This window comes from Oceanobacillus timonensis (genome assembly GCF_900166635.1).
Taxonomy (GTDB): domain Bacteria; phylum Bacillota; class Bacilli; order Bacillales; family Amphibacillaceae; genus Oceanobacillus; species Oceanobacillus timonensis.
This window is the reverse complement of the sequence record NZ_LT800497.1, coordinates 1106687-1164357: the sequence shown is the minus strand read 5'-3', so window position 1 is coordinate 1164357 and position 57671 is coordinate 1106687. Positions and strand designations below refer to the sequence as shown.

Below are 57671 nucleotides of genomic sequence, written 5' to 3'. Positions count from 1 at the left end.
CCTCTAGTCAGCATCTGCTGCTCCCATAATTTCAATTTCATCTTGAATCATTTCTTTTGTCTCTGTTAATACTTCTTGGACATCCTCTCCGTTTGAAATAAATATCATAGCATCTCTCATTGGATCCCAGACAGCTGAAGCAGCTGGAATATTGGGCATAAACTCAGATTGTTCCAATTGAACCATGAACGCCTCATATAAGTCACTATCCATCTCTATATCTTCCCGAGCGGGGATTTCTTGCGTATGCTCAAAATAAATTTCTGAACTCTCTTCGCTAGTCATAAACAGAGCCAATTCCTTCGCCCAGTCTATATTTTCACTATATTGATTGACCATCCATCCTTTTACACTGGAAAAAGAGGTTAACGGTTCTCCATCTAAATCTGGAAGTGGAGCTGTTGCTAAACTATCTCCTAATGCGCTTTCATATTCCTCGATATTCCATGGACCTGAGAAAACAGCTCCTACTTTACCATCAACAAAAAGACCATTTAGAATGTCGGCATTAAGATTGCGTGGAAGATAGCCATTTTCGTACCAACTTTGTAATAATTCTCCTGCTTGAACAGACCCAGCATTATCAATTCCAATATCTTCTACATCATAACTAGTTTCATTTTCTTGCTCAAAAATATACCCACCATAAGCTTCAAAAAAAGGATATGAAAAATACATCTCAGGTGCTTCCATTAAAAAACCATATTCATCATTTTCAGGTACGGTAAGATGTTCTCCCAAAGCTTCTAATTCTTCAATTGTTTCAGGCACTTCAGGTACAAGATCGGTATTATACATGAGAGTGTAAGTTTCAACGGAAGATGGAATGCCAATTTGCGCATCTTCGTAATTAAGAGCTTCCATAGAACCTTCCAAATACCCCTTTTTCTCTTCTTCCGTTAAATCCAATTCAGCAGCAAGCCCTTGAAGGTAGACATTTCCTGTCTCATCATGTGGTTGAAAGAATAAATCAGGTCCTCCGCCTGACGGTCCATCCAATGACATGGCTTCTAATTGATCGAACATCCCAAAGGGGGTTATGACTACATCAATTCCAGTTTCTTCAGTAAAGTTCTGAGTAATCTCTTCATATGCGGCTAGATTATGTTCATTATCTTCAACCCAAACATGTAGTGAATCTGGCTTGTTTTCTTCTGTTGCTTCCTCTACCACTGTTTCAGTTACTTCATCCCTATTCGGACCACAAGAAACCAGTATAGCTAAAATCACTATCAAAGAAATACCCATAAATAACTTTTTCTTCATCATCAACCTCCTAAACTATTTAAGGCAATCGTTTGCATTAATTGTTCTCTCTATCACTATTTACATCGCTAATGAACAAACATATTAAGTTTAGCAAATAAAATCATTTGTTAAACTATTAAATTGGTTCCCTACTTCCTTGCTTTATATATTTTATTTACCTTCAGCTACACAACATACGCAAACGTTTGCACAAAACTTTAAAATTTATTTTAATCTATTCACATTATTTTTGCAAGGGCTTTCATTGTTCACTTTTATATTTTTTTATGATAAAAGCTGGAATATCAACAATTTTTGTTAAAATTAAAAATTATTTTTTTCTCTTGACTTATTAATATTATTTTGCAAATAATAGATTAAGTAATTTTGTTTAATCTAAATTCGAGGGCAATGCTTTGTCATAACAACAACCCCTGTTTTCTATTCGAGAAAACAGGGGTTGTTTATTTTTAAGGAGGATTTCGATGTTAAAAGAAGCCATATACCACAGACCTAAAGGAAATTTTGCTTACGCTTACAAAGAGGAAACACTTCATATTCGTTTGAAAACCAAGAAAAAAGATGCCCAAAAAGTTAGCTTGATTTACGGTGACCCTTATGATTGGAAAAGGAAACAATGGGCTTATAGGAAAAAGCCAATGTCTATTACTGCTTCAGATGACTTATTTGATTATTGGTTTATTGAACTCGACGTACCTACAAGACGCTTGAGATATGGTTTTGAAATAAGTGATGTGAAAGAAACACTTATTTATACAGAAAAAGGATTTTCTTCAAATATTGTAACAGATGATATATCCTATTATTTCTGCTTTCCATTTATTAATCCGATTGATATTTTTGAAACACCTGATTGGGTGAAAGACACCGTATGGTATCAAATCTTCCCTGATCGATTTGCAAATGGAAACAAGAAAAACGACCCAGAAGATGTTTTGCCTTGGGCTAGTGAAGCACCTGCTTTAGATAATTTTTTTGGAGGTGATTTTGAAGGCATTCTAAAAAACTTAGATTATTTAACAGATTTAGGAATCAATGGTATTTATCTGACTCCTATCTTTAAAGCATATTCTAATCATAAATACGATACTATCGATTATATGGAGATTGATCCTCAATTTGGAGATAAAGAGACGTTTAAAAAACTTGTCGATGCCTGTCACCAAAGAGGAATCCGAGTAATGCTGGATGCTGTATTTAATCATAGTGGTTTATATTTCAAACCTTTTCAAGATGTTTTGGAAAACCAGGAAAGTTCCAAATATAAAGATTGGTTTCATCTGCATGAATTTCCGGTAAAGGATATCTATCCACCTAATTATGATACGTTCGGGTATGTTGAATCCATGCCAAAACTAAACACAGAGAACCCGGAAGTCCGTTCTTATTTCTTAGACGTTGCCACTTATTGGATTGAAAAATTTGATATTGATGGCTGGCGTTTGGATGTGGCAAATGAGGTAGACCATTCATTCTGGAGAGCGTTTCGTAAGAGAGTTAAATCGATTAAACCCGATTTATATATTCTCGGAGAAATATGGCATGATGCGCTCCCATGGCTGGAAGGTGACCAGTTTGATGCAGTCATGAACTACCCATTTACTTTGGCTGGACTGGACTATATTGCAAAAGAGAAGATAGATACTACCCAATTCGCCAATCGATTATCTACATCCTACTCATCTTATACGGAAAATAGCAATGAAGTAGCTTTTAATTTGCTCGATAGTCATGATACACCAAGAGTGCTTACAGAGTGTGATGGCAACATAGAAAAAGTTCGTCTATTATACGTACTATTATTTTCTTTCCCTGGTACACCTTGTGTGTACTATGGTGACGAAATTGGGATGACAGGAGGAGAAGACCCTGAGTGCAGAAAATGTATGGTTTGGGATGAGAAAGATCAAAATACGTCGCTGAAAAAATTTATAAAACAATTTATTCAGCTGCGGCTTTCTGAAGAAGCATTTACACACGGAAAGCTGTTCATTATCCAACCAGATAGAGCAGATAATTATTTTCATTTTGTGAGAAGTACCAAAGATTCTTCTATTCATTTTTTTATTAACCCAACAAATCAACCAGTTAACATATCATTGGATACCACTTCTTCTAATGATGTGTTGGATTTATGGAATCAAAAAAAGCTACAAACGAAAGAAAACAGTCTGCATACTGAATTGCCAGCTAATGATTTTCTTATTTTGAAGCAATAAAAGTAATCTTTATCCAGTGAAGAAATATAACTATTTTTTCACTGGATTTCATTTAGACCAATCAACGAAGTACGGCAAAGCAAACTATATTCCATTCACTAGCGTTGTATAAATAAATATAAAATCATGCAATACGATTGATTTAGAATTAATAGAATTTATTACTTAACCCAGTCAAGATTAAAAAAGGAACTTTCTCTATTTAAATAAACGAGGAAATTCCTTTTTTAATCCTGCTATTCTTATACCTTATCTCGGTCTTCTTTCCTTTGTTCCTGGCAATTTTGGAAATGGCTGATGCGGCATTGTTTGATACCAATATGCAACCGATGAAATATCATCTGCGCGCTCAAATAGTTTGATATCGTCATTACCTATTTGCTGAAGGGTCACTGTCAGCTTTTCATCAAATCGAATCGGATCCGGCAAATGCCAACGATATAGTCCATGCATTGGTAACGCATCTTTTCCGAATCCATGCGTCGGAATACTATCCTTTTTTGGGAAGTTATCTCTCGTATGATCCTCTGTAGATTGAAAAGCATAACCTAAAAAAGGTGTATTGTAGGTAGATGAACGAATTATCCCGTCTTCATGTTTTTTATGAAAAGCCCACGCTCCACCAAAATAATCTTCTGTACCTGTACCGCAGATGGTCGGGTATTGTTCATCGTCATCGATATAAAATTTAAATTCTCCTTCTCCCCACCAATAGCGTTCCAGCGCAGTTAATGCAAGGTAGGTTCCAACATAATGCCCTTTTCCTCTAATGTCACTGACTACCGTGTAGTCTTTCGCTTCCTGCGTATATTTTTCTCTACGCCATTGGGCATGAAAATATGCTGTATCATCGTCTATGTCATCTTCCACGGTATAGTTAATCGTGTAGAAGAAAGCATCAATATCTCCTTCATGTTCATTTGTTACTACAATACGTGCCTTTTTCCGAAACGGCATTGGGAAATAACAATTCATCGCTCCAGATGGATTAACTACAATAGGCATGGAATTAACATCACAGCGTGTTCCAAAACCATTACAGAAGAAATCTCCCAATGGAGCTTCAACAGAAGGCGTCTCTTCATCATCCCAGTACATCCGCAATACAATATCCCTTAGTACAAAACTGCCATGTACGGTGGCATCTGTTACTGTCATCCAAATATGACGAATGGTTCCCGGCCCATCTATTTCTGCCAATGTTACCGTTTCTCCACGCTTCAAATGGATCATCGGTCTCCCTTTTCTGCTTGGCCCTAAATCACTTCCTTCTTTTCCGCCTGCTCCAGTTGCTCCAGTAGGATTTTCTGGGTTAATAGATCTGCTTTTATTATTCTTTAACTTTTCAATTCCTTCTAATGTTAACATCTTAAAACTCCCTTTCTATTATTTATCCTTTTATTGCTCCTCCGGTTAAGCCGGAAATAATTCCTTTTCTAAATATAATTGTTAATATAACAATTGGAAGCATAGCAATGATTGAGCCAGCAAATATAGTACCGTATGGAATGGAATATGGCCCGCTAAACAATGCAATACCAACCGAAACCGTCCGCATCGACGGATCGGAATTTATAATTAATGCCAGGAAAAATTCAATCCATGTTGCAATATAAGTGAAAATGGCTGCTGTAAATAATCCTGGCTTAATTAAAGGTAAATATATTTTATAAAAAATGGTGAATACGTTAGCCCCATCGACTCTCGCACTTTCCAGTAACGAAGTCGGTATCTGCACAAAGTAATTTCGTAACAACCAAACAGCAAATGGCAAATTAAAAGCGATATATGGAATAACCAGTCCCGTATATGTGTTCAACAAACCAAGATTATTCAACATAATATAAACAGCTGGTGCTACAGTAACAGGAGGGAACATAGATAAAATCAATAACCCTACCATCATTGGATATTTATTCGGTAATGGCAATTTTGCTATAGCAAAGGCCGCCATGCTGGAAAATATTAATACAACAATTGTTGCAGATACAGATACAATCATACTGTTGAATAAGTTGTCTAAAAATCCAAAGTCAACTAATGCTTCCCGATAATGGTCCAATGTCCAAGTTTCCGGAAGAAGGCTGGGAGGATAATTTCCCAGTTCAGATGCCGGTTTAAAAGACGTAATAACAATCCAATAAAAAGGGGCAATAATAATGGCCAAAAAACTGATTAAAACAATATAACGGCCAGCAGTAGATAATCGTCGCATAAGTTAGGACTCTCCTTTCACAACAGAGCGAATCAGCGGATAAAATGTAATCGACAACATAATAATGAAAAATACGACACTTACAGCAATGGCTGATCCTAAACCGAAATTCAGATTCTGGAACAGTGATTTTTGTGCCAGCATTGCAACAGGCTGCGTAGCATTTCCCGGTCCGCCGCCAGTTAATACAAACGGTAAATCGAATACCCCGAAGGCCTGTAATAAACGAAAAATAATCGAAACGGCAATGCTCCCTTTGATAGCTGGCAGCGTAATCTTCCAAAATTGATGCCAAACGTTTGCTCCATCAATGGAAGCTGCTTCATATTGATCCTTAGGAACCATCTGTAATCCAGCCAGTAATATAATAACTACAAATGGTGTCGTCTTCCATATTTCTGCAATCATCATGCTGATAACAGCCGTATCCGGAGTCGCCAGCCAGGCAAACGGTCCATCAATCAAGTGAAGCGTTTCCAAAATATAGTTTGATACGCCATAAACAGCATTATAGATGTATGACCACATCTGCCCGGACACAACGGTGATTAACGCCCATGGAATTAACATCACAACCAAAGATACATTTAATAAACGCTTCACTTTGTTAATCGCCAGTGCAATTAACAGCCCGAGCACAATCTCAACTGCAACCGTTACAAAAGCGAAATAGAATGTAAACCAAATACTATCCCAGTAAATAGAATTGGTAAAAATATCAACGTAATGCTGTAACCCTATAAAATCAAATACATAACCGCTACTTGAGATATCTACATTGCTTAGACTCATGCGAATCGTATAGAAAATAGGATAGAACATAATCACTGCAAGTACCAGAAATGCTGGAAGCACCATTAAATATCCTGGCAGATTCTTTTTCCATGATCCATGCAAAGAATGTTGGTTTGCATTTTTATTTCTATTTGACATACCTAAACCTCTTTTCTTTTGTTATAAGCCAGATTCATTTGCTGATTTTATTTGTTCTTCCATCGCTTCTAATATTTCTGTAATACTCCGTTCTCTGACAAACATATCATTCACATTCATATATATACCTTCAGAAATAGCATTATAGTTTGGTGATTTCGGTCTTGGTGTCGGAACTGCTTCTTGATAAATTTCCAATATTGGATATTCCTGAATCATTTCAGGGTCTTCCGTAATATTTGTATTGGTTGGAATCATGTCATGTTCTTCCAGCATTAATCTTTGCGCTTCTTCTCCCGTTAAATAATCCATAAAAGCTAAAGATGCTTCCAGATTCTCTGTATTGGGATTGATAAACATATTCCACCCGGATTGCGTTGTATTACTTTCTCCGCCTTCAAAAGCTGGAAGTGGGACAATTCCAACATTTTCACTGATTGCGGAAGTATCCGGATCCTGTAATTGACCATAATAACTCATCCAATTACGTAAAAAAGCTGCTGATCCAGAACTGAACGTATTCGTTGCTTCATCCTCATGGAAAGTAGCTACTGCATTTGGCGTTGCACCGCTCGTAAATAATTCTTTCATAAAGGATAATGCTTTTTCTGTTTCCGGTGAGTTAATCACGACATTCTCATCTTCATCCAAGACATCTCCGCCTGCTGCCCGCAAATATTCTAAGAAATTTGTCGTCAGCCCTTCATAAGATGCTCCCTGCCAAACAAATCCGTAGTCCACGTATCCTTCTTCCTGTAATTGTATCGATATGTCTTGCAATTCTTCCCAAGTACTTGGGACAGGTAATCCTGCTTCTTTTAAAATATCTTCTCGATAATAAAGAACACCGATATTATCGTAGAATGGAGCGCCATAGACTCCTCCTTCATAAGTAACAGAATCAATCAATGTTTCTGGAAAGCGGTCCCAAAATTCATCTGGCATTACATTAGACAAATCCATCGCTATGTTAGCGTTACCAAATTGCGCCGGCCAGTTTGAATCTCCACTATAAATATCTGGTGTTTCGTTTTGTCCTCCAATCGTTGTCGTATAATACGTTTGTGATTGATTGGTGGTAGACGGGGCTTCTTCCAATTCGACATGAACATTCGGATATTTTTCTTCAAATCCTTCTATTAATTCTTGCCGTAACCCTAAGCCAGAGAGACCTCCACTTGACCATACAATTGTCCCTTCCGGATCAGAATAGTCAACAGGCTCCTGAACATCCTCGCTTTGGGAAGTGTCCTCATTATTGCTGCAGCCTACTATTAATAAAAGTAGAAAAAAACTAGAAAACCAAAAGATTTTTTTCATTCTCTTCATCCTCCAAACAAAGTTAAACGTTTAACTTTTTATTTAAAATAACTCAATCGATTATAAGTATTTTTTAAATTTTACTTTTGGTACACCCGCATGTTTCTCCGATAATTAACTTATTTTTCAATTCTTCTGTTCTTTTCTTGTCTCCATTTTTTATATCTAATAATTTTTGTATAGCCAGCTCCCCTATTCTTTGAACAGGCTGTTCTACAACTGTGATTTGTGGATATAAAAATTCCATCCAAGGTTCCACGTCAAAACCTATAATAGCTATGTCCTCGGGAATTTTTTTATTTCTACGTTTTAGTTCTCTATATGCCCCAAGGAGTAAACGATTATTCGTAATGTAGACTGCTTCGATATCAGGGTTCAAATCCAATAACTGTTTCATTGCTCTCTGCCCCGTTTCAGTACTGCCATCACCAAAAGCTATGAAAGAGTCTTTCAATGGTAAACTGGCACGCTGCATCGCTTCCATATATCCTTGCTTCCGTTCTTCCATCGAAGAAACCTCCGAATTTGCATAAATCATACCTATTTCTTTATAGAAATGTCGGTTGATTAGATGATTGACTGCATCCATTGAAACTTGTTTATTATTTGTAGTTAATGTATATTCCTCCAAACCAGGTACTTTACGATCCAAAAATATCATGGAAGTGTTATTTATATAGCGTTTTAGTTTTTCCTTTGTCCACCCTTTTGTCGGTGCCATAATAATGCCTTCTACTCTTTTTTGCATCAGAGAATCTAGAAATGATTGTTGTGCTTTTATATCTTCCCCTGTACTTCCTACAATAAATTTCCATCCTAAAGCTTCTGCCTGACATTGTATTCCATTAAGTATATCTGTAAAAAACTGATTATAACCTATGGTTAAAACACCAATTAGCTTGCTGGACCCGGATTTAAGCTGACGGGCAGATGCATGTGGTATATAGCCTAAGGCTTCAACAGATCGTAATACCTTCTCTTTCGTTTCTTTCTTAACAGATTTTGTTCCATGCAATACATGCGATACGGTAGCTGTTGATAAGCCACAATGCTTGCTTACATCTCTTAAAGTGACGTTCAATAGACATCCTCTCCATACATAAAAGTTAAACGTTTAATGTTTAACTACATATTAAAGATAACGCTTTCAATTGTCAATAAAAATCAAAAATTTTTATTTCACCTTATAAAAATGGCCATCCTTCTAATGTACATGACGTGCACATTTACTAGATTGATTCACTTATTTTACGTTATAATCAAAATAGCATTTCTCATATGATACATACTTTAGGTATTATTTTAATACTACTTTATGTAAAGGAGCATCCCCATGAAAGTAAAAATGAACGTACAAACCGCCTACCACGGTGATTTACTACGTGCAGGCAAAGAATATGAAATCGACGAAGAAACAGCAAAACGCTGGGTTGCCAGTAAGCTGGCTGAGGAAGTACAAGAAGAATCAAAAGATAACTAGACAATCGAATGATCGATATTGGATACATTTATTTTCATCCTAAAAAACAGCCCGTCTGCATCAAAAACAGACGGGCTTATCTATGACAGATACCAATCAGAAGTATCTACTTATTCGCAAAAAATTCTTCTGCTTCTTCTAAATACTTCTCTTGATCCGGAGTCAAATCATACTCCTCTTCAATTGCAGATACCGGGCAAACTGCTTTGCACGCGCCGCAATCGATACAAATATCAGGATCAATATAAAATTGCTTGATACCTTCTTCTATACAATCAACAGGACAAACACTGACGCATTCTCCTGATTTCTCACCTTGGCACGGGTCAAGAATAACAAAAGCCATGAAATGAAAACCCCCCTTACATAATTAACATGGTTCACCTTAAATGATAAGTCTTTTCAAGCATGAAGTAAACCGTTTCATCTTTATTTCTTGTGTATATTTTGTGATTTTTTCCGCTTATCAACAGCCTATCCAGATGAAAAGTCCCTGTTTGTTCGCAGGGACTTCTCAGATAAGCCATCTTTGCTTTTATTTATCTTTCAATTTTGCAAGTTGATCGGCAAGTGCATTATTTTTAAAATCATCCTGGTTCTTCATATACTTATTCACATCTTTTTTAGATACCTTTTGTTTCTTTTCTTTGTCTTTTCTTGCCTGGAAGGTAGAAAGTTTTTCCCGATGCCCGCAGGAACACGTAAACATTTGTCCTTCTCCCTCGCCACGGAGCTCCATACGCTTGTGACAGTTAGGGCAGCGTGCATTGGTATATTTTGCAATGTTCTTTTTCCCACCGCAGCTGCGGTCTTGACAGACCAGTTTTCTGCCATGTTTATTTTTTACTTCCAACATCAGCTTGCCGCATTTCGGACATTTCGTTCCAGTCATATTGTCATGTTTGAATTTTTCTTCACTAGCTTTAATTTCTTGTACAGCTTGTTTGGTATAGGTCTTGATTTCCTTTAAAAAGACATCCTTTTTCAGCTTACCTTCTGCAATTTGCGCCAGTTTTTGTTCCCATTCTGCCGTTAATATCGGCGAGCGCAACTTTTCTGGCGCTAATTCCAACAGCTGTCTGCCTGTGGAGGTCAGGTAAATATATTTTCCTTTCAGCTCCATATATTGATTATTGAACAGTTTCTCAATAATATCGGCACGCGTAGCAACAGTTCCAATCCCGCCTGATTGCTTCATTGTTTTCACAAGCTCTTGTTTATTTGTTTCCATATATTTCGTTGGATTTTCCATCGCCTGCAGAAGCGTTCCCTCTGTAAAACGTTCCGGCGGGGTGGTTTTTCCTTCTTTGATAGTAAAATGAAGCGCTAATTCCTCTCCTTTTGTTACTTGAGGAACATTGGAGCGTATTTCTTCCTCGTCGTCTGTCTGATGCTGGTAAATTTCTTTCCAGCCTAAAACAACCACTCTGTTTCCTTTTGCTTCAAAAGTCTCTCCGCCTGCTTCTACCGTAATGTTTGTCTGCTCATATTCATACGGCTTGGACAGCGCACCTAAGAAACGTTGTACAATCAACTGATAGATTTTCCGCTCCTGGTTGGACAACGCGCTATAATCAACAGATTCTTCTGTTGGGATAATGGCATGGTGATCAGAGACTTTACTATTATCCACAATCGCTTTGCTAACCCGTAAATCTTCTTTCAAAATTTTATTGGCTGCTTTGGCATACTCATCCACACCACAAGCTTTTACACGTTCTTTCAAGGTAGATACCATATCTGTTGATAAATGCCTGGAATCCGTTCTCGGATACGTGACAAGCTTGTGCTGTTCATATAATTTCTGCAAGACAGATAACGTCTGCTTTCCGGAAAATTGAAATATCCGGTTAGCGTCGCGCTGTAAATCAGTTAAATCATACAATGTCGGAGCGTGTTTTTTCTTGTGTTTTTTATCCACATGCTGAACAACTGCTTTATCCTTGGAAACTTTGGCTTTTAACTTATCCACTGCTTCTTTGGAAAAGATACGGGATTGGTTATTTTTATCCTTCCAAGTAACAACAAATCCACCTTTTGTTTTTCCTTGCAGCTGATAGTAGCTTTTTGGCTTGAATTGGTTGATTTCCTGTTCCCGCATTGCAATCATTTCCAGTGTCGGGGTTTGTACACGCCCGCTCGATAAAGATGCGTTATGCTTCGTTGTCAGCGCTCTGGTTGCGTTTAACCCGACATACCAGTCTGCTTCTGATCGGGCTACGGCAGATTGATACAGATTCCAATACTTATTTCCCGGCTTCAGGTTTCGGAAGCCGTCTTTAATCGCTTTATCCGTAACAGAGCTGATCCATAGACGCTTAATCGGCTTCTTGACATGCGCTTTGTCAATAATCCATCTGGCAACGAGTTCTCCTTCTCGTCCGGCATCGGTTGCAATCACAATGTCTCCCACATCTTGACGGGTCATTTGCTGCTTCACTGTTTGAAATTGCTTGCCCGTCTTCTTCATGACAACCAATTTCAAATGGTCGGGAAGCATTGGCAAATCTTCCATATTCCAGGTTTTATATTTCGCGTCATACGTTTCTGGGTCTGCCAGGGTAACTAAATGTCCCAACGCCCAGGTCACAATATATTGTTTCCCTTCTTGGAAGCCATTCCCTTTTTTATGACATCCGAGAACTCTTGCTATATCTCTGCCTACAGATGGCTTTTCTGCTAATACCACTGTCTTACTCATATCTATCCCTCATTTGATTCATTTCTATTTTTCGTCTGTTACTACTTTAACATATTTTCTCCCAACACGTTCAGCCAAGGCACACATTACGCCTGAAAACATAGAATATCGTACATAAAAACATGGCATCGATTGAAAATGTTATTTGGACTGATTAGAAAGAGGATGTTACGTATGATATATACAGGGATGCTTTTACTCGTTATTGCAGTAAGTCTGGATGGTTTTAGTGTTGGTATCACCTATGGTATGCGGCAAATCAGAGTACCTTTACTTTCTTTATTTATTATTATGTTTTGTTCTGGGCTGATTGTCTTTCTGTCAATGGAGGTCGGTGATTTCTTGCGCTCATTCATCTCTCCACAGGGCGCCAGTATGCTCGGCGGGGGTATTCTTATCTTTTTAGGCTTCTTCTCCCTGATTTCTATGTTTCGGTCAAGAGAAACAGAGTCAGCAGCAAACGGGGAGCAACCTTCTTCAAACGTTAAATTGAAACATGTAAAAACGGTGCTCAGCCGTCCGAAAGAAGCTGACTTAGATAAATCCGGAATCATTTCCATTAATGAATCGATTCTGCTGGGATTTGCTTTGGCTCTCGATGCATTTGGTGCAGGAATTGGTGCTGCGATGCTTGGATATTCTCCATTAATTACCGCATTATTAACAGCTGGTATGAGTGGATTATTTTTATATAGCGGTATCATGTTCGGGAGTTATTTGTGGAAAATACCTGCTTTACAGCGTTTATCCTTTTTACCATCCGTTTTCCTGATTACACTGGGGTGTTGGAATATATTTAGCGGCTAATTAAACAGTAAATGTTGCACAAAGGCAAATAAATTCACCGTATAATATAGCTGTTTATACGGTGAATTTATTTAATACATGATTTATGAAAAATTTTTAATGCAATTAATCTATGACTTCCTTCAAAAAAAAACTCGTCCTTAATTATATTTTTATACACTAATTCTCAATTGAAAAAATTTACTACTGATTGAATGAATTTCATAATTGCTCTTTTTAAAAATACAAAGACGAACCGAATTTTCGAAAGTGTATTTTTAAAAACAAAATTATGCAGTTTGTTGTTGTTGAATAAGCTCAGCTTGGATGCGATCCGCAGCTAATTTGGAAGCATTATAAATCAAAGCGACCATATCAAAATGGACTTTCGCACGCTTTCCAGTACGATAACGAACATTGTTTAGCTGATAGAACTCTTTCAGATAAGCATTGACACGTTCTACTGCTGTCCGTTGTTTAAAAATCTTTTTCCAAGCTCTTGATCCGCGTGCAGGCGCAGTATAACGTCTTAAATCCGTAGTTATCTTGACTTTATACACTTTTTGACAGATACCTTCGTTCGCAAGTGGGCAGTCGCTGCATTCCTTTGGTCTGGTATATTTCAATGTTTCGTATTTTGGATCAAAGCTATCATATTTATAGGAATGTTCTCGAAAACAGGTTGGGGCAAAATTCTTATCAAACCCAATCATTTCGCCTTCATTGCGCTTATTATAGGCAATGACAGACTGTTGTCCCATGCGATGAATCTGTTCATAAATCGGCTCGAAATCGTAACCAGCATCTAGCGTATTATAATGAACAGTGGTAAGAGGAAGGCGCTGGTCCGTTCCCTTTAATAAGGCGATAGCGGCTTTTCCATCATTTAAGCTGCCAGATGAAAACAAGGATTGTAGAATATACTGGCTTGATGTACCAACTGCGAGATGTCCTTTGTAGCCAAACCAGTATTCATTTTTACCGTCTGCATTCTTTTTCACACCCCATTTGGGGGCTAGTGGTACTTCTGCACGCAAGATGTCTAACGGAACGTCTAACTGTGCTTCGATTTTCTTTTCATACAATGGCAGGTTTGCTTCCTTTTCTGCTTGTTCTTGAAGGTACTGTTCGCGTTCTTCTTTGGATTTACGCCCACGCTTTTTGGGCGCAGCTTCCGGTTTTTCTTCTTTTTGAACGGGTGCCTTATCTCGTGCTTCAAAATGGGTGGCATCAATGGCAATGACTTCATCGGCAATAAACCCTTCTGTGACAGCTGCCAGCGTTACGCTTTCGAAGGATTTTTCTAAAATATCTGATTCACTCAGTTTCGTTACGAGACGAGAATACGCAGCTTCTGATGGAATAGCGTCGGAAACCAGAAATCCGCAGTTCATTTTAAAGATAAAGTCATCATTGAGACGCTTGATTAAGTCTTTGATCGTTGGGATGCGTTCGATGTAGCGAATAAAAAAGGAAATAATCATCCCTGCATAATTTAGCTCAACAGGCGCTCCCAGCCGGGATTTCTTATTAATCGCATGATAAATAAGATCCAGATCAATCGCTGAAATAATCGCTTCATATTTTTGGGTAGGTTCCATGTCATATAATTCTTGGATGCCAAATAGGCTCGGTTGTCGTATAATGGTCATAAGAAGTACTCCTCCAGTCTTTTTATGGTTTTCTTGTCAACTACCATTATACAAGATTTGGGGAGGTACTTCTTTTTTCATGTCCTGAACTCATTGGGGCACAAGGGATAAGAATTATGAAATTCATTCGATTAAATAATACCACTGACTAGAAGAACTTTTGCAATATAGATTGAACTCAAATTTTCTTTTGATTACTTCTATCCTTACACAATTTGGCTACTTTTCAATGCCCATTCCATTCTACTTAATAACATATTTCGAGTTAATTCTCCTGTCATATTAAATACTTGCAGATTAAATCGTGGTTCTTTCTGATCAGAAAAATTCTTCCATTCTTCTGCTACATATGCTAAATCAGCTGCCTTTATCAAAGCCACATCTGTATCCTGTTCTGAAAACGCCTTCAATTTTTGAGCTTGTGCAACAGCGCTCTTTGTATAGTCATGTACTACAATTAAAAAAAGTGTTACTCTCATTTTATCTGAACGAATATATCTTAAAAACTGTTTAAAGTCTTTTTCCGGAAAAGTATAGGGTTCTTCTGTACTCTTATTATCCCATAACATGACTTCTGTTGGATTAAATTGAACTTTTCCGTCAGCATGCCTTGTTCCTTCCATTTCCAATAAATCAAGACCCAATTTTAAATCAAATAAATATCGAGTTGCTTCTTCAAAATAATTATCAACTTGCACATCTTTTTCAATAATTTTATTAATACGAAGTGTTTTATAATCTCTTGCAGATAGCGACTCATAAAAATCATATAATCTTGCCCTTTCATCAGTTGGGTCAGAGGACGTAGGTGTTGAGAGCGTTTCATAATAATCAATGATGTTTTGGATTTTTTCTTTTTTAGTACCACTAATTTTTGTACCTTCCAAATTTCTTAAAATATCTGATAATTCTTTCGAACCAAATCCCTTTAGTGCTGTTGAAGGTAAAATATTATATTCTATAATGCGATTAACCAAAACTTCTTTTACACCACTAACGTTAAATTCCAAATCATTTAAGATCTTTCTTAACTGCGTAACATTAAGGTCTGTTAGTAGAGTTGCATAAACTTCATTTCTAAGTTCCGCACCCATTTCGTAGCGTAAAATTCGAGCTATATCTTTCGGTATAATATAATATGATGTATCTTCTTTAAAACGAAGAATAAGTCCTCTTGTTTGCAAATTTATCAACGAACGACCTATCTGTTGGTGGCTATGTAGGTCGTTACCTTTTCTAGGAAACCTGCCTATACGGCTTTCCAGTAAATAATGTTCTCTTTTAGAAAGATCTAATTCATTTCTTAATACGTTTAAAATATTTATTTCATGGGCATTCAGGGATTCATCTTTTTTCCAAGCTTCTTCCAATACTGAACTGTAAATCCTCTTTGCATCCTTCTGAATGAACCTATTAATATAATTATCATCCGACCCTTGTCTGAGTATCTCTTTTTCCATATCTTCCACTTCTTTATAAAGTTCGGATTCGCTTAAAAGATATCCTTCCTTCTCCATCAATGCCATTAAAATCATTTCGTTTAGTAAGGCCACATCCCGAGATTCATTATTAAAATCTAAATAACGCTTTACACGTTCTTTGTTTTGAAATTCATCAATGTTTTTTAATATAACGTCTCTCATTTCTTCTTCTGTATCCATGTGAACATCCTTAAGAAAACTATCAACTATTCTACCCAAGTAAAGTTTAGACATTTTTGGCAAAATATCTTGTAAATACATTGATCTTTCAACCCCCTCATTTTTATTATTTATAACTACATCCAAAATCTCCCTTATATTATATCAAATTTTCATTCAAATCTCCTTCCATTATACATAATTTTATAAAATTTTAGAACATTTTACAGGAAAATTTACTTAAAGTTAAATTTAAATAAAATAATACCATCCATTTAATAAACCCCAAAGCAGATTTACTTTGGGGTTTACCTCAGAAACATATACAACAGGCTTAAAATGTATAAATATTATAGAGTAAGCTTTCAACCATTTTCACGTAACAATATTCAATAAAACAGTAACTGTAACAATACTAACAACAGTTGAAATAAACGTAATCGTCGATACAAGCACCGGTTCTGTATCAAATTCAATCGCATACATCGTTGTTGTTGCAGCTGTCGGCATCGCAGAGATAATAATCAATACCATTCCAATCAATGGGTCCATCGGAACGAGCCAGACAAAGATAGCTGCCAGGATTGGCGCAGCGACCATTTTTAAGGTAACAGAAGAAAGCACAACCTGCCAATCGATCTTCAATGCTGTTAACGAGCCTAACTGCATACCGAGCATAATCATCATCACTGGAATAGCAGCATCTCCTACCATTTCAACAGTAGAATGGATATAGTCTGGTATCGTAATAGACTGCAGCGAAAAGAAAAAGGCCAATATCGCTGCATAAGTTGTCGGCATTTTTAATATGTTCACAAACGCTCTCCGCATTCCACTAGTGCTTCGTGATGCATAGTAAATACCGAAGAAATTATTCTGCAATGACTGAACCACCATAATAAAAATCGCATAAGGCACAGCAGCACTGCCGATACTGTACAAAACCACCGGCAGGCCATAATTTCCCGAATTCATAAACCCTGTGGAAAGAATCGCGGCACTTTCTTTATTTCCATCCCAGTGAAAGATTTTTGCCAGCATCTTGTTAATAAATACCATCACGTAGAATAAGGAAAACATATAAATGAGAATAACTAAAAATCCGGAATCAAATTCTGCATCATACAACGTCACAAAGACAAGCGCCGGTGAAAGGATATAAAGACTGACTGCAGACACCGACCGAACATCTAATACACGTATACGCTGTAGAATAAATCCTGCTGCAAACACAGCCATAATTGGTAAAATAACTTCAATAAATAATGACATATGTACATCTCCATGCTTTTTTTCAATAAATTCAAGTAATTCAAGTGTACCATATCAGGTCAACCATGCTTTACCAATGAATGGAAAGAATAATTTCAGAATAATAATTTGACAAACCAAAAGAAACCATGCATACTAATAAGGTTAATAAGTAACAGCTGTGATTTGGCATTCTGTGAAGCTTTTTGAAAATGCTTATTCACACTGGCGCGGCTAAGGGGCCGCAAGGATGCAGCAGAAGGTTTGGGGCTGCATTGCTTAAGTTAGAAAAGATTGTTTTAGAATATTTACCGCGGACATATTCGTATGCGTTATACGAATAGATGGCTCAGCATATCTAACTGAGTCAATGAAAATAAACGAATCATTTAAAAGAGAAAAAAGTCATATTTCTCGTTCCATACGATGTTTAAAAAGGACTTTATCCGAAACTTTTTGAACTTCTATGGTATTTCATTTTGAATATCACGTGTTACTTTAATCATAAAGGGGTACTCTCTTAATAGAGTATCCCTTTTCCAAATTTCACATATTTTGAAAGGAGCATCTATATGCCGACAGACTTACCCATTGGATCCATTATTGCAATGACCGTTTTACGGAAAATAGATACTGGATATGTTTTATCTGCTTACGGAGAAGAAGTTTTACTGCATCATAACGAAACAGAATCACCTTTAGAAGCCGAACAATCTGTAGATGTTTTTCTCTATTTAAATAAAAAAGGACAAGTAAACGCTACTACATATTTACCTTCTGTCACGCTTGGGCTATATGATTGGGCAGACGTTGTAGGTGTTGTGCCCCGCCTGGGGGTTTTTGTAAACATCGGCACCTCGAAGGATATTCTTGTCTCTAAAGATTCCCTGCCTTTATTCCAGGAAAGCTGGCCACGTTCCGGAGATCGTTTATATATCACATTGCAACTGGATAAAAAAGGACGTCTATTAGGCGTTCCTGCTTCTGAAAATATTATTGCAAGTAATGTTTTTGCAGCACCGAATGATTTAAACCAGCAAACTGTGATTGGTACGGTTTATTATACCAATAAAGAGGGTGCAGCTATTATTACGAGCGATGGGTATCGCGGATTTATCCACCGTACAGAAAGAAAAGAAGAACCGCGCGTCGGACAAGTGATTGAAGGTAGAGTCATTGCTGTCAAAGAAGACGGATCCATTAATGTGTCCCTGCGGCCATTAAAGCAAGACAGTTTATCAGCTGATGCAGATGCCATTTTAAAGCACCTGGAAGCAAATAACGGTAGCATTCCTTTTCACGATAAAAGCGATCCTGAAGAAATCCGGGCAACATTTCAAATCAGTAAAGCTGCCTTCAAACGTGCTGTAGGTACTTTATTAAAGCAAGGACAAATCAAACAGGAAAATGAACAAATTATTAAAATAGATTAAGAAATGAATGATAAATAAAAGCAATGTCTGGTCAGACATTGCTTTTATTTATGCTGCTACGTTTTTGTAAGAATCCAATACTGCTGAAATTATGAATCCGATTGCACCTGCAAACATACAAGCGATTCCAATTCCTCCGAATCCAGCGCCTGCAATATCAACTTTTGGTGCGATGGATGCTACAAGAATCAATAGAATCCCCACAAGCGCCAAGAATACATTGGGATAATAACCAGCATGGGACTCTTTGGAAGTCATTTTAACAAGAAAAATACTGATAAGTGCTGTAATCGCTGTTAAAATAGCTGCAAATGTAATGACTGTTTCTACCATTTCTTCACCCCACCATGATTTAATTACACTACTTTTAGTCTACATTTGAAAAATCAGAAAGTCAATATACAGGCGCCATTTGTTTAGGAACGGGAAACTTTATTTTTCTTTCTGGAAAACAGCTCCATTTTTTATTAAAATCGGCATACAATCTTAAGAAAGAAAGGTATAATATAATGTAAATTTATTTTCATTCTTTATTTTGAGACAGCAGTTTTACAGACGCTTCTCCGTGAAAAATGATTAGATTGCATATCTTTACTTTTAAAAAAACAAGGAGGAAAATCAATGCAAACGTTCGCAGATTATACATATGAACGACCAGATATTCCGAAAGTAAAAGAGGACTTTTATCAAAAGCTGGAGCAATTTCAACATGCTTCTTCTATTGAACAAGCCATTACCGCGATGGACGCTATTAACAAAATTAGAAACCATCTTTCAACGATGGAGAACCTTGTATTTATTCGTGCTTCCATTGATACACATGATGCTTTTTATCACAATGAAAGAGATTTTTTTGATGAGCACTTGCCGGAAATTCAAGAACTAACTGCTACTTTCTATAAAGAGCTCCTGAAATCTCCTTTTAAAGCACAGCTCCAAAAGAAGTACGGTTCTCAATTGTTCGATTTAGCAGCATGCGAAATAAAGGCTTTTTCTAAAGAAATTATTCCATTGCTGCAGAAAGAAAATAAACGGACATCTGCTTACTCTAAATTAATTGCATCTGCAGATATTGCATTTCGAGGGAACACGTATACATTGGCACAGCTCGGACCTTTTGCAGAAGATCCGGACCGGCAAACGCGAAAAGAAGCACTGGAAGCACGTCAAAGCTTTTTTGCTGAGAATAAAGAAACCTTGGATCGTATCTACGATGATTTAGTAAAAACACGGCAGCAAATAGCGGAGAAACTCGGGTTTAACAATTTTGTGGAAGTTGGTTATTTACGGATGCAGCGCGTGGATTATCATGCCGAAATGGTTCAGCGTTTCCGCAAACAGGTAGAAGAAGTAATTGTACCTATAGCAACCAAGCTTTATGAAAAGCAGGCAAAACGAATCGGTGTAGACACCTTAAAATTTTACGATGAATCCTTTGTTTTTGCTTCCGGGAATGCCACGCCAAAAGGGACACCAGATTGGATTATTGAAAATGGGAAGAAAATGTATAATGAACTATCTACAGAAACCAGCGCGTTCTTCCAGTTTATGCTGGATCATGAGCTCCTTGATTTAGAAGCAAAGAAAGGAAAAGAAAGTGGCGGATATTGCACCTATATCGAGGATTACCAATCCCCATTTATTTTCTCTAATTTCAACGGAACCTCTGGAGATATTGATGTATTAACACACGAAGCAGGGCATGCTTTTCAGTCTTATTCCAGCCGTCATTTTTCGGTGCCGGAGTATTATTTCCCAACAAGTGAATCGGCTGAAATTCACTCCATGAGTATGGAATTCTTTACCTACCCATGGATGGAAAATTTCTTTAAAGAGGATGTTGAAAAATATAAGTATGCGCATCTATCGGATGCGATTCAATTTCTGCCATATGGTGTTGCAGTAGACGAATTCCAGCATCTCGTTTATGAAAATCCGAATTGGACACCGGAAGAGCGCAATCAGGCTTGGCGCAGCTTAGAAAAGAAATACTTGCCGCATCGTGATTATGATGGAATAGAGCACTTAGAATCAGGCGCTTTTTGGCAGAAGCAAGGGCATATCTATGAAGATCCCTTTTATTATATTGATTATACGCTCGCACAAATTTGCGCCTTCCAATTTTTAAAGAAATCCCAGGAAAACCGGGAAAAAGCATGGCAAGACTATATAGATCTATGTAAGCTAGGGGGTTCCAAACCATTTTTAGAGCTTGTGCAATCAGCCGGTTTAGCATCTCCTTTTGAAGAAGGAACGGTGGAAGCAGCTGTTTCCTTTATTGAGGACTGGCTTTATAAAGTTGATGATCAGGCTCTTTAGAAACAGATAAATAGGGAGGAGAAGCTGGCAGGTAACGCTTCTCCTTATCTATACTTGCTTCCTGTCTGCTGGGTTTTAACCGGATTTTATGGTAAAATATATAGTAGTTTTAAAAGAGAAAAGGAGACTATAATGACTTATCGCGCACTATTTTTAGATATTGACGGAACGATCTTGCAGCCTGACCATACCTACACCCCTTCCACGCAGGAAGCGATTCGACAAGCAAAAGAAGCAGGCTTGGAAGTTTTTTTATGTACAGGCAGACCATTTGTGGACATTCAAAAGTTAACCACTGATTTTGAAATCACATCTTCTATCACTTATAACGGTGCCTACGCGCTTTATCAGGATGATGTTATTTTTAACGCGCCAATGAAGAAAGAAGATGTGGAGAAGATGGTAGCTATTGCCGGACAAAGTGAAAGTGAACTTGTTCTCTACACAACAGAAAATAATTACTTCACTTCATTATCCAATCCACATGTGGAAGATTTTAATGAAGTATTTCAGCTGTATCAAAATAAATTATTCACAACCGACGTAGCTGATAAAATTGTTTCTGCTTCTGCTATTAATGTTGCAAAAGATCAGGTGAAAGACTTTGAAATCACAGATGATTATCATCTGACAAAAGTAAATGTTCCACATGCCAGCGAATCCTACGATGTGCTTCGGGCTTCTGTCAATAAAGGGGTTGCTATTAAGCAAATGCTGCAGCACTTGAACATCTCCCCTTCAGAAATCATTGCTTTTGGAGACGGGATGAATGATAAAGAAATGCTCCAATTTGCCGGTACTGGTATTGCCATGGGCAATGCGGATGCAAGATTAATGGAATATGCTGATTTTCAAACAACGTCTGTAACGGATTCAGGGATTTTTAACGGATTGAAAAAATTAGGCTTGGTGAATTAATATTTGTCATTAAAAATGGGAAAGCCGCTTGGCTCTCCCATTTTTTGTACACAAGTAACTTACCGCTCAGCACATCTGTTTATATTCCGTAAGTACTGCTTTCGTAATCGGATGATCTTGCTCTAATCTGCTAATCTCGGCAAATGTTGCTGCTACGCCTTTTTCCTTAATCATCGTTTGCAGCTGTGCAGCCTCTTCATCTTCCTTACTATCAAATAATAATGCTGCTGCCATGGCCTTGGATAAATATTTCGGCGCAACAGAGGCGCATTCCAAATACATGCTAGCCGGACGTATAAAGCGGTCTTCCGGTCCAAGTTTACGAAGCGGTCCTCTGGCAACACGTTTTACTTCATCCGTAATATACGGATTTTGGAAGCGGCCAATGATTGTTTGAATATAGGCATGATGAGCTTTTGGGTCAAATCCATAAGCTTCGATTAAAGCCTGCCCTGACTCCTTTAATGCGCCGCTTAGCATATGAAGAATCGACTTGTCTTGTAAAGCTTGATCAATCGTTTCATAGTTATAATAATTTCCTAAATATGCTGTTGCTGCATGCCCTGTATTGACGGTGAACAGCTTTCTTTCAATATATGGACCAAGGTCATCAACATAGGTGATTCCCTGGATATCAGGCAATGCATCTTGAATAAATGCTTTTTCCACAACCCATTCATAATATGGCTCCACTCGAACGTCCAAGATGTTTTTATTCATTTGATTAGGAACAATCCGGTCTACCGCGGCATCTGGAAAACGAAAGAACGCATCAAAATCTTCCAGCTCTATCCCGTCCATTTCCTGATAGACATGCTTTTTTAATAATGTACTCCCGCCAATCATATTTTCACAGGCAATCACTGGCAGTATCTTCCGGTTTCTATCCACCCTTTCGGCGAGTCCTTTCGCAATAGCTTTCGCGACCACAGGCAAGATGTTCGGACCAACTGCGGTCGTAATAATATCTGCTGTTGTTATCGCATTTGTCACAGCATCCGGATTTTTTATACTATTTATCCCTGTAATATGTTGCACCGTGACAGAATCGCTGTTATCATCTGCAAAATGAACTTGATAAGCCTCATCTTGATTCATTGCATCAGTAATTTCCGCATTAACATCAACAAAGCTGACTTCATATCCAGACTGGTCCAGTAAAAGTCCAATAAAGCCTCTGCCGATATTTCCTGCACCAAAATGAACAGCTTTCATTACGCATTCACCTCATGAAGCAATGACACTATTTCCTCCTTCGTTGATGCTTGCGTCAATTTCTCCACATTCTCTTCTTCCGAGCAAATAATGGCAATTTGCGAAAGGATTTCTAAGTGTTCATCTCCTTTTCCCGCAATGCCAATCAAGAGCTTCACGGTATTTCCATCACCAAAATCAACGCCGTCTGGAACAGTGACAACAGATAGCCCTGTCTCCAAAACATCTTTTTTCGCATCTTCCGTCCCATGGGGAATAGCTAAAGCATTTCCCATAAATGTCGTAGCAACCTCCTCGCGTTCTAGCATTTTATCAATATAGTCTGCTTTGATGTAGCCATTATTTAATAGAATACCTCCGACATATCGAACAGCTTCTTCTTTGGATGCGAATTGCGCCCCCAATTCAATATTGTCTGTACTTAAAATTTCTTTTGTCATTGCGATGCACTCCTTTGTCACTTAAATGTCTTATGAATGTTTTTCTTCTCGATAGAACTTTTCTTGAATAAATACATGAAACTGCTTAGTCAAAAACTGTTTGATTTCCTTTTCATCTGCTTCCTGAAGCAATTGCAGACAGTGATCATCTTGAACAATTAAACCGCTGAGATAACTTAAAATGTCCAGCGCTTCTTCATTTATGGTTTCTGGAGCAAGCATGATTAAAATGCGTGAAACTTCCATCTCCGTTGCATCCATTGCTTGTAATTTCACCTTGTTTGGCAGTTGGAAAATATAGAAGCCGGGGCCACTGACTATGTCAGATCTGGTATGAAATAGCGCTAGCTTGGTTCCTGGAATTCCCAAACCTCCCTGTGTTTCTCTTCTCTTCAATTTTTCAAACAATATATTTGCATTCTCTATGACACCATTGCGCTGTAATTGATGACAAATGGATTCTAAAAAAGTTGCATTATTTTCTTGCAGACAAAATAAGTTAAAACGATTTAAAACCTGCAAGATGACATCGGAATAGCGATACATTTCCTGAAGATTCGTCAGAAAATCGCCTTCCATCATCTTATTTGCTCTCACCGATGATGTTGATCGTGTTAGGGCAGCTTTTCTTATGGCTGTTTTTACTTTTGCTGCTTCATCTTCCGTCAGCATCGGCGAAATATGCACATAACGCTGATTTAAATTATCTAAAAGAACAGTAGAAACAATCACATCGTATTTGGAGAATGCTTCTTCATTTAAATCAAAAATAGATTGATGTTTTACCAGCTCGATTTCCGGAAATTTACGTTCCAATTTGCTGGCCAGCATTTTCGATGTTCCAATACCAGTTGAACAGATAACAAGAACTCGAATATCTTTATGCACCTCTGTCTGCAGAAGTACAGCAGCAAAATGCAGTACAATATACGCAATTTCTTCCTCTGGAATCTCCAAGTCTGGAAAAACAGTTGTGATGCTTTCCTTCACGATCTCAAATAATTCCGAGTAATCCCGTTTAATTTCAGAAAGCATCGGATTATGGATATTCATCTGCTGTTTGATACGGTAAATCGCTGGTTTCAAATGTGTTGTTAAATCATTCAAAAACTGGTTATTGGCTGATAAATCCATGTTCAGCTGTTCTCCAGCTTGACGAATCAGCTCTTTTGCCCGTTGTGCCAAATCTATACTTGTTTCTTCCAATAAATAGGATTGATTTTCTCGAAGCTTTGCGCCCATTAAATGCATCGTAATGTAGCCGACCTCATCCTCTGGGATATGCATCGAAAAGGCCGTTTCCAACTTTTTAATTAATGCAGCTGCAATCTGATACTCCGGTTCCGCTTGAATTTCCTGTTTATAAACTTCATGGAAATGAATGGTATCTCCTTTTTGCAACCTTTCAATGGCAAGCGATAAATGCACAACTAGACCGATATAAGCACTGTCCGCTAAATGATAAGGAAGTTCCTTTCCGATCTCCTGGACCTGTTCCTCTATTTTTTCTAATTTTTGTGGATCAACCAGTCCCAATAACCGATCGGAAATGGTTTCTCCTTTTTCTTTTTCTTCTTTATTTTTCGTTTTTATTTTTTCTACAAATTCAAATAAATCAATATGACGGGAAATTAAATTGCTTAATACAGCCCGCTTCTTTACTTCCTCCCCGTTAATTTCTACGCCATATCCTTTTTTACGGATAAGTTCCAAATCAAATGATTTTATCCACTTCTCGATATCATCTAAATCTTGGGAAATAGCTGCAATGGTTATATTCAATTCACTGGCAAGCGTAAATAATTTAATTGGTTCGCGTACCTGTATTAACGTATTTAATAAAATAGATTGCCTTTCTTCTTTTGCTAATTCCACGCCATCTAATTGCGCGACTTTATTTTTTAACTGGCGTTTTTGCTCAGAGTCACCTTGAATGATTACACCAGAGCCGGACTTTTTATGAAGTATCAGTTGATAACCTGCTAATACATCTTCTAATTTCTTTAATTCCCGGTGAATTGTTCTTGTACTGACGTTCAGTTTATCTGCTACTTGTTTTACTGTTTTCTCTTCCGCTGCAGGCAGTAAAAAAGCTAAAATTTTTCGTTCACGGCTGGTAAGATACATTCCCATCCACCTCCCTTCCGCAAGCAGCCCTCCTTAAAAAGAAGACTGCTATCTTCTTGTATTCAGTCCTTTAACCGTTCAACCAGTTCATCATAGCGCGGACTGTTTAAGAAATTGTCCACCGAAATATGCTCTGCATCTGGACGTTTGGCTTTCGCCCGGTCTGTCAGTGTTTTTTGCGTAATAATAATATCCGCGTCATCCGGAATTTCATTAATGGCTTTGTTCGTAACATCAATATCAATATCGCTCTTCTTGAATTTATTTTTCAATAAGGATGCTCCCATGGCACTGGATCCCATTCCGGCATCACATGCAAATATAATTTGATGGACTTCATCTGCATCTTTAACAGGTGTTTCAATAGCTGCATCTTCCTCTTCTCCTGTAAGCGAACTGCTGACATTGCTTTTTTTCCCTTTCATCTCTTCCATTTTTTTAGTAGAGGCTGACAGGTCTTCTTCGTTACTTTTTGATGTTTTCAGGATAAATGAACCAATTCCAAAGGATACAGCCGTTGCTATAATGACACTTAAGATAACCCCCACATAACTATTTCCTGGTGTCATCGCTATGATTGGTATAATACTTCCCGGTGATGCCGCTGCCCGAAGTCCCGCATCAAATAATTGAAGCATAAAGATACCGGACATTCCCCCAAAAATGGCTGCAATAATCATAGTAGGCTTCATAAGAATATATGGGAAATAAATTTCGTGAATACCGCCAAAAAATTGAATGATTATCGCTCCTGGCGCGGATGCTTTTGATACTCCTTTTCCAAATATTGAAAAAGCAAGTAAAATGTCAAGACCGGGTCCAGGGTTCGCTTCTACAAGGAATAGAATCGATTTACCTGTTTCTAATGCCTGTTCCGATCCAAGAGGTGTCAAAATACCATGGTTAATCGCGTTATTTAAAAAGAGTGCTTTAGCAGGTTCAAGAATAATACTGGCTAATGGCAATAATCCTGCACCAATAATCGCCTCTACGCCACTTGCTAAAATATTTGAAAATCCGGATACTAACGGTCCAATTCCTACAACAGCAATCATCGCAAGGATAGCTGCCAGGATTCCGGCTGAGAAGTTATTGTACAGCATCTCAAACCCCTGGCGGATTTTTGCTTGAAATAACTCATCTATTTTCTTCATCAGATAGCCCGCTAATGGCCCCATAATCATTGCTCCAAGGAACATCGGCTGTTCTGCTCCAACAATAACACCCATTGTTGCTGTGGCACCGACAACGCCTCCACGGATATCATAGACCATACGTCCGCCAGTAAAACCAATCAATAATGGCAGCAGGTAGTTAATCATTGGATCTACAAGTGTAGCCATTGTTTCATTTGGCGTCCATCCGTCCGGAATAAAGAAAGCTGTAATCAGCCCCCAAGCAATAAAAGCGCCGATGTTCGGCATAATCATACCGCTGAGGTTACTGCCAAACTTTTGAACCTTTGCACGGAAACCGCTATTTTGTGCTGACATATTATTAAACCCCTTTCATTTTTTGTTGTTTTCTAATTTTATTTTATGCCGTGCCATGTAGGGAAAACAACCTCATCAAAACGCGACTTTGTCAAAGAGATGTTGCCAAAATATAATTAGCCTGGCAACATCTCTTTGCAGGCCCAAGTAAAAAAGACATCCGTCAGGTAAAGAATCTTCTTCTGACAGCATGTCTTTTTCGATGCATCTATTTTATTTGAATGTTTCGGTTCCAAACTAAAATCTGCAGTTGCTATTATCAAAATATAATCATTTGATATCCATAGATTTTAATGCAAAGCCAATTATTTAAAGGAAAAATCCGCCGTATAGCATGGCCCCGGCAATAATAAAGGCCGGATGCACCTGCTTGATTTCAATCAGGTAAAAACTGATCACGACAATGATTGCTGTTTGTAACAGACCGATACTGACATATGCTTCAGTCCAGAAATTCCAGGCAATGACGCCCAGTAATACGGCGATAACAGGCTGGACAAATACAGTTAATCGATGAACACGTTCTGATTTTTTGTATTTTAATAAAATACTGCCCAGTAAAATCATCAAAATTAAAGAAGGGGCCACAGTAGCAAAAATCCCGACAAAAGAACCTGCGATACCGCCTAATTCATAGCCAATATAGCCTGCCATTTTCGTTGCAATAGGTCCAGGCAAAGAATTGGCAAATGCCAGCACTTCTCCAAATTCCTGGACCGACATCCATCCATAATTACCAACTACCTCATTTTCTACTAAAGTAATGGAAGCAGGGCCACCGCCATAGCCGATAATTCCTGGAATAAAGAAAGCTACAAAAATATCCCATAAGATCATGTGTTATCCCTCTCTTTCTCCTTCTTCTTCACCGGAAGAGCGAGGGCAACAACGAGGAGAATACCAATGACGATACCTGGATGAATATGCAAATAATTTAAAACAATATAAATAGCAACGAGCATAGCAATAGCAAGTCCCCAGCCAAGTCCTTTCCCCGCTTTATATAAAAATTGCCAGGTAAGAACCGCCATCATCATTCCGACAACTGCCAGAACCGCTGCTGTCATCCCTTTCACCCAATCAAACTCACGAACCTCCGATAAGGTTCTTAGTAACACAATAACCAATATAGCCGTCGGAACAACAGAAGCAATCAATGCATTCAGCATACCAACCCAGCCAGATACACGATAACCGATATAACCGGCAAGCTTTGTAGCTATCGGTCCAGGTAATGTATTACTGATGGACAGCATATCCGTAAATTCATCCTCATCCATCCATTTGTATTTCTCAACCGCTTCCTTCCGCATCAAAGGAATAGAGGCTGGTCCACCGCCAAACCCCAGCATCCCCACCCGGAAGAAAGCAATAAAAATATTCCATTGCTTTTTCATGACAATAACAATCCTTCTCTATATCATTTTCAATTTTATTTGACCATACAACTGTATGGTCACTTCTGTTAAGTAAGTTCTGCAACAATGACATTTCCCGCTTTTTTATGAAATTCAGATCTGCCTTTGTTGCTAAAGACTATGTAGCGGCATTCCTACCGTTTTACCTACCGTATACAGATTCTCTTGCCTCTGCATACAAGTTCCATTCATGATGTATATAATCCATTAACCCAACCTTCCAGAAGTATTGATGTTACTTATAGTCTACCATATTATTTACCGAATGTAAGCGTAACAGTTAGACAGATAGGTTAACAAGCAGCAAATTTTCTGTGGCATATAAAAGTATGAAGTCCGGTGATTACCAGACTTCATACTTTGCTGTTGTTTATTCACTCACTTCGATATCATACTTTCTCAACCAATAATCAATCTGACAAAGATGGGCAATTAATTGTGGCCCCCGCATCAGCTGACCATACCAAGGATCTTTGAACTCTTTACCACCGCTCTTTACAATTTGTTCCACTTTGTCTTTCTTCAAAAATTCAAAGATTCTCGCATCTGAATCAGTTAAAATTTTCCGCATCCACTGGGACACTTGCTCTGTATATTCAGGCTGAAACGTTCTTGGGTAAGGACTCTTCTTCCGGTACAGCACTTCTTGCGGTAAAATGCCTTCCATCGCTTTTCGTAAAATGCCTTTTTCCTTGCCATTTGCCATTTTCATTTCCCAGGGAATATTCCAGACATACTCGACAAGATGATGATCGGCATATGGCACACGCACTTCCAGCCCTGCTCCCATACTCATTCGATCTTTTCTGTCTAACAGCTGGGACATAAACCATTGCATATTTAAATAAAACAATTCCCTGCGTCTTGCATCCACCTTATTTTCCCCATCTAACCGCGGCGTCTCCGCTATTGTTTCTTGATATCTGTTTTGCACATAATCTGTAATTTGCAGTTTCTGCTGCCAATCATCATGCAGCAAACTCGTTCTGCCATCTAATGAGCGTATCCATGGAAAATTATCTCCTACCGCTGTCGGGTCATGGAACCAAGGATAACCGCCAAATATTTCATCAGCGCATTCTCCTGACAATGCCACAGTTGTATGCTGCTTCATTTGCCGGCAGCACCATAATAAGGAAGAATCAATATCCGCCTGCCCGGGCTGATCTCTGACTTCTACAGCTTCTTTCAGCAAGGAAGCAAGCTCTACCCCAGTAATAACTTCTTCATGATGATCAGTCGAAAAAGCATCTACCATCTTTTCAATCCATTCCTGATCACTGGAAGGTTGAAACTTACTGGCCTGAAAGTGTTGCTTATTTCCTTGGTAATCCAACGAAAAAGTAGATAAAGCACCTAACCCGTTTTCTTTATAGTGATTTGCTGCTATCGCTGTAATCGCACTCGAATCTAAACCACCAGATAGAAAAGTAGCTACCGGAACGTCCGCCACAAGCTGTCTCTCGACGGAATCAGTGAATAGCTCCCGTACTTTTTCAGCTGTCTCCTCTAACGAATCCTGATGTTCTTTACTTTCTAAATTCCAGTAACGCCAAACCTTTAGCCCCATTCTTGATACGGTCATCGCATGCCCGGCTCTTAATTCGTTTACGTCTTTAAACAGTCCATGCCCTGGTGTTCTGGACGGTCCTAAACCGAAAAGCTCCGAAAGTCCTGTTCGATCAACTTTTGTTGTTACTTGCGTGTGAGCAAGGAGCGCTTTGATTTCTGAGCCAAACACGAATGTTTTTCCTTTTTCACTATAAAAAAGCGGCTTTACCCCTAAGCGATCCCGTGCAATAAACAGTTTTTCTGATGCGTCATCCCAAATAGCGAACGCAAAAATGCCATTCAAATGATCCACACAGTCTTCTTTCCACTCCATATAACTCGTTAGCAGTACCTCTGTATCAGAAGAGGTGGTAAACGTATATCCCCGCTGCATTAAACTTTTTCGCAGTTCTTCTGTATTATAAAGTTCTCCATTATAACAAATCACGTATTTCTTATGTTCTGCTTCTTTTAGCATTGGCTGTTTACCGCCTTCTAAATCAATTACAGAAAGCCGTTTATGCCCAAATCCTACATGACCTTCTAGCCAATAACCGGTTGCATCCGGGCCGCGTAAAGATAATGTATTTGTCATCTTTTCTAATATTTCTTGATCGTCACTCGCCCGTTTATCCCAGCTAATGAATCCGGTAATTCCACACAAATCTCATCATCCTCTCTGGCGAAGTCTCCAGCTCCTCATTAGCCTATGTCGTACTGAGCCAGTTCGTGAATAAAATAGAAAAGACCATCCCAAAAGATGATCTTTTATCTGTATCTATTTATCTTGTACGGAAATTCCTTCAGAACTGCCGGTAATGACCGTATCCGCCATATTAATAAATAATCCTGTTTCCACCACGCCGGAAATAACTTGTAATTTCCGGTCTAAATCAGCCGGATTCTCTATTTTTTCAAACGGACAGTCTGCAATAAAATTACCATTATCCGTCACAAGCGGTTCCCCGTCCTTCATACGAAGTTCCGGTTCACATCCCAGCTTTTTTATTTCATGAACTGTGCGTTCCCATGCAAAAGGCAGAATTTCTACCGGCAAAGCATAGGCTCCTAAATACGGAACCATTTTGGATTCATCCACGATAATAATCAATTTTTCAGCAGCCTGGGCAATGATTTTTTCTCTGAATAGAGCTGCACCGCCGCCCTTGATTAATTGAAAATTCGAATCTACTTCATCTGCCCCATCGATGGTTACATCCAATTCTTTTGTTTCCGCAAAATTTGTTAGAGGAACGCCGAACTCTTTTGCCCATGCCCCTGTTTGGATAGAAGAGGGAATGCCTTCGATTTGAATGCCTTCCTCTTTGATTCTTTCCCCTAAAGCGTGAACAAGCCAATATACCGTTGACCCTGATCCTAAACCTACCTTCATTCCATCTTGAACGAATGACGCTGCTTTTTCACCGACTGCTTTTTTCAATTGCTCTTGTGTATTCATGATATTTTCCTCCTGCATGAAGTATTTCATTCTATTTCTAAAACTTAGCAATAATACGTAATTCAATTTATCTCGTGCTCACTATGTATCCGTATCCATTATAGCGCAAACCGGAGTTTTTAGAAATGTTTAATATGTGCCAGGTAGGAATTTATTAATAACTCAACTTTCGCACTTTAAAAAGTAACTTCCTTTCCATAGGAACAGGTGATGATGCTCCTTCTATACAGCTTTTGATACAGATGAGCAGGTAAGATGTAAGGCGACCGCTGCGGCGGACCGTTTTGCTTTCCTAGGGGCACGCTCTTCAGCTAACTTTTGCCAAGAAGAGCACTTGGCAAAAGTGGATCTTCAGAGGGTGCTAATCCCTCAGGAGTCAAAACGGTCCGCCTCCGCTAGTGGGATATCCTACACGTTTGCAATAGCTAAACAAATAAATGATTTCAGACTGAAAAGCCATTATTTCATCTAACTTCATCAGGATGCTATTTCTTCCAAACGCTGTAGAATCCTATTAGAGCGCAGGCCAACCACGTAGACTCCTATGGGAACAGGGCGAGCTTCAGCTAACTTGAAAAGAAAACCGCTTTTCAAGTTAGCTGAAGCCGTCCCCATGGCAGACTAAGCACACAACGTCCTGGGGTTGCGATTACTCACCACCATCAAAACCGTTGTTGCAACGTCTGCACTAGTACGTCCTGGCGCTGCGCTTACTCGCCCCATCAAAACCGTTGTACGTCGGAAAGCGGAGTGGTTGGCCGGAGCGGAAGCTATACACGATATCCTGTTCAAAAATAAAAGGATGACTTAACTCAAAACAAGCATGATAATAGAGATCATGTTCATCCTGGAACAGCAAGGTTTATATGCTTATTCTTAGGTGCGAAAGTTGGGTTAATAAATAAATAAGTTATGATATAATTGACTATATAGGAAACACTTATCAAGAAGGGAGTGAATTGGCAATGAGCTTAGCAGAGATTTTTCGAAATGAAGGGAAAGAAGAAGGAAAAGAAGCGCTAGCTAACACTGCCGTTGCATTAATTACAAAATTTGTAGCTCCAATATCTGAAGACTTGGAAGATAAACTGCGCCAACAAGAAATAAGCACATTAGAATCGCTTATCAAGCAGGTAGATGAATTTCAAAACTTAGAAGAAATAAAACAATACTTGAAATAGCAGAAAAGACCCGCAATGCGAGTCTTTTCCTTTTGTATTTATTCTGCCACCTCTGGTTCTTCCTGTGTGACGCCAACTTCATAACGTTCTAATTCCTGATCTTCTTGACGAATATCCCAGTTTACGACACGTTCGTTTATCGGAGCTAATTCTGCACGGTAAACTGTCGGAAATGCAGGCACTTGATCGACCATATATTCTTGCCATTCGCTGTATACTTCTTTTCGGTGCTCTAAATCTAACGATTCCTCAGAAACGCCTTCTTCCTGCATACGTGTATTTTCTTCATCTTCCCAGCGGGTGTAATTAAATATTACATTGGATCCCCATAAATTGGTCGGGTCAACATCCGTTCCCACTGACCAGGCAGCTGAATAAATATCAATGTCTGGATCATCGTTACCTTTTTCTCCAATCCGATCATAGAAATCATTAACCTCTAATAAACGTCCATCAATTTTTTCCACTTTAATCCCAACTTGTTCCCATGATTGAATATAATAGTTTGTTAATGGTTCTGCTGTATCTCCGCCCTCCATAGATGCATAATTAAGCACGAACTCTTCTCCGTCCGGATTTTCGCGGATACCATCTCCATTAACATCTTCATAACCGGCCTCATCTAAAATTTGGTTGGCCATATCCGGATCATACGTCGGTGTTTCAATAGAGTCATCATGATAAATTTCATAGAAAGAAGGGATTAATGTGGTTGCATTCCAGCGTAATCCATTATAAAAACGTTCTCCAACAGCATCATTATCCACTGCATACCACATCGCCCGGCGCAATTCAACATCACCGACTTTTGAATTTTCTAAATCCATATCTACTTTTCCATTCTCTTTATCCCATGTTCCCAATTTAAATCCGATATACGAATAAGACCTATCAACTCTTCCTAAGAATTCCACATTTGTCAACGATTCTTCCACATCTGGATATTGATCGGTAGGGAAAGAATTCACTAGATCTACTTCACCCGTTTCAAGTGCTTGTGTCACCGTTTCTGGAGCAATTACTTTTAAAGTCACGGAATCCAGATTTGGCTCCCCTTGCCAGTAGTCTTCATTTTTGGAATATGTTACAGATTCACCCGGAGTAACCGAGTCCACTTTAAACGGTCCCATTCCAATTGGATTTGTACGTACTTCGTCCGATGAAGACATATCCGCTACTGGAATATCTTCAAAAATATGCTTCGGCAATGCGTGAGACCATATTCCACCTGATAACAAGGAAGGGGTTGCTTGTTTAAAGGTCATTTTCAATGTCTTTTCATCTATAATTTCCAATCCTTCAATGCTATCCGCTTCCCCGTTATGATATTCTTCTACGCCAACAATATCCGTCACATTTCCATAACGCGGACCATCATAATCCGGATCAGCGATTACTTCAATAGCAAACGCCCAATCTTCTGCAGTTACCGGTTCCCCATCATGCCAGTTCACTTCATCCCGGATAGTAAAGGTAAATTCATTTCCTTCCTCATTCACTTCCCAGGTAGCTGCACCGTCTTGGTTCATATTGAATGTTTCATCTACATCTAAAAGAGATTCATCAAACCAATCAAGTATTTCTGAATCAACTGCATCCGAATAAAAGTTAAAATTCAATGTTCCAGCAAAAACAGTCGATGATACAAGACCGAAGTTCAGATTTCCGCCATCCATCGGTTCCCCCTCTTTTTTCGGGCTGAAGTCAGCTATATCATATATCTTTCCATCCGTTTCTTCCGAATCAGATCCATTATCTCCACTTTCTCCATTTCCTTCATCATTTCCACTGTCACCAGCATCATCCGACCCGCCGCTGCATGCTGCCAATACCAGAAACAGCATCAGCATCATAACGAATAAAATCTTACTAAGATTTGCTTTCCCCATCCTTGTAACCTCCCCTTATAATATGTTTTTGAACCGGCAAGGACTACCGGTAATATATACTCAACATCTAACGCCGCCTTAGCAGCCGATGAAAGTAATAGATAAGAATTATCCGCGTCGCTGCCGAGCATCAGCAGCTCTTCTTAATGCCTCCCCGACATTCCTTACCGCAAGCATCAATAATAAGATTAATACTGCTGCCGGCGCCCAGATCCACCAGCGGAATTCTAATGTTTGCGGATTTCTGGCATAAGATAACAATGTGCCTAAGCTGGGTGTTTCTTCCGGAAATCCGAATCCAAGAAAGGATAGTCCAGATTCTAATCCGATATTTGCTGCTAAATTTAATGTCATAGTTACAATAATTAATGATGTAATATTAGGTAATACTTGTTTAAATATAATATTAAAATTGGATGTTCCTAACGTCTTTGACGCTTGCGCATAATCGAGTTCTTTCTCTTGCAGCGCTTTCGAACGTATCAATCTGGCAATACCCATCCAGGAAAAAGCTGCCATAATCAGCGAAAAGCTAACAATACTATAGTCAGGTGTCATAGATACAAAAACAATAATAATCATCAAAAACGGCAAAACCATAAAGAAATCAATAATCCGCATCAGCACGTTATCTATATGACCTCCGAAATAACCAGAAATAACACCATAGGCTATGCCAAAGAATCCACTCATTAATGTCACTAAAATTCCAATTGCCAGAGAATTACGTGTTCCAATAATTAACTGACCAAACACATCCCGTCCTCCATAATCTGTTCCTAAAATAAATTGATCGGACGGCGGTGCATTAATGGCAAATAAATCGACACTTACAATCTCATCTTTATTTAGAAAGATGGAAATTCCAAAAACAAAACCGGTAATTAATATAAAGAATATAAGTGACACAAGCGCCAGTTTATCTCGAAGTAATTCTTTTAAAAGAATCGTAAGCGATGAAGGGCTTTTTTGTTCTGTGTTTTTGACTGTATCAGCTTCCATACAAGAGTCACCTCCATTTCTATGTTTCTATTTAATCCGAATTCTCGGGTCAACGATACTCAAGATAATATCGGATAAAAGCGCCCCTAAAATACTGGCAATTCCAAACAATAAAACAAGTGCTGTTACAACGCTGAAGTCACGTTGTGTGATAGACTCCAAAAACAGAAGTCCCATGCCCGGATAGGAGAAAACACTTTCTACAAATACCGTTCCGGAAATTAAACTGGTAATCTCCCACCCAAAGAAAGCCGCTACTGGCAACAAGGAATTACGGAAAATATGCCTATTATATACACGGGTTTCGGAAGCACCCTTTGCTCTCGCCGTCACAATAAAATCTTTTTGCTTCGTATCCACAATTTCACTTCTCAGATACTGAATGGTAGACACAACGGATATTAAAGCAATGGATAAACCAGGAAGTAATGCATGATATACTTTGCTTATATAATATTCCATTGTTCCTGCATTTAACCCGGGAGCCACGCTTCCACCTGTCGGAAACCATCCCAGAATAAACCCGAATACCCAAAGCATCACCAGTGCGAAAATAAATATAGGTGTTGCAAAACCAAGATAGCTATAACTTGTAATAGCCGAGTCCAAAGGAGAATCATTGTAACGTCCACTGACAATCCCCAGCGGAATAGCAATGATGTATGTAAATATCAGTGAAACGGCTGATAGTAATATCGTGTTCATAACCCGTTCTGAAATCAGTTCAGTCACATCCATTTTAAACCGGAATGACTGGCCAAGATCTCCTTGTACCAAACCGCCTATCCAATCCGCATATTGCACATACCAAGGGTTATTCAGCCCTAAACGTTCACGCTGAATTTCTAATGCTTCCTGGGTAATAGTTGGATCAATTAAACCTGTTAAAGCATCTCCCGGCATAAATTGAGCCATTATAAATACAAGAATACTTAAAAATACAATCTGCGGGAATGTAATTAGTAGTCTACGTACTATAAATTTCCACATAAACACATCAACCTTTCTCTGGCAAAGCAACTTTATGCGTATCTGAAACAGACTGAAGATTGAATGCTAAACCATGATTGTCAAAGTAATCATTATAAAAATTGCGGTATTCATCGGCCACTTCTCGACGAAATTTAAATTGCTCTTCACGATTTTCGGGGTTGATATCCGGAATGGCAGCAATTAAACGTTTCGTATATATATGTTGCGGATTTTCAAAGATATCTTTAGTGCTTCCCTGCTCCACATACCTGCCTTTATACATGATCGAAATATTGTCACACATATGCTTTACAATTCCTAAATCATGGCTGATAAATAAATAAGTCAGGTTAAATTCATTTTGAATATCCTTTAAAAAATTCAATACCTGAGCCTGAACAGATACGTCCAAAGCAGATACAGGTTCATCCGCAATAATCAGCTTGGGTTTTAATGCAATCGCCCGAGCAACTCCAATACGCTGCCTTTGTCCGCCAGAAAATTCATGTGGATACTTAAAAATGCTATCAGCACTCACATTAACAATATCTAATAGTTCCTGTACTCGTTTTCTTTCTTCTTTTTTTGATAATTTTTCAAAATTTCGAAGCGGTTCTGCAACAATATCCAGCACCCTTTTTCTCGGATTCAATGAAGAATAAGGATCTTGAAAAATCATTTGCACATCTTTTCGAAATTGTTTATTTTTGGTTTTTCCTGCTGTAATATCTTTTCCTTCAAAAGAAATCTGCCCTGCAGTTACATCTTCTAAGCCGATAATCGCCCGGCCTGTGGTCGATTTTCCAGAACCGGATTCACCTACTAACCCATAGGTTTTCCCCTGCTCCATTTCAAATGATACCCCATCAACAGCTTTGATATGATCGACAGTCCGATTTAAAATGCCCCCTTTTATCGGAAAGTAAACTTTTAAATCTTTCACCTCAAGAAACGCCATTTCGATGTTCCTCCTTATCCTGCTCCGGAATATAAAAATGTTTATAGCATGTACACCTTACAAAGTGTCCAGGCTTTGCTTCATGCAGAACGGGATTTTTTTCATGAGCAGAACTATCTATCCAAGGAATACGTGCTGCAAAACGGCAACCCTCTCTTGGTAAATTTTTCAGCGAAGGAACAACTCCTTGTATAACATGCAGCTTGTCCTGCCCCTCTGTCGGTACAGAATTTAATAAAGATCTTGTATAAGGGTGCAGTGGATTGGAAAACAATTTCTCTACAGGTGCAATTTCTACAATTTGCCCTGCATACATCACTGCTACACGATCAGCCATTTCCGCAACAACCCCTAAATCATGCGTAATTAAGATGATTCCTGCATGTATTTTTTCTTTTAATTCACGAATCAAATCCAAAATTTGTGCCTGGATGGTTACATCCAAAGCAGTTGTCGGCTCATCTGCAATTAACAGCTCTGGATCATTTGCAATTGCGATTGCTATAATAATCCGCTGTCTCATTCCACCTGATAGTTCGTGAGGAAACTGCTCATAGACTCGTTCCGGCTTTGGAATACCAACTAAATCCAGAAGTTCAATTGTACGTTTTTTTCGCCGATGTTGTCCCAATTTCTTATCATGCAAAAATAAAGTTTCTTCAATTTGTCTGCCGATTGGCATCAGTGGATTTAACGCAGTAAGCGGGTCTTGGAAGATCATCGACATCTCATTGCCACGTATTTTATTCAACTTTGTTTTTGACATATCAATCATATTTTGATTGTTTAATCGTATTTCTCCTTCGATTTTCGCCCGGTTGTGCAAACGCATAATGGAAAATGCTAAAGCACTTTTACCAGAACCAGACTCTCCGACAATGCCCAATACTTCATTTTTATTCAACGTCAGTGTGACATCATCCACTGCTGCGTAATATTCATCCTCCATACGAAAAGATGTCTTCAGGTTTTTAATCTGTAAAAGTTCATTGTTCAACTTGCATCCCCCTTCCTTGGATTGTCTGCTCTGCTCTCTATGCCGTATATACTTCATTATGAAAAATATCCACTTTTATTTTCATAATATTCAGATGATAAAATATAAACCATTTCTGAATAAAAAATGCATACACAGTCTTTCATTCTATAAAAACTTGCGCATACACAAATATCCTCCAAGCTCAGCTCACTTGCAACCATCTTTCTACATTCATGATTTTTAGAAATCACCTATGATATATATTCAGTGCATCGATTAAGCAATTTATTCTATCTTGTAAAATAGTATGTAAAAACATACAGGAGTATTATTGCTGTTGTTATTTTTCTGAAAATTGTCTTTAAATAATTATGCTTATTTATCACTTTATCACAATAAAATCTATACCATTTTCGCTTTTTTGAAGCTCGTCTAAAATATTGCAATTTTATTTCAAAAATTTGAAATCGAAAAATTATCGTAAACAAATCTTAATGTACTTTGAAATTATAGTTTATAAACAGGGATAAATCAATAGGTTTTCATAAAAATTGCGATTGGAAGCTGTATACATATTTTCCTTTATATCATGAAACTCCTTTAAAATCAGCGATTATTCCATTAATTTACTGAAAAAATATTTTAAATTTTTTCATTTCCTCCTCTTTATAACGTGTCGTTTTATCGTTGATTATATATAATCATTTCTCTCATTTTACATATATTAGAAAAATAAAAATGATATAAGAGAATTTGGTGTGCACGTCTGCAGTAAAGGTGTCAGCTTTCTCAGCTGACAAAAAAACACAAAAAACTTCATCCAATGAGGAATTTTTCTCCTCACTGAATGAAGCTTTGTTTTATAAAGCAACGTATGATTTTACTTTTTTTGGTTTATACTTTTCGGATAACTCTTGAATTCGCTGCATGTTCCCGATATCGAGGTTTCCACCACTCACGATGACTCCGCAATGTCTAGAACGAAGCTGGTGATGATGTGCGAATAAGGCTGCCAGCGCAGCTGCCCCGGCTCCTTCCATCAATGTTTTATTCCGTTCAAGCATATAAATAATCGCTGCAGCAATTTGTTCATCATTGACAGTGATAATATCATCCACATATTCCCGGATGATTGGCAGTGTATGCTTTCCAGGTTCCTTTACAGCAATTCCTTCTGCGATTGTATCTACCTGCGTCCATTTTTTTACCTGTTTGGTCCGGTAGCTGTCATAAATAGCCGCTGCTCCTTCAGCCTGTACCCCAATCACTTTGATATTTCGATTGATATGCTTGGCCGCTACTGCAATTCCGCTAATTAATCCGCCGCCGCCAATGGGTACTAAAATCGTATCTATCCGATCCTCCTGGCGCAGCATTTCCATCGCCATCGTACCTTGACCGGCCATAATATCATGATCATCAAATGGATGGATATAAGTCGCGCCGGTCTTCAGCTGATGCTCCAATGATGCCTGGTAAGCTTCCTGAAAACTTTCTCCTGTCAGGATAACGTCTGCGCCATAGTTTCTGGTTGCATTTACTTTCGCAAGCGGAGTTCCTTCTGACATAAATATCGTTGCTTTCACACCTAATTTCGATGCTGCATGCGCCACTCCCTGGGCATGATTCCCGGCTGACGCTGTAATCACACCGTTCTCAAGTTCTTCATCTGTCATTTGCATCAGTTTGTAACTTGCGCCCCGAAACTTAAATGCACCGGTTTTTTGCTGATTTTCCATTTTACAATACACATGTTTCCCTACTAATTCATCGGTTGTATGCGATGTTAGCAGTGGTGTTTGATGAACAATTGGCTTTAACTTCTTCCATGCTTGATATACTTTTTCACCAGTTAAGCGATCCCCAAGTGAATCCACTCTCCTTCAATCCTTTGACAAATTTTATTTTTTATCTATCTTTTTATCTTCTCATATTTTATGCTAATTATCATCTTTAAGCACGTTTTTCTTCAAATGCCTGAATAACATCTTCTTCTAACAGCGTTAGGGCAATATCATCCCAGCCATTCAGCAGCTTTTCCTTATGATATGCCGGGATATCAAACGATACAACCGCACCGTCCGCATCTGTAATTTCCTGTTTTTCTAAATTGACATCCAGCGTTAAGCCCTGCTCTGCTTTCTTCATCCACTGTTGAACTTGTTCTTCATTCATCTTAATAACTAATATGCCATTTTTCAACGAATTATTATAAAAAATATCCGCAAAATCTGGTGCGATGATTACTTTAAATCCGTAATCTTCCAATGCCCATGGTGCATGCTCGCGGGATGAACCGCAACCGAAATTATCTCCTGCCAATAAAACCGTAGCATTTTCATATTTCGGCTGATTTAAAACAAAGTCATCACGTAAATTTCCGTCATCGTCAAAACGCCAATGGAAAAATAAGAATTCGCCAAATCCTGTACGTTCAATCCGTTTTAAAAATTGTTTCGGAATAATCTGATCTGTGTCCACGTTACTGCGATTCAATGGAGCAGCAATTCCTTTATGCTCTTTAAAAGCTTCCATCCTAAATTCCTCCTAGCTTAGCTTGGTACTCCGACAAATTGTCTCACATCTACAAAATGCCCTTCAATTGCCGCTGCTGCTGCCATCTCCGGACTTACCAGATGCGTACGTGCGCCATTTCCCTGTCTTCCTTCAAAGTTACGGTTGGATGTGGAAGCACATCTGCCGCCAGCAGGAACAATATCGTCATTCATTCCCAGACACATACTGCAACCTGAATTTCTCCACTCAAATCCTGCTTCTTTGAAAATTCTATCCAGTCCAATTTCCTCGGCCTGTTGTTTTACTAAGAATGATCCAGGAACCACCATCGCTTTAATACCATCTTTTACTTTTTTGCCTTCTACAATTTTCGACGCTTTTTTCAAATCTCCTAAGCGGGAATTGGTACAAGACCCGATAAATACATGGTCAATCTCGATAGATGTGATCGGCTGATTTTCTTCCAAATCCATATAAGTCAATGCGCGTTCTACTTCATCAGGAAAATCTGCATCTGCAATTGTTGGTGTTGCAGCATTCACCGGTACAACCATTCCCGGGTTTGTTCCCCAGCTTACTTGCGGTTCAATTTCTTCTGCATAAATGGTTACTGTGTGATCATACTCTGCGCCTTCATCTGTTGCTAGAGCCAGCCACTCTTCTGCTAAAGCGTCAAAAGCTTCTCCTTCGGGAACCATTTCCCGGCCGCGCAAGTATTCAACGGTTGTTTCATCCGGACTGATTAAACCAGCCCGAGCACCAGCTTCAATGGACATATTACAAACTGTCATTCGTTCTTCCATCGTTAAGTTACGAATCGCTTCTCCCGTATATTCCATCACATATCCTGTTCCAAAACGGACCCCGAATTTTGCAATAATCGCCAGAATCAGGTCTTTTGCTGTTACGCCTACACCTAAATCACCGACGACTTGCACATTCAATGTTTTCGGTTTATCTTGCCAGATGGTCTGTGTTGCCAGAACATGTTCTACTTCACTCGTTCCAATCCCAAAAGCAAATGCACCAAAAGCTCCATGGGTGGATGTGTGACTATCTCCGCAAACAATTGTTTTTCCCGGTTGGGTCAACCCTAATTGCGGTCCAATCACATGCACAATTCCTTGATCAGGATGATACATATCAGCCAATTCCACACCAAAGTCTGCACAATTCTTTTTTAAAGCTTCCATTTGTTTTTTAGAAATTTCGTCTTTCATATTTTCCCGATTGATCGTCGGAACATTGTGATCCATTGTAGCAAAGGTTAAATCAGGACGTCTTACCTTTCGTCCATTTAATCTTAAACCTTCAAACGCCTGCGGAGACGTTACCTCATGAACAAGATGCTGGTCAATATAAATAAGAGCGGGTTTGCCTTCCTCTTCTTTTACAACATGCTTATTCCAAATTTTTTCAAATGCTGTCAAAGCCTTTCCCAATTTCTACACCTCCGAAACGGTATATAGTGTTTGCCTAATACCAGAATTTCTTTATACATAAGAGCTACAAATTGAATCAGAAATACACTTCGTCGTTAAATTTTCGATAATCGCTTCTGTTATTTCATCTGTACTCATTTGCTTTCCTTCTTTTATATTTAAATCTGATGTGTGATAGCCTTGTTCCAGGCAATCCGTCACTGCTGCTTCAATCGCTTTTGCTTCTTCCTGCATTCCGAGAGAATACTCCAGCATCAAAGCCGTCGATAATATCATGCCGATTGGGTTCGCGATCCCTTTTCCTGCAATATCTGGAGCTGAACCGTGGACCGGTTCATACATGCCTAAACCGTCTGCACGGACACTTGCTGATGGAAGCATCCCGAGAGAACCTGTCAGTACAGAAGCTTCATCGCTTAAAATATCACCGAATAAATTCTCTGTTACGACTACATCAAAACCGCTTGGGTTCGTAATCAGCTTCATCGCAGCAGCATCTACCAGCACATGCTCCACTTCCACATCTGGATAATCAGCAGCTTTTTCATTCACGATTTCTCTCCAGACACGACTGGATTCCAACACATTTGCTTTATCCACAGAGGTTAGATGCTTATTACGAATTTGTGCAGATTCAAAACCTTTTTCTACGATTCTTTCAATTTCATGTCTGGAATATGCCAGTGTATCTACTACATCTTCTCCATTGTTTCGGCGTTCGCTAGGTTCGCCAAAGTACAAACCGCCAGTTAGTTCACGGACAATCATCATATCAGATTCTTTGACGATTTCTTCTTTTAAAGGAGACGCATGCAAAAGGGACGGGAATGTTTTAACCGGACGCAGGTTGGCGAATAATCCCAATCCTTTGCGAATCCCCAATAATCCTTTTTCAGGTCTGAATTCCGGCGGTTGATTATCCCACTTTGGCCCGCCGACTGAACCGAGTAAAACAGCATCCGCATCTTCACATGCATGAAGTGTATCATCCGGTAATGGTACACCATAACGGTCAAGAGCATCTCCGCCAATCGCGCACTCCTGGAGAGTAAAATCATGATGATATTCACTTTCAATTGCCGCGAGTACTTTCTTTGCTGATTCCATTATTTCTTTGCCGATTCCATCTCCAGGCAACAGGACGATTTTCTTTTCCATTATTTTATCTCCTTTTTTACTCGTGAACGAGCTGTTTAATCATATTTTTACACAGCAGCGTTTTACCGCTTGAACATACCTATTTGGTTAAAGCCCGCAGAACAATTTATACTGTTCTGCGGTCCATAATTAATTGCTATTTTTTAATTCGCTATACTAAAGCACTTAGCTTTGGGCAGATGCTTTTTCATTTTTTTCTGATTCATCATTAATTGGTTTTTTAACGAATGGCATTAAAGCACGTAATTCTCTACCTACAACTTCAATTTGATGTTGATTTTCACGGCGGTTAATGGCATTAAATTGCGGACGGCCAGTTTGGTTTTCAGAGATCCAGTCTTTCGCAAATTTACCAGTTTGAATTTCAGAAAGGATATCTTTCATACGTTCTTTTGTTCCGTCATCCACAATACGCGGACCAGATACGAAATCTCCCCATTGTGCTGTATCAGAGATAGAATAACGCATGTTTTCCAATCCACCTTCGTATAGAAGATCAACAATCAATTTTAATTCGTGTAAACATTCAAAGTATGCAATTTCCGGTTGATATCCCGCATCCGTTAATGTTTCGAATCCTGCTTTTACAAGTGCAGTAGCTCCGCCGCATAATACAGCCTGTTCTCCAAATAGATCTGTTTCTGTTTCTTCCTGGAAGCTTGTTTCCAGTATGCCTGCTCTTGCTGCACCAATTCCATAACAATAAGCAAGTGCCACGTCTGTTGCATTTCCAGTGTGATTTTGTTTCACTCCGTATAATGCCGGTACGCCTGCGCCTTCTTCAAATGTGCGTCGCACAAGGTGTCCAGGTCCTTTAGGTGCTGCTAAGAAAACATCTACGTTGGATGGAGGGACGATTTGCGTGAAATGAATATTAAAACCGTGAGCGAATGCCAGTGCATTGCCTTCTTGCAAATTATCCTTGATGCTTTCTTGATATACTTGCGGCTGCAGTTCATCCGGAAGTAATACCATCACAACATCCGCCTGCGATGTTGCTTCAGCTACGGAATATACTTCAAAGCCGTCTGCTTCAGCTTTTTGCTGTGATTTTCCCGGACGTAAACCAATGACAACATCAAAACCGGAATCTCTTAAGTTCATAGCATGTGCATGCCCTTGGGAACCATATCCGATGATTGCAATTTTCTTATCTCTTAGTACCTCGTTATTAATATCCTTGTTGTATAATACTTTTGCCATAATGTAATCTCCCTCTCTATCTTTGTCTTTTTTTATTATCCATGAGCTGAAATATTGTTTTGCTCATTAAAACCTTGTTCAGGTTGATAACCTCTTGGAAATGCTGTTAATCCTGTTTTTGTTAAATCTTTAATGCCATATGGTCTGAGTAACCCAATCAGTGCATCGACCTTTTCCGGTTTCCCGGTAACCTGAATCATCAGGCTTTCTTTACTGATATCAATCACATCTGCACGGAATGCAGATATTAATGTCATAATCTCAGCTCTGGTCTGGTTCGTTGCAACTACTTTTACTAAAGCGAGTTCTCTCGTCACAATTGCTTTTTCAGTGACATCCAAAACTTTAATCACATCAATTTGTTTATTCAGCTGCTTCGTTAACTGCTCTAATTTCTGTTTATCAGAAATTTCGACAACAAATGTCATTTTGGAAATACCTTTTACGTCCGAAGCGCCGACTGAAATACTTTCAATATTGAACTGCCGTTTGTGCAGCATGCCGGTAATTCTGTTTAACACCCCGCCACGGTCTTGCACCGTGGCAATGATTATCCGTTTCATTTTGTCACCCCAATCATTTCATGCATCCCTTTACCAGGTGCGATCATCGGATAGACACAAGTCTCTCTGTTAACACGACAGTCAATAACAACTGGACCATCATGAGATAAAGCTTCATTCAGAGCTTCGGGAACATTTTCTTCATCCGATACGCGCATCCCTTTAATTCCATAACTTTCTGCAAGCTTTACAAAATCAGGGTTTTCTGAAAATAAGGAGTGCGAATAACGTTCCTCATAAAATGTTTCCTGCCATTGTCTCACCATTCCAAGTGCCTCATTGTTCAGGATAACCACTTTTACCGGCAAGTTTTGTGATTTCAAGATAGAAAGTTCCTGTAATGTCATTTGAAAACCGCCGTCTCCAACGATGGATACAACCATCTTCTCCGGTTTCGCGATTTGTGCACCGATTGCAGCCGGGAAGCCAAAGCCCATTGTACCGAGCCCGCCGGACGTTACCCAATTATTCGGATTTTTGAAAGTGTAGAACTGTGCTGCCCACATCTGATGCTGCCCGACATCTGTTGTCACCACGGCTTCTCCATTTGACTTTTCATATACTTGCTCAATGAGCCATTGTGGACTGATTGGATTATCACCACGGTTATACCATAACGGATATTCTTTTTGATTTTTCTTGGTTTTATCTAACCACGCTGTATAATCTCCGCGGTTTACTTCCTGCTGCAGAAGTACCGACAGTGCTTGTTTGGCATCTGCAACAATCGGAATAGCTGTTTCAACGTTCTTTCCAATTTCTGCCGGGTCAATGTCGATATGAGCTACTTTTGCGTTTGGAGCAAAATGCTGCAGGTTCCCAGTCAACCGATCATCAAATCGTGCTCCAATATTGATAAGCAAATCACTTTCATAGATGGCTCTGTTTGCTGCGTAGGTTCCATGCATCCCGCCCATACCAAGTGCTAAATTGTCATTTCCAGGGTAACTTCCAAGTCCAAGTAAGGTGGTAACAACTGGGATCTCCCAATTATTAACAAATTGTTTTAACTCTTCTGTTGCCCCCGCAATCAGGATACCTGCCCCAGCGAGGATAACTGGCTTTTCTGCTTTACTTAATTCTGTTGTTACTTTAGAAATTTGCATCGGGTTTGGATAAACCGTCGGCTGATAACCTGGTAAATAAAAGTCATCTTCATAATCATTAATCGTTACGGTTTCGGAAATACTTTTCGGAATATCAATAACGACCGGTCCGGGTCTGCCTGTTGTTGCAACATGAAATGCCTCATTAACAACTCTCGGTAAGTCCGCAATATCATTTATTTGATAATTATACTTCGTAATCGGTGTCGTAATCCCCATTACATCTGCTTCCTGAAAAGCGTCTGTTCCGATAACCTGCTCCGCAACCTGCCCGGTGAATACAACCAGCGGAAGTGAATCCATCATAGCATCGGTAATTCCGGTAATTAAGTTCGTTGCTCCCGGACCTGAGGTTGCGATAACAACGCCGGGTTTTCCTGATACTCTTGCATATCCTTCCGCCGCATGTATGGAGCCTTGCTCATGTCGCGAAAGTACATGCTTGAAATTGGTATCGTTTCGATGCAATGCATCATAAATCGGTAAAACAGTTCCCCCCGGGTAACCAAAAACAACTTCAACACTTGCCTTTTCTAATGCCTGAACTAACAAATCAGCTCCTGTGACCAAATCATTCTTCACTTCCACTTCTTGATTTGCATTTACTTTCACAACAATGCCCCTCCTTTGTCTTTGGAAAATGTTACATAATAGGAATCTTTCGGGTGGATGTCTTCTTGTACGTATACAAATAAAAGTATATTATATTTCTTTATTTGCGAAAAAACTGAACCTTCCAACTAAACAAATTATTTTTTCATCATGCCGTGTGAATCTGTTTCATCATTTGGTTTATACAAAAAAAGACCCTTTTCGCCCCATGTACATGCTTTCTCATCATGTATGGGGCGAAAAGGATCTGCTTTTCACGGTACCACCCAGTTTTACAAAGTTCTCTCAAACTTTGCCTCCATAGCTGCAAGAGCTATATTTGATAACAGGTACATAGTCTTCTATGCACCCGGTCACATATAATTGGAATCTTCCTTTCCATGTGACACTCAGGGATGATGTCGGAAAAAGTAGCAATTCCGGGCTTCCAGCAACCCCGGATCTCTGTAAGAGCTATTCGTCTTTTCCTTTTTTCCCGTCAACGTATTATTTTAATTTAAAAGTTTTTGTGTGAATAAATATCTTATATTGCGAACAATCATATCTTGTTTCCGTATGATAGTCAATAGTATTTTGTAATTTTTTTAATAATTCTATTTAGTCTGATTTTATGTATGCGTTTACATCACTGTTGTGCACCATAATCCATTTTTTTATTAAAATTAGATTACAAACTTTGTTTCCATTTGATAACTCAAGAAGCGTCCTATCTTATTTGGTTGAATTTGGAAATGACTATCCCAAATATATTTTTAAAAAGAAAAGCCTCCATCAGGGAGAATGTTTCCTGATGGAGGCTTTTGATATATTTAGTATACTTTTAGTCACGGTTCAAGTAATCTGTTACAGCACCTTTGGAGGAGCATTTTACGTTATGTGCGTATTTGCCCAGAATACCTTTTTTATACAATTCTGGTGCGCTCCAAGCTTGAAGGCGCTTGTCCAGTTCTTCATCAGAAAGGTCCACAAAGATTTCTTTCGTAGATGAATCAATGGTGACACTATCCCCTTCCTCAAGAAGTGCAATAGGCCCGCCGGATTGTGCTTCTGGCGAGATATGTCCTACTACCAATCCGTGGGTACCGCCGGAAAAGCGTCCATCTGTCAGCAGCGCTACGGATTCTCCCATTCCTTTACCTACCAGAATACTAGAAATAGAAAGCATTTCCGGCATTCCTGGTGCGCCTTTAGGTCCTACATAACGGATAATAAGTACATCGCCGTCTTTGATGTCATTATTCATCACGGCTTTGGTTGCTTCTGCTTCGGTATCAAATACACGTGCCGGCCCGGTATGTCTGGTTACTTTCACGCCGGAAACTTTTGCCACTGCACCTGTTGGGGAAAGATTCCCTTTTAAAACGATCAACGGTCCGTCTTCTCTTTTCGGTTCGTCTAAAGGCATGATTACCTTCTGCCCTTCTTTTAATGACGGAGCATCTTCTAAATTCTCTTTGATCGTTTTTCCGGTTACGGTCAAACAGTCACCATGCAGGTAGCCATTTTCATAAAGCAGCTTCATAACTGCTTGCACACCGCCAACATTATGAAGATCCTGAAAAACGAACTGGCCGCTCGGCTTTAAGTCAGCCAAATGCGGTACGTTTGCCTGAAGACGGTTAAAGTCATCAATAGTCAAGTCTACCTCTGCTGCATGAGCGACTGCCAACAAGTGCAGAATCGCATTTGTAGAACCGCCAAGCGCCATTACAACAGTAATTGCATTTTCAAAGGCTTCTTTTGTCATAATATCTTTTGGATAAATACCTTTTTCCAATAATGTTTTCATTGCTTCTCCGGCTGCTTCCACATCCTTCAGTTTCTCCTGTGATTCTGCCGGATTCGAAGCACTTCCCGGTAAACTCAAGCCCATTGCTTCTGCTGCAGAGGCCATCGTATTTGCCGTATACATGCCGCCGCATGCTCCTGCACCTGGACAGGCATGACATTCAATGCGGTTCAATTGCTTATCATCAATTTTCCCGGCATTATTCTGTCCAACACCTTCAAATACGGAAACAAGATCAATATCTTTTCCGTCAAGATTTCCTGGTGCAATCGTGCCGCCATATACAAAGATGGATGGAACTTCGGCATTAGCGATGGCAATCATACAGCCAGGAATATTTTTATCACAAGCACCGATTGCAACAAGCCCGTCCAAGTTCTCTGCACCGACAACGGATTCAATAGAATCAGCAATCAAATCTCTACTTGGTAGAGAGTAGCGCATTCCTTGCGTACCCATGGAAATGCCGTCTGACACCGTAATCGTGTTAAAAATTAACGGTACACCGTCCACTTTCCGTACACCTTTTTTCGCAACTAACGCTAAATCATTCAGATGTATATTACACGGCGTTACCTCCGCCCATGTACTGGCCACACCGACCATCGGCTTTTTAAAATCTTCATCGGTAACACCGACTGCACGCAGCATAGCCCGGTTTGGAGCACGCATCGTGCCATCAAAAGCTTTACTCTTTGTTCTTAAATCTTTCCCCATTTTTTACACCTTCCTTTTCGACTATTATAGGTATAATATTCGCATAGTTCAATTTATTTATTGTTTTTATTTTTTTAAATATGTCAAAAATCGCGAATTTCCCTGTAATCAATTCCATTGTATCAAGATTCGACAGCTACTATCGGATATTCTTTGATTTATTATTCAGATTTAATAAGCATCTTTATATTGACATTACATTTGATGTTGCTATATTGGTAAGAAATACTTTTCATATGAATCTCCATTTTTTAATCGGTTTATGTTAAAATATCCGTATGTTATTATATAACAATTATCAAACATCCGCTTTTAAGAAACGTAAATCCCTGAAATCACATAAAAAACAAATTATTGTTTGTTAATGGATTGAATCATTTTTATTCCATACCATTTCGTTTTATGATAAGGGGATACATTCATTTTTATGAAAAGTAATGATTCTATGAAATAATGCCATCCAGGTATTTTTTTATAATATTTCATCTAAAAGGAGCTTCCAACCATGCTAAAAGATCAGCACATTTTAAGAATACCCGGTCCGAGTCCTATTCCGCCCAGTGTCGGGCGCGCAATGAACCAGACAATGATAGGTCATCGCGGAAAAGAGACGAAAGAATTACTGGAACGAATTCTGCCAAAGTTAAAGTCCGTATTTGGCACAGAACAGGATGTTATTCCTGTAGCCGGGAGCGGGACAGCAGGTTTAGAGATGGCTGTCAGTAATGCAGCACATCCAGGCGATGATGTTCTGGTTATTGTCAGCGGCGCATTCGGTGACCGTTTTGCTAAAATATGTGAAGCGTTTCAATTAAAATTGCACCGCATAGATGTTACGTGGGGAGATGCTGTTAACCCGCAAGATGTCCAAGATTATTTACAAGCTCATCCGGAAATCAAAGTTGTTTTTGCTACATATTGTGAAACGTCCACCGGTGTATTAAACCCCATCAAAACATTAGCGGAAACTGTACATGCACACTCGGACGCCCTTTTCATTGTAGACGGTGTATCCTGTCTTGGCGGCGTAGAAGCGAATATGGACAAATGGGGCGTGGATATATATGTGACAGGTTCGCAAAAAGCATTTATGCTGCCGGCGGGATTAATGTTTATTGCGGCTAGTGAGCGTGCCTGGAAAGTGATTGAAAATAATCCGCAGCCACGTTTTTATTTAGATATGCGTGTTTACCGGAAGAACTTAGAAAAATTATCCACCCCTTATACGCCGGCTCTTTCCTTGCTGTTTGGCCTGGAGCAGGTTTTGGATTTATTGGAAGAAGAAGGTCTGGATAACGTCAACCGTCGCCATATTTTGATGCGTGACATGACAAGAGCAGCGTTTAAAGCCTTGGATATTCCTTTATTAACAACAGAAGAAGATGCTTCGCCAACTGTAACAGCTGTTCATCCAACTGATTTTGACGCAGAGGCGTTACGTTCCGTTGTTAAAGAGCAGTTCAATCTGACATTAGCCGGCGGACAGCAGCATATGAAAGGTTCGGTTTTCCGCATCGGGCATATGGGATATTGCTCTCCAGCTGATGTACTGCAAACCATCAGTTTAATCGAAATTGGACTTATGAAAATTGGAAAAGACATACAACTTGGCAAAGGTGTTCAAGCTGCACAAGAAATTTATTTGCAACAGGAGGAAAAGTAACTCATGACATATCGTGTATTAATCAGTGATCCATTAAGTATTGAAGGAATTAAGCCATTAGAAGAAGCCGGCAATATGGAAATCACCAATAATCCAGGTTGGGATGAAGCAGAACTCATGGAAAACATTGAGCAATTTGACGCTTTATTAGTCCGCAGCCAGACCCAAGTCACACGCTCTTTATTGGAAAAAGCATCCCGTTTGAAAATTGTCGGACGTGCAGGCGTCGGGGTAGACAATATTGATTTGGATGCAGCGACGGAAAACGGCATTATCGTGGTGAACGCTCCAAACGGAAATACCAATTCTGCTGCGGAGCACACTATTGCCATGGTAATGTCCTTGTCCAGAAATATTCCGCAAGCTTTTCATTCTCTAAAACAAAAGAAGTGGGACCGCAAGCGCTTTGTCGGTACGGAATTAAAACAGAAAACATTGGGTATTGTCGGATTTGGAAGAATTGGTGCAGAGGTAGCAACACGGGCCAAAGGACAGCGAATGAATGTGATTGCATATGACCCCTTTTTAACGGATGAAAAAGCAGAGCAGATGGGGATAAAACGCGGTACGCTGGAAGAAGTCCTGCAAGCTGGTGATTTCATTACTGTCCACACGCCTTTATTAAAAGAAACAACACATTTAATTAACGCAGAAGCTTTCGAATTAATGAAAGAGGGCGTGCAAATTGTGAACTGTGCCCGTGGAGGTATTATTGATGAGGATGCTTTATATGATGCCATTCTTTCCGGAAAAGTTGCTGGTGCAGCATTGGATGTATTTGAACAGGAACCTTTTACCGACCATAAATTACTAACCTTGCCGGAAGTTGTTGCAACACCGCATTTAGGAGCAAGTACGGTAGAAGCGCAGGAAATTGTGGCAGTTGATGTCAGCCATGATGTCATCCGCTTTTTGGAAGGAAAAGCCGTACGCCATCCGGTAAATATGCCTTCCATTCCAAGCGAAGCCATGCATCAAATCGAACCCTATTTTTATCTAGCGGAGAAGCTGGGTACTTTTATTATCGATTTAGCAAATGAAGTGATTCAAGATATCCGCATCACGTTCTCAGGTGAATTAAGCGATATCGAAACAGGACCGGTCACCCGCAATGCTGTCAAAGGAATTTTGAAGCGTTTCCTGGGCAGTCGTGTCAATGATGTAAACGCCTTGTACTTGGCCGACCGTAAAGGAATTACAGTTAGCGAGAGCAAAACGGCCTCCCAAAAAGGATTTACTAACTTGATGACGATTGAAGTGAACGGACCTTCGGGAAATAGGAAAGTTTCCGGAACGTTATTAAACGGTCTTGGAGCACGCCTTGTTCGCATCGATGGCTATCAGGTTGATGCTACACCAGAAGGACATATGGTTGTCATCCGGCATAATGACCAGCCTGGTGTTATCGGCCGGATGGGAAGTGCGTTTGCAGAACACCAGATTAACATTGCAACCATGCAGGTAGACCGTTCTGATGTAGGCGGAAATGCCATTATGCTTCTGACCATTGACCGCCATTTAGAAGACAAAGCACTGGAAGAAATCGCATTATTGGATGAGATTCAATCTGTCATTGCGATTGATTTATAAAGACGAATTGAAAAACCGTTTGAACAAAGCTGGATGCAATGTTCAAACGGTTTTTGTATGTAATGGGCTATACCGGAACTGGTACTAAAAAGGCCTCCGCTTCATTGCCAATTGACGCTTACAGAATATCTTTTAATTCTTCCAATGATTTTATTTCATAACGCGGTTCAATGGCAGGGTCTTTTTCTGTTTCAAACCGATTTAACCAGACCGAATCAATCCCTGTCCGGTTCGCTCCGATTATATCTGTATGCAAATTATCCCCGACCATTACTGCATCTTCGGGATGAATTTCCAGCTTTTGCAGACAATAATGAAATATTTCCGGATCCGGCTTTCCTGTTCCGATATCTCCAGAAATAAATATTTCCTCAAAATAAGGCGCTAATTCCGGAGAGATTTGTAATTTAAGTTGCTGCAGGCTTGGAGAACCATTGGTTATCAAGGCAAGACGATAATTCTTCTTAAGCTCAGCAAGAACAGCGATTGCATCTGCAAATAAAAAAGGACTTTTGATTCGGTAATCACGAAAAGCCTGTGCAAGCTGCTTAGCTAGTTCTGGATCATCCATACCGGTATCTTTTAACCCCTCCTGCCAAGTTGTTTTCTGATATTCCGGAGCAATTTCACGAAGCTTTGCGAATCCTTCCCCGGGATCATTCTCAAAGGTGGCCCATAATCCCTCAAAGGGATTAATTCCGATTTTTTGTGTGAAAGGATAGGTCGGATAGGAAGCATACAATTTTCTTGCTCGCTGTCGGACATTTTCTTCTAATTTTTTCGGATCAATCCCTGCTTCCTTCTCCGCAAGCTGACATGTGAAATCAAATGCATGCTGTACGCTTTTTTTATCCCATAACAACGTATCATCTAAATCGAAAAATACCATTTTCTTCATTTTTTTTGCCCTCTTTTCCCTATTTTATTTGTCCTGTTTTCAGCATTTAATAAATTAATTTAAAATTTAGTCTTGATAAAATCTTTCATATGTCTTATGATAAATAGAAATTTAATCAATGGCAAGGAGACTTTTGATATGGAAGATCAAACTATTCGCGTACAACGATGTGAGACAAGAAAAGAAAAGCCACAGGATGATCAATTAACTTTCGGGAAAATTTTCACAGACCATATGTTTGTGATGGATTATTCCGAACCTTTCGGGTGGCATAATGCGAGCATTGTACCATATCAACCACTACAAATTGAACCTTCTGCAATGGTATTCCACTATGCACAGTCTGTTTTCGAAGGGTTAAAAGCCTATCGTACAGATAATGGAAACATTGAACTATTTCGTCCAGAGAAAAACATGGCACGTTTAAACAATTCGAACGATCGTTTATGTATCCCTCCGATTGACGAAGAATTTGCTTTAAAAGCAATTAAACAACTGGTTTCAATTGATCGTGATTGGGTACCGCACACAGAGGGTACATCGTTATATATTCGCCCTTTTATTATTTCTACAGAACCTTATATTGGCGTATCTGCTTCCGTAAGCTATAAGTTTTTAGTGATTTTATCACCGGTAGGCGCTTATTATAAAGAAGGAATTAATCCGGTTAAAATTGCAGTGGAAAATGAATTTGTCCGGACGGTAAAAGGCGGCATGGGAGAAGCGAAAACAGGCGGCAACTATGCAGCCAGCTTAAAAGCACAAGAACTGGTTGCAAAAACCGGCTATACACAAGTTCTTTGGTTAGACGGCATTGAGAAAAAGTATATTGAAGAAGTTGGAAGTATGAATGTTTTCTTCAAAATCAACGGTGAGGTGGTTACACCAAAACTGAATGGCAGCATTCTTTCTGGAATCACCCGTTCCAGTGTTATCGAATTATTACATTACTGGGACATTCCAGTCGTTGAAAAACGTATCTCGATGGAAGAATTGTATGAAGCCTATCTAAATGGAGAAGTGGAAGAAGCATTCGGTTCCGGTACAGCTGCAGTTATCTCCCCAATCGGAGAATTAAAATGGGGCGATAAGCAATTGTTTATCAATGACGGTCAGACCGGCGAAATTTCGAAAAAGCTGTACGATACAATCACTGGTATCCAGTACGGCCATATTGAAGATCCATTTAATTGGATGCAAAATATTGAAACAGAAAGCACAGTAAAACATTAATCCTTAAAAATCAGACCGGAGAGTACTCTCCGGTCTGATTTTTGTGTATGAACGGGATTCCTTTATCATACGCTAACGTTTGAAATCGTATATTTTTTATACGAAAATAGCTGCTATTTGTTCAGCTTCTATAATAATTTATTACCTGCAGCCTGCCACAACTGATACCACTCTTCTCTCGTCAACGTAATATCTGCTGCCTTCACCATTTCTGACAGACGTTTCGGAGTCATGGTCCCGATAACGGTCTGAATATTAGCAGGATGACGTAAAATCCATGCTATAGCAATGGTTTCACGTGCGACACCGTATTTCTCTCCTAGCTTGTCCAAGGCTTTGTTTAATTCTGGATAAGCGTCCCGATCCATAATAAATCCACCGAAGAAACCATAACGAAGTGGTGACCAGGCTTGAATGGTCATATTGGTTATCTGACTATAATCAATGACCCCGCCGTCCAAATCCATTGCCTGATCAAAAGATGTATTAGCATATAATCCCTGATCTATCATCCCGGAATTGGTGACGCTTAACTGTAATTGGTTGGCTACCAAATCCTGCTCTACGTATTTTTTCAGTAATTCAATCTGACGCGGCCGGAAATTACTCACTCCGAAATGCCGGACTTTCCCGCTTTTTTCTAACTCTGAAAATGCTTCTGCCACTTCTTCGGGATCCATCAAAGCGTCCGGACGGTGAATCAGAAATACATCCAAATAATCTGTCTTCAATCGCTTCAGACTATTTTCAACCGATGCAATTAAATATTCTTTGGAAGAATCATAAAATCCATTACGAATCCCTGCTTTTGACTGAATAATCATTTTTTCACGCATAGAAGGAGTCAAATCAATGGCATCTGCAAATACCGATTCCGATTCTCCTTTTCCATAAATATCCGCATGGTCAAAAAAATCAACTTCATGCTCTAACGCATTATGAATCACTTTATTCGCATCTTCCTTTGAACTTTGCTGCATGACCATACACCCTAAAGAAATAATGGGAACAGACAATGTACTATTACCTAATTGGATACGTTTCATTCTATTTCCTCCCTTTCCACACATTTTATCACAAGATTCTGCAATTCTGATAATAATCCGGAGTTATTTTATGGCTGCTTCACTTAAAAAAACAAGAAAACCCTGTAGAAAGAAGGATATTCTCTCTACAGGATTTTCTATTTAGAACATTAGAGCGGGTATTTTTTCAAGCTGTGAGCCAGGCTATTTTTTCGGATCCGTAATGCTGCCCTCAGCCATCCGGATCATTCGTTTAACCATTTCACCGCCGACTGCTCCGTTTTCACGGGCCGTGGTGTCAGCTCCTAAATTCACATGCATTTCCCCAGCGATTTCCTCTTTCATCTGATTCACTGCACGTTCTGCTTGCGGTACTAACAACGCATTTCTTCGTTTGTCAGCCACCAGAGACCCTCCTCTTTTATTCAAAAGCAAGTAGTGCACTTGCTTGCTTTTATCTTTTGCAAAACCAGATAAACTATACGCGTAGTTCCAAAAATTTTAGCATAAGTACTAAAAACCGTACATATGTATAGCAAGTGATTTAAAAAAGCTCAAAGTACGTGTTTAAGAAGGAGGAACTTTTGATGTTAAAAGCAGATTACAGCTTGAACATGAACCTGTCCCAATCCGATGTGTGGCGTTATTTAGAAGATTGGTCCAATTGGGCGAAGCAGGTTCCCGGTTATCAGACACATAAGAACGTTTCCCCAATGGACTCCATTTGGGAACTTCAAGGAAAGGCAGGGACGATTACGAAGCATCTAAAGCTCTATGTCACAATGACAGAAATCGTATCTCCGTCAACCGTTCAATTCCGATTTCATGATTCGGAAAATCGTTGTTTAGGAAGCGGCTGTTTTGAACTTTCATGCCTTTCTTCCCGTTCCTCCAAGCTGACCTGTTTAGTAGAACTTGAATTAAAAGGGCTGACCGGAAAAATGAGCGCCCCACTGGTTGGTTCGCTGCTTCCAGCTTTGCTTGAAAAATTTGTTCAGCGTATTATAAAGCCATTGACAGAAACAAATCCGGTTGCTTTATCGCTTTAAAGGTGTGCTGTTTACTCTTGTTCCTAACAGTGATACATTAATATAGGTTTTATTATCATTGTCGGGAAAGGAACATCATACATGGTTAACACAAAACAGTCGAATGCATGGAAAGAATATGCCTATATTATTATAGGGGCAACCATTGTTGGATTGACCTATAATATTTTCTTCCTGCCAGCACGATTAGCTGCTGGCGGTCTATCCGGAGTAAGTACCATTTTGTATGAATTATATACGATCAATCCGGCACTCAGCCAATTTGTCATTAATATTCCTATTTTTA

48 protein-coding genes (1 of these 48 cut by a window edge) are annotated in these 57671 nt (G+C 39.2%); 12 read left to right on the top strand and 36 right to left on the bottom strand.

What is annotated here, in order from left to right; genetic code table 11:
• Positions 1–3 precede the first annotated feature (3 nt).
• Positions 4–1266: a sugar ABC transporter substrate-binding protein gene (locus B7E05_RS05625; RefSeq protein WP_080873195.1), complete on the bottom strand. Its 1263-nt coding sequence runs from the start codon at positions 1264–1266 to the stop codon at positions 4–6.
• A gap of 467 nt (positions 1267–1733) precedes the next feature.
• On the opposite strand from B7E05_RS05625, the gene B7E05_RS05620 reads away from it, so the two are divergent.
• On the top strand, positions 1734–3488 hold the full coding sequence (locus B7E05_RS05620) for a glycoside hydrolase family 13 protein (RefSeq protein ID WP_080873193.1): 1755 nt from the start codon (positions 1734–1736) through the stop codon (positions 3486–3488).
• 249 nt (positions 3489–3737) lie between these two features.
• Here the strand turns inward: B7E05_RS05620 and B7E05_RS05615 are convergent, their stop codons facing one another.
• From B7E05_RS05615 to B7E05_RS05595, 5 genes are all read right to left on the bottom strand, one after another.
• The gene (locus B7E05_RS05615) at positions 3738–4856 is read right to left on the bottom strand and encodes a glycoside hydrolase family 172 protein (protein ID WP_080873191.1); all 1119 of its coding nucleotides are present in this window, start codon (positions 4854–4856) and stop codon (positions 3738–3740) included.
• Between the two features lie 22 nt (positions 4857–4878).
• A complete protein-coding gene (locus B7E05_RS05610) occupies positions 4879–5703 on the bottom strand; it encodes a carbohydrate ABC transporter permease (RefSeq protein ID WP_080873188.1) in 825 nt (274 codons plus the stop codon).
• Positions 5704–5706: 3 nt separating this feature from the next.
• Positions 5707–6636, bottom strand: coding sequence for a carbohydrate ABC transporter permease (locus tag B7E05_RS05605; RefSeq protein WP_080873186.1), 930 nt, complete (start codon positions 6634–6636; stop codon positions 5707–5709).
• 21 nt (positions 6637–6657) lie between these two features.
• Positions 6658–7956, bottom strand: a complete 1299-nt coding sequence (locus B7E05_RS05600; RefSeq protein ID WP_179134473.1) for an ABC transporter substrate-binding protein — start codon at positions 7954–7956, stop codon at positions 6658–6660.
• 73 nt (positions 7957–8029) lie between these two features.
• Positions 8030–9037: a LacI family DNA-binding transcriptional regulator gene (locus tag B7E05_RS05595; protein ID WP_080873183.1), complete on the bottom strand. Its 1008-nt coding sequence runs from the start codon at positions 9035–9037 to the stop codon at positions 8030–8032.
• Positions 9038–9289: 252 nt separating this feature from the next.
• Here B7E05_RS05595 and B7E05_RS22060 point away from each other — a divergent pair, with 252 nt between their 5' ends.
• Complete coding sequence (locus tag B7E05_RS22060; RefSeq protein ID WP_179134472.1) at positions 9290–9436, top strand: hypothetical protein; 147 nt, start codon at positions 9290–9292, stop codon at positions 9434–9436.
• Between the two features lie 106 nt (positions 9437–9542).
• Here B7E05_RS22060 and B7E05_RS05590 read toward each other — a convergent pair whose 3' ends face one another.
• Both B7E05_RS05590 and B7E05_RS05585 read right to left on the bottom strand, forming a co-directional pair.
• The gene (locus B7E05_RS05590) at positions 9543–9782 is read right to left on the bottom strand and encodes a DUF362 domain-containing protein (protein WP_080873181.1); all 240 of its coding nucleotides are present in this window, start codon (positions 9780–9782) and stop codon (positions 9543–9545) included.
• Between the two features lie 189 nt (positions 9783–9971).
• Positions 9972–12137 (bottom strand): DNA topoisomerase III, encoded by a 2166-nt coding sequence (locus tag B7E05_RS05585; protein WP_080873179.1) that lies wholly within the window; start codon positions 12135–12137, stop codon positions 9972–9974.
• Between the two features lie 174 nt (positions 12138–12311).
• On the opposite strand from B7E05_RS05585, the gene ytaF reads away from it, so the two are divergent.
• Positions 12312–12944: a sporulation membrane protein YtaF gene (gene ytaF, locus B7E05_RS05580; protein WP_080873177.1), complete on the top strand. Its 633-nt coding sequence runs from the start codon at positions 12312–12314 to the stop codon at positions 12942–12944.
• A 269-nt stretch (positions 12945–13213) separates the two neighbouring features.
• Here the strand turns inward: ytaF and B7E05_RS05575 are convergent, their stop codons facing one another.
• The 3 genes from B7E05_RS05575 to B7E05_RS05565 form a co-directional block, all read right to left on the bottom strand.
• On the bottom strand, positions 13214–14575 hold the full coding sequence (locus B7E05_RS05575) for a transposase (RefSeq protein ID WP_080873175.1): 1362 nt from the start codon (positions 14573–14575) through the stop codon (positions 13214–13216).
• A gap of 206 nt (positions 14576–14781) precedes the next feature.
• Positions 14782–16317: an SAP domain-containing protein gene (locus B7E05_RS05570; RefSeq protein ID WP_080873173.1), complete on the bottom strand. Its 1536-nt coding sequence runs from the start codon at positions 16315–16317 to the stop codon at positions 14782–14784.
• Positions 16318–16590: 273 nt separating this feature from the next.
• Positions 16591–17487, bottom strand: a complete 897-nt coding sequence (locus tag B7E05_RS05565; protein ID WP_080873171.1) for an AEC family transporter — start codon at positions 17485–17487, stop codon at positions 16591–16593.
• A gap of 551 nt (positions 17488–18038) precedes the next feature.
• Between B7E05_RS05565 and B7E05_RS05560 the strand changes: the two genes are divergently transcribed.
• Positions 18039–18899, top strand: coding sequence for a CvfB family protein (locus tag B7E05_RS05560; RefSeq protein WP_080873170.1), 861 nt, complete (start codon positions 18039–18041; stop codon positions 18897–18899).
• Positions 18900–18947: 48 nt separating this feature from the next.
• Here the strand turns inward: B7E05_RS05560 and B7E05_RS05555 are convergent, their stop codons facing one another.
• Positions 18948–19232 carry a hypothetical protein gene (locus B7E05_RS05555; RefSeq protein WP_080873169.1) on the bottom strand — a complete coding sequence of 95 codons (285 nt, stop codon included), beginning with the start codon at positions 19230–19232 and terminating at the stop codon, positions 18948–18950.
• Positions 19233–19520: 288 nt separating this feature from the next.
• Between B7E05_RS05555 and B7E05_RS05550 the strand changes: the two genes are divergently transcribed.
• Together B7E05_RS05550 and B7E05_RS05545 are read left to right on the top strand one after the other, a co-directional pair.
• Positions 19521–21218, top strand: a complete 1698-nt coding sequence (locus B7E05_RS05550; RefSeq protein WP_080873168.1) for a M3 family oligoendopeptidase — start codon at positions 19521–19523, stop codon at positions 21216–21218.
• A 132-nt stretch (positions 21219–21350) separates the two neighbouring features.
• Positions 21351–22136, top strand: a complete 786-nt coding sequence (locus B7E05_RS05545; protein ID WP_080873166.1) for an HAD family hydrolase — start codon at positions 21351–21353, stop codon at positions 22134–22136.
• 66 nt (positions 22137–22202) lie between these two features.
• Here the strand turns inward: B7E05_RS05545 and B7E05_RS05540 are convergent, their stop codons facing one another.
• From B7E05_RS05540 to rpiA, 8 genes are all read right to left on the bottom strand, one after another.
• Positions 22203–23351: a mannitol-1-phosphate 5-dehydrogenase gene (locus B7E05_RS05540; RefSeq protein WP_080873165.1), complete on the bottom strand. Its 1149-nt coding sequence runs from the start codon at positions 23349–23351 to the stop codon at positions 22203–22205.
• The gene (locus B7E05_RS05535) at positions 23351–23791 is read right to left on the bottom strand and encodes a PTS mannitol transporter subunit IIA (RefSeq protein WP_080873164.1); all 441 of its coding nucleotides are present in this window, start codon (positions 23789–23791) and stop codon (positions 23351–23353) included. The genes B7E05_RS05540 and B7E05_RS05535 overlap by 1 nt, the downstream gene beginning before the upstream one ends.
• Positions 23792–23821: 30 nt before the next feature.
• The gene (locus B7E05_RS05530) at positions 23822–25918 is read right to left on the bottom strand and encodes a BglG family transcription antiterminator (RefSeq protein ID WP_080873162.1); all 2097 of its coding nucleotides are present in this window, start codon (positions 25916–25918) and stop codon (positions 23822–23824) included.
• Between the two features lie 62 nt (positions 25919–25980).
• The gene (locus tag B7E05_RS05525; RefSeq protein WP_080873161.1) at positions 25981–27411 is read right to left on the bottom strand and encodes a PTS mannitol transporter subunit IIBC; all 1431 of its coding nucleotides are present in this window, start codon (positions 27409–27411) and stop codon (positions 25981–25983) included.
• A 309-nt stretch (positions 27412–27720) separates the two neighbouring features.
• Complete coding sequence (locus tag B7E05_RS05520) at positions 27721–28248, bottom strand: chromate transporter (RefSeq protein WP_080873160.1); 528 nt, start codon at positions 28246–28248, stop codon at positions 27721–27723.
• Positions 28245–28808: a chromate transporter gene (locus B7E05_RS05515; RefSeq protein ID WP_080873158.1), complete on the bottom strand. Its 564-nt coding sequence runs from the start codon at positions 28806–28808 to the stop codon at positions 28245–28247. The genes B7E05_RS05520 and B7E05_RS05515 overlap by 4 nt, the downstream gene beginning before the upstream one ends.
• Positions 28809–29199: 391 nt before the next feature.
• Positions 29200–31044 (bottom strand): asparagine synthase (glutamine-hydrolyzing), encoded by a 1845-nt coding sequence (gene asnB / locus B7E05_RS05510; protein ID WP_080873157.1) that lies wholly within the window; start codon positions 31042–31044, stop codon positions 29200–29202.
• Between the two features lie 114 nt (positions 31045–31158).
• Positions 31159–31839, bottom strand: coding sequence for a ribose-5-phosphate isomerase RpiA (gene rpiA / locus B7E05_RS05505; RefSeq protein ID WP_080873156.1), 681 nt, complete (start codon positions 31837–31839; stop codon positions 31159–31161).
• A 965-nt stretch (positions 31840–32804) separates the two neighbouring features.
• Here rpiA and B7E05_RS05500 point away from each other — a divergent pair.
• A complete protein-coding gene (locus B7E05_RS05500; RefSeq protein ID WP_080873154.1) occupies positions 32805–33020 on the top strand; it encodes a hypothetical protein in 216 nt (71 codons plus the stop codon).
• A 38-nt stretch (positions 33021–33058) separates the two neighbouring features.
• Here the strand turns inward: B7E05_RS05500 and opp4A are convergent, their stop codons facing one another.
• From opp4A to ilvD, 13 genes are all read right to left on the bottom strand, one after another.
• On the bottom strand, positions 33059–34909 hold the full coding sequence (gene opp4A, locus B7E05_RS05495; protein ID WP_080873153.1) for an oligopeptide ABC transporter substrate-binding protein: 1851 nt from the start codon (positions 34907–34909) through the stop codon (positions 33059–33061).
• Between the two features lie 108 nt (positions 34910–35017).
• Positions 35018–35911: an ABC transporter permease gene (locus tag B7E05_RS05490; RefSeq protein ID WP_080873151.1), complete on the bottom strand. Its 894-nt coding sequence runs from the start codon at positions 35909–35911 to the stop codon at positions 35018–35020.
• Positions 35912–35938: 27 nt separating this feature from the next.
• Positions 35939–36901: an oligopeptide ABC transporter permease gene (gene opp4B / locus B7E05_RS05485; RefSeq protein ID WP_080873150.1), complete on the bottom strand. Its 963-nt coding sequence runs from the start codon at positions 36899–36901 to the stop codon at positions 35939–35941.
• 7 nt (positions 36902–36908) lie between these two features.
• Positions 36909–37841, bottom strand: a complete 933-nt coding sequence (locus tag B7E05_RS05480; protein ID WP_080873149.1) for an ABC transporter ATP-binding protein — start codon at positions 37839–37841, stop codon at positions 36909–36911.
• Positions 37828–38838: an ABC transporter ATP-binding protein gene (locus B7E05_RS05475; RefSeq protein WP_080873148.1), complete on the bottom strand. Its 1011-nt coding sequence runs from the start codon at positions 38836–38838 to the stop codon at positions 37828–37830. Before B7E05_RS05475 ends, B7E05_RS05480 begins: the two co-directional genes overlap by 14 nt.
• An 842-nt stretch (positions 38839–39680) precedes the next feature.
• Positions 39681–40697: a threonine ammonia-lyase gene (gene ilvA, locus B7E05_RS05470; protein ID WP_080873147.1), complete on the bottom strand. Its 1017-nt coding sequence runs from the start codon at positions 40695–40697 to the stop codon at positions 39681–39683.
• A gap of 76 nt (positions 40698–40773) precedes the next feature.
• Positions 40774–41355, bottom strand: coding sequence for a 3-isopropylmalate dehydratase small subunit (gene leuD, locus B7E05_RS05465; RefSeq protein WP_080873146.1), 582 nt, complete (start codon positions 41353–41355; stop codon positions 40774–40776).
• 17 nt (positions 41356–41372) lie between these two features.
• Complete coding sequence (gene leuC, locus B7E05_RS05460) at positions 41373–42779, bottom strand: 3-isopropylmalate dehydratase large subunit (RefSeq protein WP_080873144.1); 1407 nt, start codon at positions 42777–42779, stop codon at positions 41373–41375.
• A gap of 51 nt (positions 42780–42830) precedes the next feature.
• Entirely contained in the window at positions 42831–43937 is a 1107-nt protein-coding gene (gene leuB / locus B7E05_RS05455) for a 3-isopropylmalate dehydrogenase (protein ID WP_080873142.1), read from the bottom strand.
• Positions 43938–44102: 165 nt separating this feature from the next.
• The gene (ilvC, locus tag B7E05_RS05450) at positions 44103–45140 is read right to left on the bottom strand and encodes a ketol-acid reductoisomerase (RefSeq protein ID WP_080873140.1); all 1038 of its coding nucleotides are present in this window, start codon (positions 45138–45140) and stop codon (positions 44103–44105) included.
• A gap of 35 nt (positions 45141–45175) precedes the next feature.
• Positions 45176–45703 (bottom strand): acetolactate synthase small subunit, encoded by a 528-nt coding sequence (ilvN, locus tag B7E05_RS05445; RefSeq protein WP_080873137.1) that lies wholly within the window; start codon positions 45701–45703, stop codon positions 45176–45178.
• Positions 45700–47421 carry a biosynthetic-type acetolactate synthase large subunit gene (gene ilvB / locus B7E05_RS05440; protein WP_080873134.1) on the bottom strand — a complete coding sequence of 574 codons (1722 nt, stop codon included), beginning with the start codon at positions 47419–47421 and terminating at the stop codon, positions 45700–45702. The genes ilvN and ilvB overlap by 4 nt, the downstream gene beginning before the upstream one ends.
• 820 nt (positions 47422–48241) lie before the next feature.
• Entirely contained in the window at positions 48242–49927 is a 1686-nt protein-coding gene (gene ilvD / locus B7E05_RS05435) for a dihydroxy-acid dehydratase (RefSeq protein ID WP_080873132.1), read from the bottom strand.
• A 505-nt stretch (positions 49928–50432) separates the two neighbouring features.
• Here ilvD and B7E05_RS05430 point away from each other — a divergent pair.
• Both B7E05_RS05430 and serA read left to right on the top strand, forming a co-directional pair.
• Complete coding sequence (locus B7E05_RS05430; RefSeq protein ID WP_080873130.1) at positions 50433–51590, top strand: pyridoxal-phosphate-dependent aminotransferase family protein; 1158 nt, start codon at positions 50433–50435, stop codon at positions 51588–51590.
• Positions 51591–51593: 3 nt separating this feature from the next.
• The gene (gene serA, locus B7E05_RS05425; protein ID WP_080873128.1) at positions 51594–53180 is read left to right on the top strand and encodes a phosphoglycerate dehydrogenase; all 1587 of its coding nucleotides are present in this window, start codon (positions 51594–51596) and stop codon (positions 53178–53180) included.
• Positions 53181–53298: 118 nt separating this feature from the next.
• Here serA and B7E05_RS05420 read toward each other — a convergent pair whose 3' ends face one another.
• A complete protein-coding gene (locus B7E05_RS05420) occupies positions 53299–54078 on the bottom strand; it encodes an HAD family hydrolase (protein ID WP_080873126.1) in 780 nt (259 codons plus the stop codon).
• A gap of 138 nt (positions 54079–54216) precedes the next feature.
• Here B7E05_RS05420 and B7E05_RS05415 point away from each other — a divergent pair, with 138 nt between their 5' ends.
• Positions 54217–55311 carry a branched-chain amino acid aminotransferase gene (locus B7E05_RS05415; RefSeq protein WP_080873124.1) on the top strand — a complete coding sequence of 365 codons (1095 nt, stop codon included), beginning with the start codon at positions 54217–54219 and terminating at the stop codon, positions 55309–55311.
• A gap of 128 nt (positions 55312–55439) precedes the next feature.
• On the opposite strand, the gene B7E05_RS05410 is transcribed toward B7E05_RS05415, so the two are convergent.
• Both B7E05_RS05410 and B7E05_RS05405 read right to left on the bottom strand, forming a co-directional pair.
• Positions 55440–56357: an aldo/keto reductase gene (locus tag B7E05_RS05410; RefSeq protein ID WP_080873122.1), complete on the bottom strand. Its 918-nt coding sequence runs from the start codon at positions 56355–56357 to the stop codon at positions 55440–55442.
• Between the two features lie 183 nt (positions 56358–56540).
• Positions 56541–56741, bottom strand: a complete 201-nt coding sequence (locus tag B7E05_RS05405; protein ID WP_080873120.1) for an alpha/beta-type small acid-soluble spore protein — start codon at positions 56739–56741, stop codon at positions 56541–56543.
• A 182-nt stretch (positions 56742–56923) separates the two neighbouring features.
• Between B7E05_RS05405 and B7E05_RS05400 the strand changes: the two genes are divergently transcribed.
• Both B7E05_RS05400 and B7E05_RS05395 read left to right on the top strand, forming a co-directional pair.
• Complete coding sequence (locus tag B7E05_RS05400) at positions 56924–57385, top strand: SRPBCC family protein (RefSeq protein ID WP_080873118.1); 462 nt, start codon at positions 56924–56926, stop codon at positions 57383–57385.
• Positions 57386–57466: 81 nt separating this feature from the next.
• A protein-coding gene (locus tag B7E05_RS05395; protein ID WP_080873115.1) for a YitT family protein crosses the window boundary here: on the top strand, positions 57467–57671 show its start. 662 nt of this gene lie beyond the right edge of the window; only the first 205 of its 867 coding nucleotides appear in the window; its start codon is at positions 57467–57469; the stop codon falls past the right edge of the window.

Coding starts and splice junctions, on each gene's coding strand:
- B7E05_RS05625 (WP_080873195.1), bottom strand. CDS start 1,266: ATGAAGAAAAAGTTATTTATGGGTATTTCTTTGATAGTGATTTTAGCT.
- B7E05_RS05620 (WP_080873193.1), top strand. CDS start 1,734: ATGTTAAAAGAAGCCATATACCACAGACCTAAAGGAAATTTTGCTTAC.
- B7E05_RS05615 (WP_080873191.1), bottom strand. CDS start 4,856: ATGTTAACATTAGAAGGAATTGAAAAGTTAAAGAATAATAAAAGCAGA.
- B7E05_RS05610 (WP_080873188.1), bottom strand. CDS start 5,703: ATGCGACGATTATCTACTGCTGGCCGTTATATTGTTTTAATCAGTTTT.
- B7E05_RS05605 (WP_080873186.1), bottom strand. CDS start 6,636: ATGTCAAATAGAAATAAAAATGCAAACCAACATTCTTTGCATGGATCA.
- B7E05_RS05600 (WP_179134473.1), bottom strand. CDS start 7,956: ATGAAAAAAATCTTTTGGTTTTCTAGTTTTTTTCTACTTTTATTAATA.
- B7E05_RS22060 (WP_179134472.1), top strand. CDS start 9,290: ATGAAAGTAAAAATGAACGTACAAACCGCCTACCACGGTGATTTACTA.
- B7E05_RS05590 (WP_080873181.1), bottom strand. CDS start 9,782: ATGGCTTTTGTTATTCTTGACCCGTGCCAAGGTGAGAAATCAGGAGAA.
- B7E05_RS05585 (WP_080873179.1), bottom strand. CDS start 12,137: ATGAGTAAGACAGTGGTATTAGCAGAAAAGCCATCTGTAGGCAGAGAT.
- ytaF (WP_080873177.1), top strand. CDS start 12,312: ATGATATATACAGGGATGCTTTTACTCGTTATTGCAGTAAGTCTGGAT.
- B7E05_RS05575 (WP_080873175.1), bottom strand. CDS start 14,575: ATGACCATTATACGACAACCGAGCCTATTTGGCATCCAAGAATTATAT.
- B7E05_RS05570 (WP_080873173.1), bottom strand. CDS start 16,317: ATGTATTTACAAGATATTTTGCCAAAAATGTCTAAACTTTACTTGGGT.
- B7E05_RS05565 (WP_080873171.1), bottom strand. CDS start 17,487: ATGTCATTATTTATTGAAGTTATTTTACCAATTATGGCTGTGTTTGCA.
- B7E05_RS05560 (WP_080873170.1), top strand. CDS start 18,039: ATGCCGACAGACTTACCCATTGGATCCATTATTGCAATGACCGTTTTA.
- B7E05_RS05555 (WP_080873169.1), bottom strand. CDS start 19,232: ATGGTAGAAACAGTCATTACATTTGCAGCTATTTTAACAGCGATTACA.
- B7E05_RS05550 (WP_080873168.1), top strand. CDS start 19,521: ATGCAAACGTTCGCAGATTATACATATGAACGACCAGATATTCCGAAA.
- B7E05_RS05545 (WP_080873166.1), top strand. CDS start 21,351: ATGACTTATCGCGCACTATTTTTAGATATTGACGGAACGATCTTGCAG.
- B7E05_RS05540 (WP_080873165.1), bottom strand. CDS start 23,351: ATGAAAGCTGTTCATTTTGGTGCAGGAAATATCGGCAGAGGCTTTATT.
- B7E05_RS05535 (WP_080873164.1), bottom strand. CDS start 23,791: ATGACAAAAGAAATTTTAAGTACAGACAATATTGAATTGGGGGCGCAA.
- B7E05_RS05530 (WP_080873162.1), bottom strand. CDS start 25,918: ATGTATCTTACCAGCCGTGAACGAAAAATTTTAGCTTTTTTACTGCCT.
- B7E05_RS05525 (WP_080873161.1), bottom strand. CDS start 27,411: ATGTCAGCACAAAATAGCGGTTTCCGTGCAAAGGTTCAAAAGTTTGGC.
- B7E05_RS05520 (WP_080873160.1), bottom strand. CDS start 28,248: ATGATCTTATGGGATATTTTTGTAGCTTTCTTTATTCCAGGAATTATC.
- B7E05_RS05515 (WP_080873158.1), bottom strand. CDS start 28,808: ATGAAAAAGCAATGGAATATTTTTATTGCTTTCTTCCGGGTGGGGATG.
- rpiA (WP_080873156.1), bottom strand. CDS start 31,839: ATGAATACACAAGAGCAATTGAAAAAAGCAGTCGGTGAAAAAGCAGCG.
- B7E05_RS05500 (WP_080873154.1), top strand. CDS start 32,805: ATGAGCTTAGCAGAGATTTTTCGAAATGAAGGGAAAGAAGAAGGAAAA.
- opp4A (WP_080873153.1), bottom strand. CDS start 34,909: ATGGGGAAAGCAAATCTTAGTAAGATTTTATTCGTTATGATGCTGATG.
- B7E05_RS05490 (WP_080873151.1), bottom strand. CDS start 35,911: ATGGAAGCTGATACAGTCAAAAACACAGAACAAAAAAGCCCTTCATCG.
- opp4B (WP_080873150.1), bottom strand. CDS start 36,901: ATGTGGAAATTTATAGTACGTAGACTACTAATTACATTCCCGCAGATT.
- B7E05_RS05480 (WP_080873149.1), bottom strand. CDS start 37,841: ATGGCGTTTCTTGAGGTGAAAGATTTAAAAGTTTACTTTCCGATAAAA.
- leuD (WP_080873146.1), bottom strand. CDS start 41,355: ATGGAAGCTTTTAAAGAGCATAAAGGAATTGCTGCTCCATTGAATCGC.
- leuB (WP_080873142.1), bottom strand. CDS start 43,937: ATGGAAAAGAAAATCGTCCTGTTGCCTGGAGATGGAATCGGCAAAGAA.
- ilvC (WP_080873140.1), bottom strand. CDS start 45,140: ATGGCAAAAGTATTATACAACAAGGATATTAATAACGAGGTACTAAGA.
- ilvN (WP_080873137.1), bottom strand. CDS start 45,703: ATGAAACGGATAATCATTGCCACGGTGCAAGACCGTGGCGGGGTGTTA.
- ilvD (WP_080873132.1), bottom strand. CDS start 49,927: ATGGGGAAAGATTTAAGAACAAAGAGTAAAGCTTTTGATGGCACGATG.
- B7E05_RS05430 (WP_080873130.1), top strand. CDS start 50,433: ATGCTAAAAGATCAGCACATTTTAAGAATACCCGGTCCGAGTCCTATT.
- serA (WP_080873128.1), top strand. CDS start 51,594: ATGACATATCGTGTATTAATCAGTGATCCATTAAGTATTGAAGGAATT.
- B7E05_RS05420 (WP_080873126.1), bottom strand. CDS start 54,078: ATGAAGAAAATGGTATTTTTCGATTTAGATGATACGTTGTTATGGGAT.
- B7E05_RS05415 (WP_080873124.1), top strand. CDS start 54,217: ATGGAAGATCAAACTATTCGCGTACAACGATGTGAGACAAGAAAAGAA.
- B7E05_RS05410 (WP_080873122.1), bottom strand. CDS start 56,357: ATGAAACGTATCCAATTAGGTAATAGTACATTGTCTGTTCCCATTATT.
- B7E05_RS05400 (WP_080873118.1), top strand. CDS start 56,924: ATGTTAAAAGCAGATTACAGCTTGAACATGAACCTGTCCCAATCCGAT.